The sequence below is a fragment of the Pseudarthrobacter sp. NPDC058329 genome (assembly GCF_042879835.1).
In the GTDB taxonomy this organism is placed as follows: Bacteria; Actinomycetota; Actinomycetes; order Actinomycetales; family Micrococcaceae; genus Arthrobacter.
In genome coordinates this window covers 562,526-620,196 of the sequence record NZ_JBHVZR010000001.1, presented here as the reverse complement: position 1 = coordinate 620,196, position 57,671 = coordinate 562,526, and the positions used below count along the sequence as shown (strand labels likewise).

Sequence of the window (57,671 nt, the reverse complement as noted above, 5' to 3'; positions counted from 1 at the left end):
CCTCGATGAGCACTTCGCCCAGGCCGAGCGTGTCCTTGCGGGGGCCCGCACCACGGCTGTTCCAGACATTCATGGCCATGTGGTGGTGGTAGCGGCCGGCCGAGACGAACAGTGCCTGCCCATGCCAGCCGGCGGTCTTTTCAAACCCGAGGATTCCTACATAGAAGTCACGGGCCAACTGGACATCGCCCACCTGGAGGTGGACATGGCCCACCCCCGCCACGCTTGCGCGCTGGCGCTCAAGGGATTCCTCGGTGAGGTGCTGTTCCAGGTAGCGCTGCGGCGGCAGGGCCAGGCTGTCCATGACCACGTCCGTGCCATTCCAGGACCAGTTGCTCCGCGGCCGGTCCCAGTAGAGTTCGATGCCGTTGCCTTCGGGGTCATTGAAGTAGAAGGCTTCGCTGACGAGGTGGTCGGCGCTGCCAGTGAAAGAGCCGGGTTCAAACCGGGCAGCGGTGGCGACGGTGGCGGCGAGGTCTGTCTGGTTCTCAAAAAGCAGCGCGGTGTGGAAGAGACCTGCCTCTCCCCTGCCCGGGAGGTCCAGCCCGGGAGCGGGGGCGAGGTGGACCAAAGGCTTACGGAGGCGGCCGAGGTAGAGTCCGCCGTCCTGCTCGGCGACCACCTCAAGTCCGAGGGCGCGCTGGTAGTAATCGGTCATGACCTTCATGTCGCCGACCTTGAGCATCACGGTGCCCATAGCGAGATCGGCGGGGAGAAGGTCCTGGCTGGTGGCTTCTGCAGTCATGTGGGAACTCCCGGTGCTGGGGCCCTTCGGGGTTGGGGGCCTATGACTAATAAAATTACTTGAAGCTTCAATTTATTCCAAGTGCAGCAAAGTCAGTCCCATGGCCGGCGTCAGCGGATGACGCTGCCTCCCAGCACTACGTGTGCCAGCCCGCTGATTGTTTCCGGCACCTTCCGCGGATCCTCCCGGCACAGCACAACGTCGGCGCGGGCCCCCTCCTGCAGGCATTCCACCCCCAACCACTTCCGGGCGGCCCAACTGGCGGCGTCAAGGGCGGCGGCAATCGGCAGGCCGGCCCTGTGGAGGGCAAGGATTTCATCCGCGATCCTGCCATGACGGATGACGCTGCCGGCATCGGTACCGGCGTAAATTGTCACCCCTGCTTCGTACGCCTCCAGCACCCGCTCTGCCCGGCGCTCCCACAAGGCGCGCATGTGTGCGGCGTACCGGGGAAACTTGTTCTCTGCCTGGACGGCGATGTCCGGGAACGTTGCGATGTTGATCAGGGTGGGCACAATGGGAACGCCTTGCTCCGCAAACCGCGGGAGGTGCCGTGGCAGGAGGCCGGTGGCGTGTTCGATGCAGTCGATGCCGGCGTCCAGCATCTGGTCCAGCGTGTCTTCGGCGAAGCAATGGGCGGTGATCCGGGCGCCTTCGTCGTGCACCGCCTGGACGGCGTCCCTGACGACGGCGGCAGGGAACGACGCCGCGAGGTCACCGGCGTCGCGGTCGATCCAGTCCCCCACGAGCTTGACCCAGCCGTCGCCGTCGCGTGCCTGCTTCCGGACGGCTTCCACCAAACCGTCCGGTTCCACTTCCTCAGCGAAGCCCCGGAGGTACCGGCGGGTCCTGGCGACATGCCTGCCGGCGCGGATCAGCACCGGGGCATTCCTGCTGTCCTGCAGGAAGCGGGTGTCCGCGGGGGAACCGGCGTCCCGCACCAGCAGTGTGCCCGCGTTCAGGTCGGTCCGGGCCTGTTCCTCCGCCGTAGCCGAGTCCACTGCGCCGCCGGGCCCCAGGCCGATATGGCAGTGGGCGTCAACGAACCCCGGCAGCACCCAGCCGTCCAGGATCGTGTCCGGTTCCCCGGCCGGCCGGTGGAACGTGAGCCTGCCGTCGACGGACCAGAGCCCGCGCTCCTCGCTGTCCGGCCCGGTCAGGACCGTCCCTGTGAACTGGATGATTTGTGCCATGGATTTTGCCTCTCTCCCGCCCGGACAGGCTAGCACCACCCGACGTGGCAGTGTCCCGCTGCGTCCTCCACGTCCGCCGGGGGTTGTGGTAGCTTCGTTGTGACCACACGGGTGCCCCTGCAGGGGCTGAGATCGGGCTGAGGCAGCCTGCGACCGTTGAACCTGTCCGGGTAATGCCGGCGAAGGAAGTGAAGTATTCCTTGAGTGCACCAAATGAACAGCTGAGCCCTGCCCAAATGCAGTCCGGCGCGGCAGACGGCCAGGACCAGCAACCTGTCACCCAGTCCCTGAAGTCACACTCGCTGGCTTTCATCGAGGACGCGCAGTCAGGCATCAGGGTGCCCGTCACCGAGATAGCCCTGGAGCCCTCGCTCAACGGTGAGGCCAACGGCCCCTTCCGTACCTATCGCACGGCCGGACCGGGCAGCGACCCCGTTCGTGGCCTCGCCCCTTTCCGGTCGGAATGGATAGCCGCCCGTGGGGATACGGAATCCTACGGCGGCCGTGGACGGAACCTGCTCGACGACGGCCGCTCCGCAGTCCGCCGCGGGGCTGCCAGCGCTGAGTGGAAGGGCGCACGGCCGACGCCCCGCCGCGCCGTCGAAGGCAAGACAGTGACTCAGATGCACTACGCCCGGCAGGGCGTCATCACACCGGAAATGCGGTTCGTGGCGTTGCGCGAAAACTGCGACGTGGAGCTGGTGCGGAGCGAACTGGCGGCAGGCCGGGCCATCATCCCCAACAACATCAACCACCCTGAATCCGAGCCAATGATCATCGGCAAGGCCTTCCTGGTGAAGATCAACGCCAACATCGGCAACTCGGCAGTCACCAGTTCCATCGCCGAAGAGGTGGACAAGCTGCAATGGGCCACCTCGTGGGGTGCCGACACTGTGATGGACCTTTCCACGGGCGATGACATCCACACCACCAGGGAATGGATCATCCGCAACTCGCCGGTTCCGATCGGCACCGTCCCCATCTACCAGGCCCTTGAAAAGGTCAACGGCGAAGCAAATGCGCTGACGTGGGAAATCTTCCGCGACACAGTCATGGAACAGTGCGAACAGGGCGTGGACTACATGACCATCCACGCCGGCGTCCTGCTCCGGTACGTTCCCCTGACCGCGAACCGGGTGACTGGCATCGTGTCCCGCGGCGGGTCGATCATGGCCGGCTGGTGCCTCGCGCATCATCGGGAAAATTTCCTTTACACACACTTCGATGAGCTCTGCGAAATCTTCGCCAGGTACGACGTCGCGTTTTCACTCGGCGACGGGCTGCGTCCGGGGGCAACGGCGGACGCCAACGATGCCGCGCAGTTCGCCGAGCTGGACACACTGGCCGAGCTGACGCAGCGTGCCTGGGAATACGACGTGCAGGTGATGGTGGAGGGCCCCGGCCACATTCCGTTCCACCTGGTCCGGGAAAACGTGGAACGCCAGCAGGAGCTGTGCAAGGGCGCGCCGTTCTACACGCTGGGGCCGCTCGTTACCGACGTGGCGCCGGGGTATGACCACATCACTTCGGCCATCGGCGCCACGGAGATCGCCCGCTACGGCACCGCGATGCTCTGCTACGTCACCCCCAAGGAACATCTCGGGCTGCCGAACAAGGACGACGTCAAAACCGGGGTGATTACGTACAAGATCGCCGCGCACGCGGCAGACCTCGCCAAGGGCCATCCGGGCGCGCACGAACGTGATGATGCATTATCCAAGGCGCGCTTCGAGTTCCGCTGGCGGGACCAATTCGCTTTGTCCCTGGATCCGGTGACGGCCGAGGCCTTCCACGACGAAACCCTCCCGGCGGAACCTGCCAAGACCGCGCATTTCTGCTCCATGTGCGGTCCCAAATTCTGTTCCATGAGGATCAGCCAGGATATCCGGGACGAGTACGGTTCAGCGGAATCGCAGGCGGCCCTGGCGGCGATGGCCTCCGGCATGAGGGGCAAGAGCCAGGAATTCCTGGCCGCCGGCGGCAAGGTCTACCTTCCGGAACCGCGCGTCGCCACGGGCTGAGGCGCTAAGAGGCCCGTGCTGACTGGACCCGGCTGACGTCACTGAGGAAGGAGCGGATGATCCGGTCCCCTTCGCGGGAGTCGTGGGGCCGGTGCCCTCCCGCCGCCGTGCGGTGCAGGGCGCCGGTTTCCCGCAGGTAACCGGCAATCTCCTCATAGAGCGGCTCCCATCCCCCGGTCAGGACAAGGGTGGGGACGCCCGGAACTATGTGCAGCGGGGCCTCCCAGGAGGGGGCCTGAAGCCGGAGCCGCCGGGCGGAACGCTTCTCCTCCGCAGTGGCCGGCTGCTGCAGGTCCGTGGCGTAGACGCGCCGCACAAACTCACGCTGGAAGTCCTGGTCGCTCATTTGGTGCCGGACGTCGAACAGGGGCCGCATGAGGCCGATGTGGGCTGCCGTGGCCGGGAGTTCGGCGGTGAGCGACAGGCAGGCGGGTTCCACCAGTGTCAGCGAAAAGACCAGGTCCGGCCGTTCAACGGCGGCCATCATGGCTGCGATGGCGCCCTGCGAGTGCGCCACGACATGCCCGCCTGCGGCGCCGCGGCCGTCGTCGGCAAGGGACCGCAACACGATGGCGGCGTCCTCCTCGAAGGAGGATTCGACCGGCTCGGCCACAGCATCAAATCCGTGACGCCGCAGGAAGAGAGCGTCGTAGGACAGTGCCATGCCGTGCTGGCGCGGCCAGGCCGCGGAGCCGAAGCTTCCGGCGCCGTGCACGAACACTACCCTCTGCTTGAACATGACCCAACCCTATTCCACGGTACTGACATCCCAACGGAGTAGCGCCAAGTGTCGTTATGAACCGTCAAAACGTCACTTGGCGCTACCTGGTTGGGAACTTGGGCTACTGGCCGAGGAACTTGTCGAAGCCCTTGGGCAGGTTCAGTTGCGAAGGATCGAAGTCGCCTGCCTGCTGGCCGAAGGACGCCCCGGTGGGCAGCGCCTTGGCGGCATTCGCACGGCGGGCTTCGGCGTCCTTGCGCTCCTGGGCAGCCTTTGCGGGGTTACCCGACTTGGCTTTTTTCTTCGGTGCGTTCTTGGCGTTCTTCCGGGCGCCGCCGCCTGCACCGGGCATTCCCGGCATCCCAGGCATGCCCGGCATTCCGCCCTGCGCCATCTTCTTCATCATCTTCTGTGCCTGTGCGAAACGCTCCAGGAGGCCGTTGACCTCGGAGACGTGCACACCCGAACCGCGGGCGATGCGGGCCCGGCGAGAACCGTTGATGATTTTGGGAGCCACCCGCTCGTGCGGCGTCATGGACCGGACGATCGCTTCCACGCGGTCAATCTCGCGCTCATCGAACTGCTCGAGCTGCTGGCGGATGTTCTGCGCACCCGGCATCATCATGAGCATCTTCTTCATGGAGCCCATGTTGCGGATCTGCTGCATCTGCGCCAGGAAGTCGTCAAGGGTGAAGTCCTCCTGGTCGGCGAACTTCTTCGCCATCCGGGCGGCTTCGTCCTTGTCCCAGGACTTCTCGGCCTGCTCGATGAGCGTGAGGACGTCACCCATGTCCAGGATGCGGGACGCCATCCGGTCCGGGTGGAAGAGCTCGAAGTCGTCCAGGCCTTCGCCGGTGGACGCAAACATGACGGGCTTGCCGGTGACCGACGCGACCGAGAGGGCGGCACCGCCGCGGGCGTCGCCGTCGAGCTTGGACAGCACAATGCCGGTGAAGTTGACGCCCTCATCGAAGGCGAGCGCCGTGTTCACGGCGTCCTGGCCGATCATCGAGTCGATGACGAACAGGACCTCGTTGGGCACGATGGTGCGGCGGATCTGCCGTGCCTGCTCCATCATGTCCGCATCGACGCCAAGGCGGCCTGCGGTGTCCACGATAACGACGTCGTGGAGTTTCTGGCGGGCTTCCTCAACACCGGCGCGGGCAACCTCTACCGGATCCCCGGCAGGGTGCTCGAGTTCTGAAGACGTGGCTCCGGGGTGGGGGGCGAAGACCGGGACCTTGGCCCGTTCGCCAACCACCTGAAGCTGGGTGACGGCGTTGGGGCGCTGCAGGTCACAGGCCACCAGCATGGGGCTGTGGCCCTGGGCCTTCAGCCACTTGGACAGCTTGCCGGCGAGGGTGGTTTTACCTGCACCCTGGAGGCCGGCCAGCATGATGATGGTGGGACCGTTCTTGGCCAGCCGGATCCGGCGCGTTTCGCCGCCGAGGATCTCCACCAGTTCCTCGTTGACGATCTTGACGATTTGCTGGCTGGGGTTCAGCGCACCGGAAACTTCGGCACCCAGGGCACGTTCGCGCACGCGGGCCGTGAATTCACGGACAACGGGAACGGCAACGTCGGCGTCCAGGAGGGCGCGGCGGATCTCGCGGACTGTGGCGTCAACGTCCGCCTCAGTGAGGCGGCCCTTGCCGCGGAGATTCTTGAAGGTTGCTGTCAACCGGTCAGAGAGTGAATTGAACACGCGCCGTGCACTTCTTTCAGTGGATGATCGGGACTCGACTATCTAGGGTACCAAGTCGGGCCCGCAAGGTGGCATGCTGGCAAAATGACGAGCCAACCAACAATAAAAACCCTGCTCATCCTGGGCGCTTCCGGCGACCTGACCGGCCGGCTGCTCCTGCCCGGCCTGGCGCGCCTTGTTGCCAAGGGCCGCGCGGCGGGGCTCAGGCTCGTCGGGGCAGGCTCCGATCTTTGGACCCCGGAACAGTGGCGGGAAAGGGTCCAAACGTCCTTCGCGGCGTCCGCTGAGTCGGCCGGCTCCGACGGCTTGCGGGCGCTGGAGGAACTCGAGAAGGAAACGGTTTACCACCAGCTGGATGTCACGGCCGACGGCGCGCTGGCCTCATTGCTGGCCACCCTCGAAGGTCCCGTGGCCGTCTACTTCGCACTGCCGCCCCGGATCAGCCAACTCGCCTGCGAGGCCCTCCGGCCTGAACAGGTTCCGCCCGGCACGCGGCTGGTCATGGAAAAGCCCTTCGGTTCCAGCGAGGAATCGGCCCGTTCGCTCAACCGGACCCTGGTGCGGCTGGTACCGGAGGACCATATCCACCGGGTTGACCATTTTCTGGGCAAAGCCACGGTGCTGAACATCCTGGGTCTTCGTTTCGCCAACAACTTCCTGGAGCCCGTGTGGAACCGCCAGCACGTGGAGAAGGTGGAGATCATCTTCGATGAGGACCTCGCGCTGGAGGGCAGGGCCCGCTACTACGACGGCGCCGGTGCACTCCGCGACATGATCCAGAGCCACCTGCTCCAGATCATGGCCCTGATGGCGATGGAGCCGCCGTCGAGCATCAGTGAACGGAATCTGCGCGACGCCGTTTCCACGGTCCTGCGTGCAAGCAGCGTGGGCGCCCCCTACACGGCTTCCACCCGGAGGGCGCGCTACACCTCCGGGACGGTGGCGGGGAAGGAAGTGCCCGACTACGCCAGGGAAGACGGCGTCGATGCGTCGCGGGGCACCGAAACCCTCGCACAGATCCAGGTGGGGATCGATAACTGGCGCTGGAAGGGTGTTCCGTTCATCCTGCGGTCCGGCAAAGCCATGGGTGCCAGGCGCAAGGAGGCCGTGGTGACGTTCAGGCCGGTCCCCCACCTTCCCCAGGGCTTCACGGGCGTGGACTCACCGAACCAGCTAAGGATCGGCTTCGGGCCGGACACGCTCGAGTTCGACGTTGATGTCAACGGTCCCGGCGAAATCCTCAGCCTCAGCCGGATCACCCTGGAAGCGGAGCTCAGCGCCTCCGAGCTCCTGCCCTACGGTGAAGTCCTGGAGGGCGTGCTGGCCGGCGATCCGCTGCTCTCCGTCCGGGGCGACACGGCAGAAGACTGCTGGCGGATTGTCGAGCCGGTGCTCAAGGCGTGGCAAGAGGGTACAGTCCCGCTGGAGGAGTACGACGCCGGAACGTCGGGGCCGGCGGAATGGTCCGGTACCGCGCGGGCCGGGTAGGGCCGGATGCCGAAGTAGCGGGCGGGTATCCCCGGCTGACAGGGCAAACGGCAGAGCGGGCAGGAAACCTACCGGTTTCCTGCCCGCTCTGCTGTGACTGTTGCTCGGTGGCGTCCGCCTAGATGGCGGCGACTCCCCGTTCCCCGGTCCGGACCCGCACTGCCTCAAAGACATCCACGGTCCAGACTTTGCCGTCTCCGGCCCGGCCGGTGTTCGAGCTGGCGATGATGACATCCAGGATGTCGTCGGCCTGCTCGTCAGTGGCCAGGACTTCCACCCGGATCTTCGGCAGCAGATCGACGTTGTACTCGGCCCCGCGGTAAACCTCGGTGTAGCCGCGCTGCCGGCCGTAGCCGCTGGCCGCGCTGACCGTCAGGCCCTGCACACCGTAGGCCTCCAGCCCTTCCCGGATGGCTTCGAGCTTCTCCGGCCTGACGATTGCGGTGATCAGTTTCATGCCCCCACGCTTTCCTTGCCTGTTGCTGATGCGGTCTTTTGGGCGTCCCCGGTCGCTTCAGAAGCCTGCGCGGCCTCCGGCTGGGTTTTGCCCGTGATCATGTCGTGCAGCGGCTGGAAGCTTCCGCCGTGTCCGCCAACACCGAACTCGTAGGCGGTCTCGGCGTGCAGGCTGAGGTCCACACCCACCGTTTCCTGTTCCTGCGAGACCCGGAAGCCCATGGTCTTGTGGATGGCCAGGGCGATGATCGCGGTCAGGATTGCGGAGTAGGCAATGGCGATGCCGGCTGCCGCAAGCTGCGCCCACATCTGGGCCATGCCGCCGCCGTAGAAGAGTCCGCCGCCCACGCCATCGGTGGGCAGTGCGATGAAGCCGAGGGCCACGGTGCCGATGATGCCGGAGACGAGGTGGACGCCGACAACGTCGAGCGAGTCATCGAAGCCCCAGCGGAACTTCAGTCCCACTGCCAGAGCGGAGGCTACACCGGCCACCACGCCGAGGCCAAGGGCACCGACGGGGCTGACGTTGGCGCAGGCGGGGGTGATGGCCACCAGGCCGGCAACCACACCGGATGCTGCACCGAGGGAAGTGGGGTGGCCGTCGCGGATGCGTTCGGTGACGAGCCAGCCGAGCATTGCGGCGGCAGGTGCTGCGAGGGTGTTGACCCAGATCAGGCCGCCCTGCTCTGCGGTGGTGGCGGCGCCACCGTTGAAGCCGAACCAGCCGAACCACAGCATGGCTGCGCCGAGCATCACGAACGGGATGTTGTGCGGGCGGTGGTTGGGATCCTTGCCGAAGCCCTTGCGGTTGCCGATGATGAGCACGAGCACCAGTGCGGCCACGCCGGCGTTGATGTGGACCACGGTGCCGCCGGCGAAGTCGATGGCCGGGCCGAGTGCCTGGCCTACTGCGCCTTCGGGACCGAACAGGCCGCCGCCCCAGACCATGTAGGCCAGGGGGCAGTAAACCAGGGTGACCCAAACGGGGACGAAGACGCTCCAGGCGCCGAACTTTGCCCGGTCCGCGATGGCGCCACTGATCAGTGCGACGGTGATGATGGCGAAGGTGGCAGCGTAGCCAACCTTGATCAGTCCGTCAGGAGTGTCGATGCCTTCGAGGCCGAAGGTGGCGAACGGGTTGCCGACGATCTGGAGGAATCCTTCACCGGAGCTCATCGAGGCGCCCCAGAGGACCCAGACAACGCCCACCATGCCGATGGAGATGAAACTCATCATCATCATGTTCAATGCGGCCTTGGCGCGGGTCATGCCGCCGTAGAAAAATGCCAGACCCGGCGTCATCAGCAGCACGAGGGCTGCCGACACCATGATCCATACGTGACCTGGGGTAAGTTCCATGGCGCACGTCCTCTCTGGTCGAGTAATGCGGAGTCCTCCGCCTGCCAACGCCTTTTGCGTCCTGTAACGAGTTTGTCCGCGCCGTGTTTCGCCCACGGAGGATTTAGATTGCCGGCCTGTTACAACAACCTCTAGGAAGTAAATGGTGCATATCGCGCTTGTTACGGTTGTGTTTCATAGTTTCCGCCGGCACCCGGCACCCCAGACTGCAAGGATTTGCGCACCATGACGGCAGCACCCCGCGTGAGCGGCGCCACATCAAGGATCCTGGCCCGCCTCCGGCCGCAAAAGGAACGGCTTCCCCGGGACATTAAGGTGATGCTGGCCGCGGCGTTCCTGATTGCGCTGGGATTCGGGCTTGTTGCGCCCGTATTGCCGCAGTTTGCCACGACGTTCGGGGTGGGCAACACGGAAGCGTCCGTGATTGTTGCCATCTTCGCGTTCATGCGGCTGGTGTTCGCACCGGCGGGCGGAAGTTTGATCGGCAGGCTGGGCGAACGTCCCGTCTACGTGGCCGGGCTGCTGATCGTTGCCCTCTCCACTGCGGCCTGCGCATTCGCCCGGGATTACTGGCAATTGCTGCTCTTCCGGGGGCTCGGCGGCGCAGGCTCGGTCATGTTCACCGTGGCCTCCATGGCGCTGGTGATCCGGTTGGCACCCCCTGAGAGCCGCGGCAGGGTGTCCGGAGCGTACGCGTCGGCGTTCCTCATTGGTAATGTCTGCGGGCCGATCGTGGGCGGGCTGCTGGCAGGTTTTGGCCTCCGGATACCATTCCTGGCCTATGCCGCAGCCCTGGTGGTGGCCGCGGTGGTGGTCCAGACGCAGCTGAGCCACGAACGCCGCGGACCTGCCGGGGAGCAGCAGCGCGACCCGGCGATGAAGCTTGGCGAGGCCCTGGCCACGGGAGCGTACCGCGCCGCCCTGATGTCCAGCTTCGCCAACGGCTGGGCGGCCTTCGGCGTCCGCATGGCCACCGTTCCCCTGTTTGCGGCGGCTGCCTTCGGAGCCGGACCCGAGGCCGCGGGGCTGGCCCTCGCGGTCTTCGCCGCCGGCAACGCCGTGGCACTGACCGTCTCGGGCCGCCTGGCGGACAGCGTGGGGCGCAAGCCCATGATGATCTCGGGCCTGCTCGTGGCGGCGGCGTCCACGGCCGGTATCGGCTTCGCCGGCGAACTGGCCTGGTTCCTGGCAGCCTCGGCGCTGGCCGGCGTCGGCTCCGGATTATTCGGACCCGCCCAGCAGGCCGCCGTCGCCGATGTGATCGGCAACGGGCGGTCCGGCGGCAAGGTCCTGGCGGTCTACCAGATGACGTCCGACGTCGGGGCGATCGTTGGGCCCGTGCTGGCAGGCGTGCTCGCGGACCGGCTCGGTTATGGCTGGGCGTTCGGCGTTACCGGCGGCATCATGCTGGTTGCAGCCTGCACCTGGCTGGGCACCCGCGAAACCCTCCGGACCGGGCTGAGGACAGCCGACGGGCGCTAGTTCAGCAGGGCGTCCACAAACGCTTCAGCCTCGAACGGGGCCAGGTCATCAGCGCCTTCACCCAGTCCGATCAGCTTGACCGGAACGCCCAGGCTCTTCTGGATGGCGACGACGATGCCGCCCTTGGCCGTGCCGTCCAGCTTCGTCAGCACGATGCCCGTGATGTTGACCACCTCAGAGAACACGCGGGCCTGGTTCAGGCCGTTCTGGCCGGTGGTTGCATCGAGCACCAGGAGGACCTCGTCCACCTCTGCCAGCTTTTCCACCACGCGCTTGACCTTGCCCAGCTCATCCATGAGCCCGACCTTGTTCTGGAGGCGGCCGGCGGTGTCGATCATCACCACGTCGACTTCCTGGTCAATGCCGGCCTTCACAGCCTCGTAGGCCACTGAAGCCGGGTCCGCGCCGTGGATGTCCGACTTCACGGTGGGAACACCTACGCGCTGGCCCCAGGTTGCCAACTGCTCAGCGGCGGCAGCACGGAACGTGTCCGCGGCCCCAAGGATGACGTCCTTGTCCTCCGCCACCAGCACGCGCGCGAGCTTGCCAACAGTGGTGGTTTTGCCGACACCGTTGACGCCTACCACCATCATGACGGCGGGCCTGTCAGCGTGGCGCTGGACATTCAGGGTGCGGTCCATGGAGGGATCGACGAGCTTGATGAGTTCCTCGCGGAGCAGCGCCTTGACCTGCTCTGGTGTGCGGGTGCCCAGCACCTTGACGCGCTCCCGAAGTGCGTCCACGAGCTGCATGGTGGGTTCGGTGCCAAGGTCCGCCAGAAGGAGGGTTTCCTCAACTTCGTCCCAGACGTTTTCGTCGATCCTGTCACTGGAAAGCAGGGCCAGGAGTCCCTTGCCCATCACGTTGTTGGAGCGGACCAGCCGTTCGCGCAGGCGGACAAGCCTGCCCGCCACGGGCATCGGCGTCTCCACCGAAATGACTTCCAGTCCGGCGGCATCGTCGGGAACGGTGGTGGTGTCCAGCCCCTCCAGGTCCACGCCGTCCGGTGACCGGCGGTCAGTCTCCTCGGCAGGCCTGTCCTGGACGGCTGTGCTGCCGCCCTGACGCAGGTCGGGATCGTTGGCATCCCGGGTGCCCGGGTACTGGTTGATGTTTTTCCGCGTCTTGAGCAGGACCGGAATCAGCCCGCCAATAACCGCCAAGGCAGCAACAATGGACAAAATTATGGGGAGGATGTCATTCACTCCCCTAGCTTCTCATAACGCAGCGGACGTCATGGGCGGCGCAGGCGCAGCGGAACTGTCCTGCACCCGGCCCTACACGTCGGCGGCCAGGCGCTGGCTGATCACTGTGGAGACGCCGTCGCCCCTCATGGTCACCCCGTAGAGCGCGTCCGCCACTTCCATGGTCCGCTTCTGGTGGGTGATGACGATGAGCTGGCTGGACTCGCGAAGTTCCTCGAAGATGGTGATGAGCCGGCCCAGGTTCGTGTCATCCAGCGCAGCCTCCACTTCGTCCATCACGTAGAACGGGGAGGGCCGTGCCTTGAAGATCGCCACCAGGAGGGCCACGGCAGTCAGCGAACGCTCACCGCCGGACAAAAGCGACAGGCGTTTGATTTTTTTGCCGGCAGGACGCGCCTCCACTTCGATGCCGGTGGTGAGCATGTCCGAAGGATCGGTGAGCACCAGCCGTCCCTCACCGCCGGGAAACAGCCGGGCGAAAACCCTGACGAACTGTGCCTGGGTGTCCTCGAAGGCTTCCGTGAAAACGCGCTGGACGCGGTCATCCACTTCCTTGATGATGTCCAGCAGGTCCTTCCGGCTGGACTTGAGGTCCTCCAGCTGGGTGCTGAGGAACTGGTGGCGCTCCTCCAACGCGGCGAATTCCTCCAGCGCAAGGGGGTTGACCCTGCCCAGGCTGGCGAGATCGCGTTCTGCATTTCGGAGCCGCTTCTCCTGCTCGGCCCGGACGTAGGGCTTCCCCTCGACGATTTCCGCGCCGCCGGCATCCACAGGGGCGCGCAGCGCCGCCCACTTGTCGCCGCTTTCCTCGGCAGGGACCGGGACCGGGACCGCCGGCCCGAAGTCCGCCACCAGCGCATCCGGGGTGATCCCGAGCTCGTCGATGGAGCGGCTCTCCAGGGCATCAATCCGGGCCCTTTGCTGGGTGCGGGCCAGCTCATCCCGGTGGACGTTGTCTGTTAGTTCGGCCAGTTCCCGCGCCAGCGAGTCATTCGCGGTCCGGAAGTGCAGCAATTCCTTGTCGCGCTGTTCCCTGTTCTCTTCTGCGAGGTCGCGTTCATGCCTGGCCATATCCACGGACACATCCATGTACCGCAAGGCCAATTCGACGGCGGAGGCAACGGCTGCAGCCCGTTTCGCATTGGCCCGGCGGCGGCGGGCGCGTTCCGCTGCTTCCTCACGGGCGCGGCGCTCGGTGGCAGCGGCGCGTTCCAGTGACGCCACCCGGTTCCGGGTGGCGTCCAGCTGCTCTTCGGCGCTGCGCAGTGACAGCCTGGCCTCCACCTCGGCGGAACGGGCTGTTGCGGCGGCTTGGGCGAGGGCATCCCGGTGTTCGGTGGATGGCTCCTGCTCCAGCGGCGCCTCCTGGGCTGCGGCCAGCCGCCCGGCCATGGCGCCGAGCGCTTCCTGTTCGGCAACCACGTTTGCTTCTGCCCTTGCGAGGGACGCTGCAAGCCGGTCGCTCTCTCCCACCGCGCTGCGGAGGACGGAGTTGAGGTGGCCGAGGCGTTCCGCCACCGCTGCCAGCCTGGCGTCTGATTCATGCAGCCGGTCGAGGGCGGCGTCCGCCCGTTCCTGCGCCTCAGCACGCCGGGCCTCCGCTCCGGCCAGGGCGAACCTGTTTCGCTCCAGCTCGGCGGTGACGGACGAAAGCCGGCCCTCGGCGTCGTCCACTGCTGCCTGGACCTCGAGGAGGGATGGCGCCTTCGCTGAGCCGCCGGTTGCTGACACCGCGGTGACAACATCTCCGGCCCGGGTCACCGCGGTGGCGCCGGGAAGGCCGGCCACCAGCGCGGCGGCCGCCTGGACGTCAGCGACGACGGCGGTGGCTGCCAGCAGGTGCCTCACCGCCGGGGCCGCGCGTCCGGCGTCCTGCACCAGGTCCGCTGCCCAGCGCGCTCCTTCCGGCAGGGGCGGGGCCCCGTCAGCCGGGACTCCCTGGGCGGCACCCGCCACTTCGAGCAGGAACGCCGCCCTCCCGGCGTCGTCGTCCTTGAGCCGTTGAACCACGCCGGCTGCCGCCTCATGGTCCCGTACGAGGAGCGCTTCAGACGCTTCGCCCAAGGCAGCGGCCAAGGCAGTTTCATAACCCGGTTCCACTGTCAGTTCCGCCGCGAGGGTTCCCAGTACCCCTGCCAGCCCGGCGTCGAGGACGTGCCCCGCCCCGTCCTTCCTGTTGAGCCCGAGTAGCAGGGCGTCCCGGCGCGCCGCGAGGGCATCACGTTTCCGGAGTCCCTCAGCGACGGCGGCTTTGAGGCCCGAGATGTCCTGCAGTGCTGCATCGAGCGCCTCGCTGGCTGCCTCATAGTCGGCGTCCAGGGATTCCTCCCCTTCTTCCACTCCGGCCACCTTGTTTTCGAGTGCGGTGAACTCGGACTGGGCTTTGGCGCGCCGTTCCGCTCCGGAAGCCTGTGATTCCCGGAGCCTGCCCAGTTCGGCCTGCGCTGATTCGACACGTGACCTTGCAGCAGCGACCTGTCCTGCCAGCCGTGCCAGTCCTTCACGCCGGTCAGCGACTGCCCGCAGCACGGCCGTGAGGCGTTTGTCTTCGGCCAGGGCGGCAGCCTCGGCTTCTGCCTTTGCTGCGCTGGCCGTTGCAAGGGTGCTCCGCTTGTCCAGGAGGTGGCGGTCCAGCTCGGCCAGTTCCCCGCGGACCCGCGCGGCCTGCCGCTCCAGCTGTTCCGGATCCCGGCCGGCGGCCGGGGGTTCCGTGGACCCGAGCAGGCGGCTGCGTTCCTGCGCCAGGGTTCCGAGGGAACGGAGCCGTTCACGGGCGGCGGTGAGCCGGTACCACGTGTCCCTGGCCGCGTTCAGTTTCGGGGTTGCTTCGGCGGCCAGCTGCTCCAGGACGGCCTGGCGACGGCGGCCGGCTTCCAGTTCCTGCCCGACGGCGGCCCGCCGGGCTTTCAGCGCGGCTTCGTCCGCGACGTCCTGCTCCAATGCTTCCTGCAGCTGGACGAGGTCGTCGGCGAGAAGCCGTGCCCGGGCGTCCCGGACGTCGAACTGGACGCGCTGGGCACGGCGGGCCACCGCGGCCTGTTTGCCCAGCGGGGTCAGCTGGCGCCGGATCTCCCCGGTGAGGTCGGTGAGGCGCTGCAGGTTGGCCTGCATGGCTTCGAGCTTGCGGACTGTCCGCTCCTTGCGGCGCCGGTGCTTGAGGATTCCGGCGGCTTCCTCGATGAAGCCCCGGCGGTCCTCGGGGGTGGCGTGGAGGACCCGGTCCAGCTGCCCCTGGCCCACAATGACGTGCATCTCCCGGCCCAGGCCCGAGTCGGACAACAGTTCCTGGATGTCCAGCAGGCGGCAGCCCGCGCCGTTGATGGCATACTCGGAACCGCCGGCGCGGAAGAGCGTCCGCGAAATGGTGACTTCGCTGTACTCGATGGGCAGGGCACCGTCAGTGTTGTCGATGGTCAGGGAGACGTGTGCCCGCCCGAGCGGCGCCCTGCCGGACGTACCGGCAAAGATGACGTCTTCCATCTTGCCGCCGCGCAGGGTCTTGGCCCCCTGCTCCCCCATAACCCAGGCCAGGGCGTCCACCACATTCGACTTTCCGGAGCCGTTGGGGCCCACTACGGCGGTGACGCCCGGTTCGAAGTTGAAGGTGGTGGCGGACGCAAACGACTTGAACCCCCGGACGGTCAGGCTTTTGAGGTGCAAGGCTTTTGGATCTCCTGGATGGCTGGGGCGGATGCTTCCCTGCACCAAATCTACTGCTTGGCGGAGAAATGGCCCGGATTGAAGCCGGGTTGCCTGCCCGAGGGGGCCCCACCGGACCCCTTTGGCTACCAGCGTCCGTTGCGGGGACGTGGCTGGCACACCGGGCACGTGTACGAGGAACGGTTCATAAACTGCTCACGGCGGATCAGCGCGTGGATTCCCGCAGCGGCACACCGCCTGCACGGCTGGCCTTCCCGCCCGTAGGCATTGAGTGAACGGTCGAAGTACCCCGAGGCGCCGTTGACATTCACATACAGGGAGTCGAAGCTGGTCCCGCCCGCTGCCAGGGCATCAAGCATCACCTCGCGGGCGCTTTGCAGTACCCTTTCCGCGTCGGCGCGGCGCAGCGTGTCAGTGGGCCGGGCGTAGTGAAGGCGTGCACGCCACAACGCTTCGTCGGCATAGATGTTTCCGATGCCGGACACCAGGCCCTGGTCCAACAGGGCACGTTTCAGTCCTGTTTTGCGTTTGCGGAGTCGGCGATAGAAAAGGTCAAAGGAAAAGGCGGTATCCAAGGGATCCCGTGCGATGTGCGCCGCCTCCCCGGCAATCAGCGGAAGGGGCGATTCGGCAAGCCCGCCGGGAGCGCCGTCGTCCGTTGGAACCAAAGTGGTGACGAACAGCCCCCCAAAAATCCGCTGGTCCACGAACCGCAACTGTTCCGGCATGCCTTCGCGCGGACTCAGCCCGATCCGAACTTTGAGGTGTTTCTCGTCGGGGACATCGCGGCACTGCATCAGCAGCTGGCCGCTCATACCCAGATGCGCCATCAACGCCACTTGGGGAAGGCCGGCAGGACCGTCCAGTCCAGGCGTCCCAGGGCCCGCTGACGTATCAAGCAGCGGCATCCAGAGGAACTTGCCCCGCCGCACGACGTCCGCAACGGTTGCGCCCCGGAGGTTACCGGCGAAGTCCTCGGTTCCCAGGGCGTGACGGCGGATCGAACGCGGGTCGAGGACCTCCACACGTTCGATGGTCCTGCCGCGGACCCAGTTCACCAGGCCCCGGCGGACCACTTCAACCTCGGGAAGTTCAGGCACGCAGGCTACTTGGCTGCTACGGAACCGGCCGACTTGCCGGTCGGCCCGGAACCGGCATCGCCGGTGAGGGCCCGCCAGGCGTCGGCCGCAGCTTCCTGCTCCGCTTCCTTCTTTGAGTGTCCGTTGCCCTTGCCATAAGCTTTGCCGCCAATGTGCAGGGCAGCGGCAAAGACCCGCGCGTGGTCCGGGCCGGAGCCTTCCACCGCATAGTGGATGCTTCCGAGCTGGCGGCTGGCGGCAAGTTCCTGGATGCTCGTCTTCCAGTCGGTGCCCGCACCCAAAGCGGCAGCATCCTTGAGGAGGGGACCGATCAGGCGCATCACAAGCTGGCGCGCCGTCTCGATGTCGTTGGACACATAGGTGGCGCCGATCAGCGCCTCCATGGTGTCCGCCAGGATGGACGCCTTGTTTTTGCCCTCGGTGAGCTTTTCACCCTGCCCGAGGTAGATGTAGTCGCCAATGCCCAGGCTGCGTCCGATGCCGGCGAGGGCACGGGTGCTGACCACGGCGGAACGCCGCTTCGCAAGGTCGCCTTCGGGGAGGTCCGGGTTATCCCGGTACAAAGCGTCCGTCACGGAGAAGCCCAGGATGGAGTCGCCCAGGAATTCGAGCCGCTCATTCGTGGGAATGCCGCCGTTTTCGTAGGCGTAGGAACGGTGTGTGAGCGCAAGACGAAGCGTCCCGGCGTCTATAGAGACACCGAGACGCTTCAAAAGCTCTTCAGTTGAAGACATCATGTCAGCCGGAGGGGCCGATTAGACGTCCGCGACCTTGCGGCCCTTGTACTCAAGGAACAGCGCGGTGCCGGCCGAGTCGGTGACGACCTTTGCCTGGTGCGGCAGGCTGTAAGTAACCTGGCCGTTCTCCACGGTCTTCACCAGGTGGGGGGCGGTCGCCTTCCACTGCGAGCGGCGGGCGCGGGTATTCGAGCGAGACATTTTCCGCTTGGGAACAGCCACGGCTAACTCATTTCTCTCTAGACAAACACGTACAAATCAATTTTGCCGGTCAGGCTTAGCCATATCAGCTAGGGCAGCCCAGCGAGGATCCAAGACCTCGTGGTGGTGCCCCGGCTCGTCTTCCAGGCGAACTCCGCATTCGGAGCAAAGGCCCTGGCAGTCTTCCCGGCACACCGGCTGGAACGGCAGATTGGTGACAACCGCGTCCCGCAACACCGGTTCAAGATCGATTACATCGTGCTCGACTCGACGTTGCTCTTCATCATCTTCTTCATCCGAAAGCACTACGCCCTCATAGAAGAAAAGTTCTTGCACATTGACCTCAAGGTCATACGCAAGGGGATCCAGGCATCGCCCGCATTCACCGGTTACCCCGGCTATTGCGGTTCCTGATACCAGAATTCCTTCGTGTACGGCCTCAAGCCTCAGATCCAGCTCGATATCCGAGCCTTCCTGAACACCAATGAGCGCCACACCAAGATCACCCGGTGCGGGTACATGTTCCGTCAGTGTCCGCATGCTTCCCGGACTGCGTCCGAGGTCCTTGACGTCGAACGCCAGGGGCGAACCAGCATCTCGTTTAATGAGAACTCCTGTTGAACATATGACCGACGTACCATCTTAGCCCGAAGAGCCACAGGGACTCAAACCAGGCAGCCGGCGGCGCCGAAGTACCGACCTAGCCTACCCTGTTGGCGGGTGTTACGGCGCCGACTCGCCCGCAACCAGCCGCCGGTGCACGGACCGGGGAACGTATTCCGAGACACTGCCGCCAAGTCCCGCAACTTCCTTGATCAGGGTGGAGGACAAATGGATGTAGTGGGCTTCGGCCGGAAGAAACACTGTTTCCACACCGCTGAGCTGGCGGTTCATGGTGGCCATGGGAAGCTCGTAGTCAAAATCCGAAGAGGAGCGGAGGCCCTTGACGATCGCCGAGACCCCACGCTGGCGGCAGTACTCGGCCAGGAGTCCTTCCCCTACGGGTTCCACCACGATGCCCTTGAGTGAGGCCAGGGTTTCCCGCGCCATCTCCAGGCGTTCTTCCAGGGTGAACCTGTACTTCTTGGCGGGGTTGGTGGAGACCGCCACGATGACTTCGTCGAAGAGGCCCGCCGCCCGGGCAATAACCTCAAGATGACCATTGTGGATGGGGTCAAAGGAACCGGGGCAGACAGCTCGTCTCATGCTCCGAACCTACCCCATGAAAAGGCCGGGATACCATGACTGGATGCATCCACGACGGGAAGTTTCCACCCCCACGGCACCTGCCCCCTGGCAGCGGACCGCGCTCGGAGCCAACCTGCTGGGGCCCGACGGCGGGCTGGGCGTCACGATTTTCGAAGAAATGACCACCCTGGCCGTCCACACGGGCGCCATCAACCTGGGCCAGGGCTTTCCGGACGAGGACGGCCCGCGGGAAATAAGGGAAGCTGCCCGCGCCGCCATCGCCAGCGGAGCAAACCAGTACGCGCCGGGCAAAGGCGTCCTGGAACTGCGGGAAGCAGTAGCTGTGCACCAGGAAAGGTTCTACGGCCTCACCCCCGACCCGCAGACCGAGGTGATCGTTACCACCGGCGCCACCGAGGGCATCGCCGCCGCCCTGCTGGCATTCGCCGGACCCGGTGACGAGGTCCTGACCTTTGAACCGTTTTACGACTCCTACGGCGCAGTCATCGGCCTGTCCGGCGCCACGCATGTGACGGCTCCCCTGCTGGCCCCGGACTTCATGCCGGACCTCGCCGCGCTGGAGGCTGCCTTCAGCGAGCGGACCCGGGTGGTGCTGCTGAACAATCCCCATAACCCCACCGGTGCCGTCTTTCCGCGCCAGGTCCTGCAGCGCGTCGTCGACTTGGCCCGGAAGCATGACTGCCTGATAGTTACTGACGAAGTGTATGAACACCTCACCTTCGGCGACAGCCACGTGCCGGTGGCGTCCCTGCCGGGTGCCGGCGACCGGACCATCACCATTTCTTCGGCCGGCAAGACCTTTTCCCTGACCGGATGGAAGATCGGCTGGCTCACAGGTCCGGAGGAACTCGTGTCCGCTGTGCGCACGGTCAAGCAGTTCCTCACCTACAGTTCGGGCACGCCGTTCCAGGCAGCCATTGCCACCGGGCTGGGCCTGCCCGACGCTTTTTACACGGACATTGCCGCCACCCTGAAGCACAAGCGGGACATCCTCAGCGAAGGCCTGAGGACAGCGGGCTTCGACGTCTTCACCCCGCAGGGAACGTACTTCGTCAACGTGGACACTGCACCGCTGGGCATCCATGACTCCGTTGACCTGGCACGCAGGCTCCCTGGCCTGGTTGGCGTGGCCGCCATCCCGGTCCCTGTTTTCTGCCATCCCGGGGGCGCTGAGAGGACGCGAAGCCTCCTCCGGTTTGCATTCTGCAAAAAGACCGAAGTTTTGGAGGAAGCCGCCGCCCGGCTGGCCGCCCTCGGCGGCCGGCTCTGATGCAGGCAGGCAGAGAGGGGCGGACGGAGCGGTTCCTCCGCGCCACCGGACAGCACGCAACCATCGAACCCGACGCCTTCACGGACGGCAGCTACGTGCTCAGCATCGGCGGCGCGGAGCAGTCCCACGTCAATCTGGCCCGGCCGGACGAGATCTTTTACGAGTACCTGCGGCGGATCGGCCACCTCGTAGACCTGGCCGCCCCTGCCGGACTGCCAGTGACAGCACTGCATCTGGGCGCCGGGGCACTGACACTGGCGCGCTATATCCAGGCGACGCGGCCGGGGTCGGTCCAGCACGCGGTGGAGCTGGAACGTGAGCTGCTCGATTTCGTCCTGCGCCAGCTGCCCCTTCCGGAGGGGACGGAGCTGCATACCGTCATCGGAGACGCGCGCGGCGCCCTCGCTGAACTTGAACCCGGACTCCGGTTCGACGTCGTCATCCTGGACATCTTTTCCGGCCCGGAAGCGCCGGCGCACCTGGCATGCGCCGAGTTCTACAGCGAGGTGCGGGAACGGCTCACCCCGCGCGGACTGCTGATCGTCAATGTGGGCGACGAGCCGGGGCTCACCCTGGTCCGCAGCCAGGTGGCAGCCATGCGGCGGGCGATGGGCGACGTTGCCGCGTTTGCGGAAACAGGAATGTTCGAGGGGCGCTATCCGGGCAACATCGTCCTGGCCGGCACCCAGGCGCCTTGGCCGGAAGGCTGGTCCGCGGAGTTGGTGTCCCGCGGCCCGCACCCCGCCAAAGTCCTGGCGGGCGTGGACCTGGACGCACTCGCGCCCTAGTCCCGGTCCACCGCGCCGCCCTGACCGACAGCGTCCTGGTCAACCGCGTCAGTGTCCTGGTCAACCGCGTCAGTGTCCTGGTCAACCGCGTCCTGGTCGATAGCGTCCGGGTCGATGGCGTCCGGCACAAACGGCTCCGCGAACCACAGCCGGGTCTCGCCGTACTTTTTCTCGGCGAACCGTGCCAGGCCGCCGGGCCAGCCCGGCTCAGGTGAGCGGGACGACCGCTCCACCACCACTACCGCCGCCGGCGAAAGGTGGGCGGCAAGTTTTTCAAGCGCCGCGGACAACGCGGTCTCCTCCAGCGGATAGGGCGGGTCCAGGAATACCAGGTCCCAGACTGACGTGTCAGTGGCGCGCTCCAGGAAAGGCTCAACCTTGGAACGGTGGACCGTCACGGCCTTGCGCCCCAGGACCCCATTGATGAGGTCGGCATTGCGCTGGCATACGGCACTTGCCTTGGCATCAAACTCCACCAGATCCACCGTCTGCGCCCCCCGGCTGCCGCTCTCCACACCCAACGAACCAGAGCCGGCGTACAGGTCCAGCACCCGGGCGCCGCTGATGACTTCAAAGGCGTCCAGCCGTGAGAACAACGCTTCCTTGACCCGGTCCGTAGTAGGCCGCGTCAAGGAACCCGGAACAGACTGCAGGGGCATACCGCCGGCCGCGCCGGAAATGATGCGGCTCATCGGGCGCCCGCGCCCCGGCCGCCGCGCATGTCGGGTTCAACCGTGTTAACCGCGTTCAAGGAACGCCTCCTTCTCGGGATTGAGGTATTTGTCGATTGCCTCCGCCAGGTCCGGGTGCGCATCAAGCGAAGGATCCTGCGCCACGATGTGCTGGGCATCGTCCCTGGCACGGCTGATGATGGCTTCGTGTTCGAGCACGCGAAGCAGTTTCAACGTGGAGCGGCCGCCGGACTGGGAGGCGCCGAGGATGTCGCCCTCGCGCCTCAGCTTGAGGTCCTCCTGGGAAAGCTCGAAACCGTCGGTGGTGGCGGCGACGGCATCCAGCCTCCGCCGGCTGGGGTGTTCAGGTTCCAGCGCGGTGACCAGCAGGCAGGTCCCCGGCAGGCCACCCCTGCCCACCCGGCCCCGCAGCTGGTGCAGTTGGGAGATGCCAAACCTGTCGGCGTCGAGGATGACCATAAGCGTGGCGTTGGGAACGTCGACGCCCACTTCAATCACAGTGGTGGACACCAGGAGCTTGACGGTGTTTGCAGTGAAAGCGGCCATCGCGGCGGACTTCATTTCGGGTGCCTGGCGCCCATGCAGCGGTGCCAAGGGAACCCCGGCAAGGGCTGGCTCATCCAGGAGCTGTTCGACGACGGCGGTCACCGAGGCGAGTTCCCGTCCGTTTTCCCCGTCGGAACCTTCGGCCAGGTCCGCTTCCCCGGGGCTGAAGTCACCGTCGTCGTCCGTCCCGATCTTCGGGCAGACGACGTACACCTGGTGACCTGCTTCGATTTCCTCGCGGGCACGTGCCCAGATGCGGCCCGCCCAGGCGGGATTCTCCGCAAGCCCCACCAAGTGGGTGCTGATAGGTGCCCTGCCCGCGGGGAGCTCGTCCAGAACCGACGTTTCAAGGTCCCCAAACACGGTCATGGCAACGGTGCGCGGGATGGGCGTGGCCGTCATCACCAGCAGATGGGGCGGTTTCCGCGCCTTGGCCCGGAGCACATCCCGTTGCTCCACCCCGAACCGGTGCTGCTCATCCACAACGATCAGTCCCAGGTCGAAGAAGGTGACGTTGCCACTGAGCAGGGCATGGGTGCCGATGATGATCCCTGCTGTTCCGGAGGCGGCGTCCAGCAAAGCCTGCTTTCGCGCCGCAGCGGGCATGGAACCTGTCAGCAGCGTGACCTGGACGGAGGCGTCGTCGAGACCTCCCAGCAGGCCGTCCCTGGAGAGCGGCCCCAGGGAGCGGCGGATTGAGTCGAAATGCTGCGCCGCGAGGACCTCGGTAGGCGCCAGCAACGCGGCCTGCCCACCGGCGTCCACTACCTGCAGCATGGCCCGCAGTGCCACGATGGTCTTCCCGGACCCTACTTCGCCCTGCAGCAGCCGGTTCATGGGAGAGTCACGGGCCAGTTCCGCTGCGAAGGTTTTCCCGACGGCGGCCTGCCCGGCGGTGAGGGTAAACGGAAGGTTGGCGTCGAAGGCGGTGAGCAGGCCGCCGGGGACGGGCCGGCGTGCCGTGGCTTCCTCCGCGGCCAGTTGCGCCCGGCGCCGGGCCAGCGCCGACTGCAGCACCAGCGCTTCGTGGTAACGGAGCCGGTCCCGCGCACGCCGCCAGTCATCAGCAGATTCCGGGGCGTGGATGAGCCGGTACGCCTGGGCGGGCGGCAGGAACCCTTCGCGTGCGGCGACGGCATCCGGAACCGGATCCGGCAGGGCGTCGAGGTCCACGGTTTCCAGCAGGGTTGAAATTGCCTTTTGGATTTTCCAGCTTGGAAGCTTGGACGTGGCCGGGTAGACCGGAATGGGCATGGCCGCGAGTTTTTCCGGGTCCTGGCCGCCCTCGCCGAAAGGGTCGTCATCGAGGAGCTGGAAGTCGGGGTTGGTCAGGCCCAGGGTTCCCTTGAAGCTGGTGACCTTTCCGGAGAACAGTGCCCTGCGTCCCTGCAGGAGTTCGGACTTTGCCTTGAATCCGTTGAAGAAGCTGATTTTGAGGGTGCCTGGAACTTTGCCCCTGTAGTCCGTGCCGCCTACGAGCCGGAGCCCTTGTTTCCCGTCGTCGTCGGAGACAATGACGTCGGTAATGGTCCCGCGGCGTGCCTGCATGTTCCGGGTGCTGCTGGACAGCACCCTGGCAATGAGGGTGACTTCCTCGTCTCGGGGGATTTCGCCGATGGGTGTCAGCTCGCCGCGGTTCATGTAGCGGCGCGGAAAGTAGTTCAGCAGACCGTCCACCGTGGTGATGCCAAGATGCTTTTCGATGACCGCCGCGGAACGTTTGCCAAGGCGCCGTTCCAGCGCAAGGTCCAGTTCAGCGCTCATGCCCACTGGAGTTCACTGCATCCGGGCGCGGTTCCTGTGGCACAGCAAGTTCGCTGATACTGATCTGGACCGGGTCCCCGAGGGACCGGATGATGGCAACAGCAGGCTCAGGGGCAGGGACGTGGACGTGGACGCGCCAGCGGTAGTTTCCGTCGCTGTCGGGACTGCTGCCCACCTGGCTCATGATGACTGACTCGCCGATCTCATCAAGCTGCTGCCGGAGCGTTGCGGCGTTCAGGGGCGAGAGGCTGATGGTGCACATGACCTCGACGCCGTCGTCGTCCGGCAAGGCGGTATGGATATGGGGATCGGACACGTCATAGCCGTGCAGCCCGTCCAGGAGCTCGCTTTGGAGTTCCTCACCCAGGACAGCCGACCGGAGGCAGTCCAGGATCAGGAGCATTCCCACTCCGCCGGCATCCACCACGTGCGCGGACGTCAGTGCGTCCAACTGGTCCTCAGTGCGGATGACAGCAGCAAGGGCAGCCTCGACGGCGGCATCCAGTGCCAGGCCCAGGGCGTGGTTGCTGTCATCGCCGTTCTGCCCCGCATCAACGGCTGCCGCGGCCCGCGCAGCAGCTTCCATCACTGAAAGCATCGTTCCGGGAACGGGATCGCTGAGAGCAGACCACGCCCGGATCTGGGCGCGGTTCAGGGCCGCTGCCAGCAGCGTGGAAGTCAGCCGGGTATGGCCTGCCAGGGGCTCAGCCGCCGCGCAAAGGAATACCGAGAACAGGGTCCCGGAGTTGCCCCTCGCTTCCTCCATGGCCGCCTGGCCGGCACTGGCCAGTACGGCGCCGACGTCCAGTTGTGCAGGCTGGTCCCCGGCAGCCGCTGCAGTTTGGGCAGCAGCACGGACGGTGATGTACAGGTTGGTACCCGTGTCGCCGTCAGCCACCGGGAAGATGTTGATGGCATTGAGGCGGTCGCTGTGGTTTCCAAGGACGGTCTCAGCCTTGCCCAACCACCTCTTCATCGCTTGCGCGTTGGCGGCAACCTTAGTGTGCAAAGTGATCCCATCCCCCGGTGTCCGCGGACCGGCCTGCTATTTTGACGCTCGGGCTTTCGTTGCTTCCCAATGCTTGTATCGAGCCTATCGCAGTGAATCCGGCAGGAAGCTGAACGTGCGGCGCGAATGTGGCCAGCAGCCCGTGATCCTCCCCGCCGCCCAACACCCACGCCATCGGCTCCATCCCCAGCAGCTCCGCGGCGGGCCGCAGCATACCCGCCAGCGTTCTCAGCTGCGCCGCATCCAGGTCCATGATGACGCCACTGGCCGCCGCCAGCCGCAACCCGTCCCGCAGCAGGCCGTCCGAAATATCCAACATCGCGGTGGCACCGGCGGCCCGGGCAGCAGGCCCGGCAGCCAAGGGGGGCCTGGGCCTGCATTGCAGGTCCAGAAACACCCGCTGAGCGGGAGCAAGGGCATCGACGTCTGCTGTGGACTCGAGAAGGGCCAGGCCCGCGGCCGCATGCCCGGCCGTTCCGGCAAGCGCCAGGATGTCCCCTGGTTGCGCGCCCGACCGGAGAACAGCGTGGTTGCCGTCCAGCGTACCCAGGACGGCGACGGTGACCGAGATCTCCCGGCCCCTCCCCAGGTCACCTCCCGCCACCGAACACCTGGTGGCGCCCAGGTTTCTGATCCCGGCCGTCAGCCCGTCCGCCAGGTCCTCCACCCAGGCAACGGGTGTCTCCGGAGTCAGGGTAAGGCTGACCACCAGCGAGGTGGCGGTGGCTCCCATTGCATTGATGTCGCTGAGATTCTGTGCCGCCGCCTTCCAGCCGACGTCGAAACCCGTGGTCCGGTAGCCGTTGGGCCATTCCAGCCTGAAATCCTGGTCCTGCACCTGCGTGTCAATGCTGATGACGGTCTTCCCGTCAGGGGCCGCCACCACGGCGGCGTCGTCCCCAGGGCCGAGCAGTGTGGCCTTGCTGTGGTCCCCTTCCATGGCGAGGCGCGGAAAAATCAGCGCCAGCAGCTCGGCTTCGGAGAGGGCTGCGACGGCGGGCGGCTGCTCTTGGACGGTTAAACGCTTTTCAGGCACGCCACTACGCTACAGCGGGCCCCCGACATTGGCAGTCTGGTCCGGCCGGGCCGCCGGTGAGCTGTCGGGGGGAGCCGCGCCGCAACGATAGTCTTGGAGGTATGCACCGCCCTCAGCTTTCCCTGCCCGCACGCGCTGCCAGGATGGCGCTGATCGGGACTGTTGCTTCGCTCGCCCTGGCCGCATGCTCCCCCGCGGTGGACGTCCCTGCTGCCCGGGATGCCGCGAACCCGGCGTGCGCTCCCATGATGGTGGCCCTGCCGGAAGCTATCGGCGATTCCGCGCTGCGCAAGACGAACAGCCAGGCCACCGCGGTTTGGGGCGATCCGTCCCTGGTGATCCTTCGCTGCGGCGTGAACGTGCCCGGTCCCACTACGGACCGGTGCGTCACCGTCAACGGAGTCGACTGGGTGATCAAGGAAGGAGACCCCGTATGGACGCTGACCACCTATGGCCGGGATCCCGCTACCGAAATCCTGATGGATCCGGACAAGATCAGCTCTGCCACCGTCCTGGCCGATCTCGCCGTGGCCGCGGGTGAGATTCCGCCCACCCGGAACTGTGTGGGCCAGGAAGAGCTGCAGGACCTGCCGCAAAGCCGGTAGGTTCCAGGGCCAACGCCGGCAGGGTTCCCTGGCCGAAGCGAAGCGAGGTCAGGGCGCAGGCGGGGAAAGGCTAGCGGAGCCCGGTTTTCCGGTTCAGGGCGAGGTAGATGAGTTCGTCGATCAGCTCCGCGTAGTCCAGCCCCGAGGCGGCCCACATCTGCGGGTACATGCTTTTGGGGGTGAAACCCGGCATGGTGTTGATCTCGTTGATGATCAGCTGGCCGTCCGGCGTGTAGAAGAAATCCACGCGGCTCAGGCCCTCTGCCCCCACGGCGTCAAAGGCGGCTGCGGAGAGCTCCCGCACCCTGGCGATTGCTTCCTCCGGAAGGTCCGCCGGGCAGCTGAGCGATGCGGCATCGTCCTCGACGTACTTCGCGTTGAAGTCGTAGAACTCGTGGGTGCCGCCGGCCACGGAGATCTCGCCTGGCATGGAGGTCCGGGGAGCGTCGGTGCCCCTGCCCTCCAGCACCGCACACTCAATTTCACGGCCCACAATGCCGGCCTCAATCACCAGTTTGAGGTCGTGCCGCCGTGCTTCCTCGATGGCGGCGTCCAGGTCGTCGAGTGAATCAACTTTGGAAATTCCCATGGACGAGCCGGCCCGCGCAGGCTTAACAAAAACGGGGAAGCCAAGCCGGTCCACCTGTTTCCGCACGGATTCCGCGTCCTTGCGCCATTGCCTGTCGGTCACGGCGATGTACGGGCCGACCTGAAGGCCCGCAGCTTCGAAAACCACTTTCATAAAGTGCTTGTCCATGCCCACGGCCGAGGCCAGGACGCCGGCTCCGACGTACCGGGTGTCGGAAAGTTCCAGCAGCCCCTGGATGGTGCCGTCCTCCCCGAACGGGCCGTGCAGCAGCGGGAACACCACGTCCACTGCACCGAGTTCCTGCGGCACCTCGTTCGGCGAGGCCACGATCAGCTGATGTTCGCCGCCGATCTGGGCCAGCGTCACCGTTTGCTGCGACGGGGCCACTTCCGGAAGCGATGACGCCGCCAGGGACCACTGCGCAGTATCGGCGGCGGCCAGCACCCATTGCCCCGACTTCGCAATCCCGATCGGGATGACCTCGTACTTATCCTTGTTGATCGCACCAAGCACGCCGGCAGCGGTCACGCAGCTGACAGCATGCTCGCTGGAACGGCCGCCAAAAAGTACCGCCACCCGGGGCTTCGCCCCGCCGGCCGGCTCTGCTGCGGTCAGTTTGTTATGGGACATTGTCAGTGTTCGCCTTCAGGTTTCAGTTCCCGGGCCAGCAGGACGGGCCCCAGTTGGTCAACGGACAGCTTGCCTGCCAGCACAGCAACGACGGCGGCCGTGATGGGCATGTCCACGCCCAGCTTTTCAGCCAGTTCGTGGACGGCCTGGCCGGACTTGATGCCTTCGGCGGTCTGGGTCATTTTCTGGCCCACTTCCTCCAACGTGAGGCCTTGGCCCAGCAGCCGCCCTGCAGTGTGGTTCCGCGACAGGGGCGAGGAGCAGGTCGCCACCAGGTCGCCCAGCCCGGCCAGGCCGGCCATTGTCTTCGCTTCCCCGCCCAAGGCCAAGGCAAGGCGGGACGTTTCAGCAAGCCCGCGGGTGATCACCGAGGCTTTGGTGTTGTCCCCCATTTGCCGGCCCTCGCAGATGCCCACCGCCAGCGCGATGACATTCTTGACGATGCCGCCGATTTCCACGCCGACAATGTCGGAGGTGGTGTAGGGCCGGAAGTAGGGTGCCGTGCAGCTGCGCGCGATCCAGCCAGCAGACGCCGCGTCGGTGCAGGCAACCACGGAGGCAGTAGGTTCTTCGCGGGCAATCTCCATGGCAAGGTTTGGCCCGGAGACTATGGCAATGCGTTCGGTGGGCAAGCCGAGTTCCTCGCTGATGACCTCGCTCATCCGGGCGTCGGTACCCAGTTCAAGGCCCTTCATCAGGGAAACCACCATGGCGCCGGGAGCGATCAGGTCCTTGCAGCCCCGCAACTGCGGCCGCAGGGACTGGGCCGGAACGGCGAGGACCACCAGATCTGCCCCAACAAAGACGTCGCGGACGTCGGTGGACGCCGTGATGCTTTCCGGGAGGGCAATGTCCTTCAAGTACTGCGAGTTGCGGTGGAACGTGTTGATTTCCTCCACCACTTCGCTGCGCCGGCCCCACAGGCGGATGGCCCGCGGTTCGCCTGACGCGGCGGCAGCATCAGCCAGGATCTTGGCGAACGTTGTCCCCCAGGAACCGGCGCCGAGCACCGCGACGGACCGGGCCGAACCGGGGTGATTCCCCTCAGAGGTCACCGGACGTCCGTTCCCCGGTCTGCTGCTGCCCGCGTTCCACGAAGCGGCCGTGCTTCGCCTGCTGCTGCTTCGCCGGATCCCACCGCTGCGCCGGAGGCTGCTCACCCCGGAGTTCCGCCAGGAGGCTGGTGATGGCGTCCATGATGGCGTCGGTGGCTCCGGTCAGCGTGGCCTTGTCCAGGGGACGGCCGGTGAAGGCGCTGAGGTCGACGGGCTCGCCCACCACCACGGTGGACTTTTTGCGGGGGAACAGGTGGAACCGCTTGCCGTAGCGGGGGAACACTTCGTGCGCACCCCAGTGGGCGATCGGAACCACGGGAATGCCGCCTTCGAGGGCCAGCCGCGCCGCGCCGGTGTGGCCCTTCATGGGCCACAGGTCGGGGTCGCGGGTAAGTGTGCCCTCAGGGTAGATGATGATGGCGCCGCCCTCGGCGACAATCTCCTGGGCCACTTGCAGCGAACGGTTGGCTCCCGCCGTCGAACGTTCCACCGGGACCTGCTTGGTTGCCCGCAGGACCCAGCCCAGTACGGGAACCTTGAAGAGTCCCGCCTTCGCCAGGAAGTGCGGCGCACGCTTGTGGTTGTAGAGGAGGTGGCCGATAATCAGGGGGTCGATCTCGGTGCAGTGGTTGGGCGCCGCAATAAAACCGCCGGCAGGCAGCTTTTCAGTACCCTCCCATTTCTTGTCCATCATGAGGTTGAACAGGGGGCGCACTATGCCGGCGACCACCGCAAGGGTGGCGCGGCTCTTGGCCGATTCCTTCACGTCGGTACCGTTACTTCGCCGTGGTGATGTCGAAGTCCGCACCCAGCCCGGCGAGCTTTTCGGTGAAACGCTCGTAGCCCCGGTTGATGATGTCGATCCCAGTGACGCGGGAGGTTCCTGTGGCTGCCAGGGCCGCGATGAGGTGGCTGAAGCCGCCGCGGAGGTCAGGCACGTCGATGTCCGTTCCCTTGAGCTGGGTGGGCCCGGAGATTACCGCGGAGTGGAGGAAGTTGCGCTGGCCGAACCTGCAGGGCACGCTGCCCAGGCATTCCCGGTGCACCTGGATGCTGGCACCCATGCGGATGAGGGCGTCCGTGAAGCCAAACCGGTTTTCGTAAACGGTCTCGTGGACGATCGAGACGCCTTCGGCCTGCGTCAGCGCCACAACCAGCGGTTGCTGCCAGTCGGTCATAAAGCCGGGGTGCACGTCGGTTTCCAGGACCAGCGGGGTGAGCTTCCCGCCGCGGTGGTAGAAGCGGATGCCTTCCTCGCCGATGTCCATGCCGCCGCCCACCTTGCGGTAGGTGTTGAGGAAGGTCATCATGTCGCGCTGGGAGGCGCCTTCGACGTAGATGTCGCCCTTCGTTACCAGGGCAGCGGAGGCCCATGACGCAGACTCGTTGCGGTCCGAAAGCGCGCGGTGGTTGTAGCCGCCCAGGTCACGGACACCCTCAATGCGGATGGTGCGGTCGGTCTGGACGCTGATGATCGCGCCCATCTTCTGCAGCACGGCGATGAGGTCGATGATTTCCGGTTCCGTTGCGGCGCCGGACAGTTCGGTGATGCCCTCGGCCCGCGTGGCGCTCAGCAGCACCTGCTCGGTGGCACCAACAGAGGGGTACGGCAGGGAGATTTTCGCGCCGTGCAGGCCCTTGGGAGCGGAGATGTGAATGCCGCCGGGCCGCTTTTCCACCACGGCACCAAACTGGCGGAGCACATCAAGGTGGTAGTCAATGGGACGGTCGCCGATCTTGCAGCCGCCAAGGTCCGGGATGAACGCTTCGCCGATGGCGTGGATCAGCGGGCCGCAGAGCAGGATGGGAATGCGGGAGTCGCCGGCATGCGCGTCGATGGCGGTGCTGGGTGCAGTCTTGGCCGCCTTCGGGTCCAGGGTGAGGTCCCCGTTCACAGGGTCCTTGACCACGGTGACACCGTGCAACTGCAGGAGGGAGGTGACTACCTCCACGTCCTTGATCTCCGGAACGTTCCGCAACACGGACGGTTCGTTGCCCAGCAACGCTGCCACCATCGCCTTGGGGACGAGGTTTTTCGCTCCCCGCACGGTGACGCGGCCCGTAAGCGGGACTCCGCCGCGGATTGTCAGAACACTACTCATATACCGGTTTCCTTACGATGACTAGCCCCCAAACCCTTGCAAAGGCTCCAACCAAGCATAGGAGGTCGCGTTACCGAACCGAAATACGCGGGCGACGGCGGCAGGGCGTGGCGCACCGCCGTCGCGCGTTTGTGGAGTTGGGCAGGGCTGCTTGGGCCGGCTCAGGAAAGGCGGGCCGGCAGGGTTTTCGGCTTGAAGGCGGGGCGCGTGGCCTCGTAGGCGGTGATGTCCGCCTCGTGCTGGAGGGTCAGCCCAATATCATCCAGGCCTTCGAGCAGGCGCCACCGGGTGTAATCGTCGATTTCGAAGGGCGCCACAATGTTGCCGCAAACCACCGTCTTGGACACGAGGTCCACGGTGACCTCGGTTCCCGGAGCGTTCTCCAGCTCCTTCCAGATCAGTTCGATATCGTCCTGGGCGACTTCGGCAGCAAGCAGGCCCTGCTTGCCCGAGTTGCCCCGGAAAATGTCCGCGAACCGGGAGGAGAGAACGGTCTTGAAGCCGTAGTCCTTCAGCGCCCATACAGCGTGCTCACGGGACGAGCCGGTGCCGAAGTCAGGACCGGCAACCAGGACCGAGCCGGAGCTGAAAGGCGCCTGGTTCAGGATGAAGGCCGGGTCCTTGCGCCATGCCGAGAACAGTGCGTCCTCGAAGCCGGTCCGGGTGATGCGCTTGAGGTAGACGGCGGGGATGATCTGGTCCGTGTCCACGTTGCTCTGGCGCAGCGGGACACCGATGCCGGTGTGGGTGGTGAACTTTTCCATGGCGTGTCCTAGGCTGCGTCGGTGCGGATGGGGGCGGACTCGGGCGCGGGATCAAGGTCCGACGGCGAGCTGAGCGTGCCGCGGATGGCCGTTGCTGCGGCCACCACCGGAGACACCAGGTGGGTGCGGCCGCCCTTGCCCTGGCGCCCTTCGAAGTTGCGGTTGGAGGTGGATGCGCAGCGCTCCCCCACCTCCAGCTGGTCCGGGTTCATGCCCAGGCACATGGAACAGCCCGCGAAGCGCCATTCCGCGCCGAAGTCCTTGAAGACCTTGTCCAGGCCCTCGGCCTCGGCTTCCAGCCGGACGCGTGCCGAACCGGGAACGACGAGCATCCGGATGTTCGGGTCCTTTTGGCGGCCGCGGATGATGTCCGCAGCAGCGCGCAGGTCCTCCATGCGGGAGTTGGTGCAGGAGCCCAGGAACACGGTGTCAACCCGAATGTCCTTCATGGGCGTACCGGCCGCGAGTCCCATGTACTGCAGGGCGCGTTCCGCGGCGGCCTTGGCGTTTTCGTCGCCGAAGTCCTCCGGGGACGGCACTGAGTCGGACAGCGAGACGCCCTGGCCGGGGTTGGTACCCCAGGTGACGAACGGCTCGAGGGTGTCGGCATCCAGGTCAACCTGCGCGTCGAAGGTGGCATCGTCGTCGGTGCGCAACGTGTTCCAGTACTCGACGGCGGCGTCCCAGTCAGCGCCTTCCGGGGCGTGCGGACGGCCCAACATGAAGTTGTACGTGGTTTCGTCCGGCGCCACCAGGCCGGCACGCGCCCCGGCTTCGATGGACATGTTGCAGATGGTCATGCGGGCGTCCATGGACAGTGCGCGGATTGCAGAGCCGCGGTATTCCAGGACATAGCCCTGCCCGCCGCCGGTGCCAATCTTGGCGATGACGGCGAGGATGATGTCCTTGGCAGTGACGCCGGGACGCAGCGTGCCTTCCACGTTGATAGCCATGGTCTTGAACGGCTTCAGGGACAACGTCTGGGTGGCCATCACGTGCTCCACCTCAGAGGTCCCGATGCCCATGGCCAGCGCGCCGAAAGCCCCGTGGGTGGAGGTGTGCGAGTCACCGCAGACAACCGTCATGCCCGGTTGGGTGAGGCCCAGCTGCGGGCCCACCACGTGGACGATGCCCTGCTCGGCGTCGCCCAACGAATGCAGACGGACGCCGAACTCGGCGCAGTTGTTGCGGAGCGTCTGGATCTGTGTGCGGCTGGTCAGGTCGGCGATAGGCTTATCGATGTCCAGCGTGGGAGTGTTGTGGTCCTCCGTGGCAATCGTCAGGTCCGGGCGGCGCAGTTTCCTGCCGGCCAGGCGGAGGCCCTCGAAGGCCTGCGGGGATGTGACCTCGTGGACAAGGTGGAGGTCGATGAAGAGAAGGTCGGGCTGGGCGTTGGCACCGTCGCCGTCGCCTTTGCGCACCACGTGCGCGTCCCAGACTTTCTCGGCCAATGTCTTTGCCATGGCCATCTCCCTTCACTGCTGTTTGACTGATGAGTTCCACTGAACCAGTACGTCTTCGCACTGCGCCAGCCGAAAGATTTGCATCTCAGATAATGAGACGGCAATATCATTACATGGACAATTCTAGTGGAGTCGGTGTCATTGATAAAGCGGCTCATGTGCTTGATGCACTCGAGGCCGGCCCCACCACCCTGGCGCAGCTTGTGGCGGCAACCGGCCTGGCCCGGCCTACCGTCCACCGCCTCGCCCTGGCCCTGGTGCACCACCGGCTGGTGAGCCGCGACATCCAAGGCCGCTTTGTCCTCGGCAGCCGCCTGGTTGAACTGGCTTCGGCTGCGGGCGAGGACCGCCTCATCGCTTCCGCCGGACCCGTGCTGATGCAGCTGCGTGATGCCACGGGCGAAAGCGCCCAGATCTTCCGCCGGCAGGGCGACTGGCGCGTCTGCGTTGCCTCCGCCGAACGCCCCATCGGTCTGCGCGACACCATTCCGGTGGGCACGCAGCTGTCCATGAAGGCCGGTTCGGCTGCCCAGGTGCTGCTGGCCTGGGAGGACCACGACCGCCTGCTTGAAGGGCTGCAGTCAGCCCGCTTCACGCCTACCGTCCTGGCAGGCGTACGACGGCGGGGCTGGGGGCAGAGCCTCGGCGAACGTGAGCCGGGCGTCGCCTCAGTTTCCGCACCGGTGCGGGGACCTTCCGGCCGGGTGATAGCGGCTGTTTCAATCTCCGGGCCGATCGAGCGCCTCACCCGCCAGCCGGGCAGGCTGCACGCCGAAGTAGTCTGCAACGCGGGACGGGTCCTCACCGAGGCCCTGCGCAAGACCAACGACTGAACGCAAAACAGTACACACACCCGGGGCCTCCCGGCGGGGCTAGGATTTCGCCATGGACAGCTATGCAGTGTTTCTTCGCGGCATCAATGTGGGCGGCATCAACATCAAGATGGCCGGGCTCCGGGAGGCGTTGCAGTCGGCGGGCTTTTCCGACGTCCGGACCCTGCTTGCCAGCGGGAACGTGGTTCTGACCAGCCGCCTGGATGCGGTGGCGGTAAAGCGGGAGTGCGAGAAGTGCCTCCGGGATGCTTTCGGCTACGACGCCTGGGTGGTGGTCCTCGACGCAGCCCGGGTGTCCGAACTGGTGGCAGCCTGCCCATACCCGGACGATGACAAAAGCACGCACACCTACATCACGCTTTCCTCAGACGAAGCAATGCTGGACGAACTCGACGCCGCAGGAGCTGCCCTGGAGGGCGTCGAGCAGCAGAGGCTGGGTCCCGAGGCGCTGGCCTGGCTGGCCCCGGCCGGCGGAACACTGGATAGCCCCTTCAGCAAGATTTCCGCCAGGCCTAAGTTCAAAGCCTCCACCACAACCCGGAACCTGCGGACCCTGATCAAGGTCCGGGATGCCGCTGCAAAACCCGGGTCCGCCGGCAGTTAGCCGCCTTGCGCTTCCGGCACGGCCCTGCCTAACCCGCACTGGCCGTTTTAAGGGCGGCGTTAAAAGCGGCAAGCCTGGTGACCTCCACTTCCACGGGTTCCACCACAAGTTCCCGGGCCACGGCCTCCACCGCATCATTCAGCCGTTTCCTCGCCCTGGCCGCCCGCGCATTGGCTGCGGCCGCGGCAATAAAGCGGCCCGTAATGGCCAGGAAGATCCCCAGCACCGCCCCTGCGGCGATCATCAGTGTGGGCACCGGCCAACCCTCCACCCGTGGCACCTCCGGAACAGGCATTTGGAGATAGCCGAGGGCTGCCAGGACGCCGAGCCATCCCAAGCCTCCCAGGACAGTGAGCAGGGCAAGCCATTGCACCACGTTGAAGACTCCCCACCACCAGGACCTGCGGTTGGCGGCAAGATCCGTTCCGGCGATGGCCTGGTCAAGAGCGTCAGGGAGGCGTTCCCTGCCCTCCCGGGCCGCGCCCCGGATGGCGGCCCGCCAGGGGCCGGGGGCGCCCGCGCTGGCGGTATCGGCGAACTCCCGGACCGCGGCGTCCGTCCGGGCGCGTTCCGGTGCCCCCGCGGGCGGCAGAGATGTGCGGCTCAGTTCGGAAGGTGCCGTGCTGCGCAGGTTGAGCCGGCGCAAGGGATCAGGCCGGAACCTGGACAGCCACCTGGTCACCGGCCACCCGGTGCGCTTCACTGACTCAAGCCGGTAGGACTGGGCCACCGCCCGGACCACCGTGGGTACGTTGGCTGCCACAGCGAGCTCATCCGCCAGGCGTGCCGTGGCCGCTGACCGGACACCCGCTGCCTCTCCCCCGCCGGACACCGCCCCCAGTTCCGCCGACGCCCTGGTGATGTCGGCAGCGAGCCGCTGGGACTGGGCCTGGCGCTTTACAGCCACGCTTCGGATGGCCGCACGGACCTTGTCCACCCCCGCCCCCGTCAGGGCGGAGGCCGCGAGGACCTGTACCTTGGCGAGTCCGTCGCTGGCAAGGATGGACCGCAAGGATTCCAGGACGGGCTGCACGTCATGCTCCGGAAGCCGGTCCACCTGGTTGAGCACCACCAGTGTGACCGCGCCATGCGAGGCCAGGCGTGACAGGAAGTCGTTGTGCACTGCTGCGTCTGCGTACTTCTGTGGATCAAGAACCCACACCAGGACGTCCACCAAACCCACCATCCGCTGGACCACTTCGCGGTTGGCTGCCCTGGTGGAGTCGAAGTCCGGCAGGTCCAGCAGGATCAGTCCGGTCTCCTCAGCAGCGAACCCTTCGACAGCCGCCGCGTGGTGCCGGTTGCGGACGTCCAGCCAGTCCAGGAGCGGCTCGCTGCCCTCGGCTCCCCACACCCCCGCCAAAGGTTCTGACGTGGTGGGGCGGCGGGCAGCCGCCGTCGCAATTTCTGCTCCACTGACTGCGTTGAACAGCGAGGACTTGCCGCTCCCGGTGGCTCCGAAAAACCCCACAACGGTGTGGTCAGCCGAGAGCGACCGCCGTGAACTGGCGCGCTCGAGGACGGTGAACACTTCCTGCAGGGTTTCGTCGGGAAGGACACCTTCGCCGAGTCCGCGGGCTGCGTTGAGGGCTGCAAGCCGGCGGTCAAGCCGGGAAGCATTGCGGGTGTCGCTGTGGCGGCTCATGCGTTGTCCGCCAGCCGTACCAGCGCATCAGCGTGGGCGGCGAGTGCCTGCGGGGCGGCTTCGTTGCGCGCGGGCAAGCGGGAAAGGAACTTCTGACGCTCGTCCTGCAACAGCCGCTGGCAGCGGGCATGGAGATCCTCCCGCGCTTTTTCGGCCATGCGACGGACCGCGTCCTCGCCGAAGACCGCTTCAAGGAGCCGCTGGCCAACGACGGCGGTTCCGCCCGCGACCCCCACTTCCAGGCCTGTCAGTCCGGCGGTCATCGAGAACACAACGATCATCAGGGCTGCACCCAGTCCGTTAATTCCGAAGGACAGCCAGCGGGCCTGGGTCCGCTTCCCCTGGCCTTCGGTGCGGATCAGTTCCATCAATGCTTCCTGCCAAGCTCTGATTTCGGTGGCGGTCCGGTCCTCGAAACCCTGCGTGGTCCCGGAGAGGTCGTCGGTTCCCAGCAGCTGGCGTCCTGCGGGGTCGGAGCGCCAGCGCTGGTCGGTGTCCTCGGCGGCCGTTGCAGCTTCGTCGATGATGACGGCCTGCAGGCCCGTCTCGATCGCCGCCTCGACCCGCACGGCGGGGGCCGGCTCGCCGCGGAAGAAGGCACCCAACCGGTCGCGGAACCGGCCGACGTTCTGTTCCAGGGCCCGGAAGAACTCGCCGGTGCCCACGAAGTCCTGCCAGCGGGCAAGCACTTCGCCCCGCAGCAGGGCGCCGTCCTTGGTAGCGTCGAGGATCCGGCCGGCAGCATCACGGTAAGCCGCTGCCGCAGCGGCTTCAAGGGCGTCCGCGGCGGCCTGCTGTTCCCTGGCGGCCTGGGCCACGGCAGCAACACGGCCGGCCATCGCCCTGACGGTCCCGTTGAGTGTGCGCCGGGCGATCTCTGAACGGCCGGCGGCGTCTGCCGCCAGCTCCCCGAGCCAGGTCTGCAACGGGAGGACTGTGCCCGCCGGCAGCATGCCCAGTGGATCCAAGGAGGTCTCCGGAATGATGAACAGCTGTGCCGCACCCAGCCCCTCGCGGTCCAGCAGGCCGCGCAGGTCCTCGCTGACCTCCGTTTCCGCCCCAGGCGGTACGCGGTCCAGCACCACAGCTACCATGATGTCCCGCGAGGCGGCATCCAGGAGCAGCTTCCAGGGAACGGCGTCGGCGTAGCGGTTGGCGGTTGTGACAAAGATCCACAAATCCGCAGCCGCGAGGAGTTGTCCTGCCAGCTTGCGGTTGTCGTCCGAAATCGAGTCGACGTCAGGGGCGTCCAGGACCGCGATGCCTGCGGGGACTGCAGGATCAGCCACGAGCACCAGGGAAGACATGGCGCGCGCGTCCGGGATGGCGCCTGCACGGCTGGCCGGCACCGGACTGCTGGCGGCGTATCCCCTGATTCTGCCCAAATTAGGCAGGACGCGCTGGCCTTCAAACCAGGCTGCCTCGGAGGGGTGGTGCAGGAGGATAGGCTGGCGGGTGGTGGGTCGGATTGCGCCCGACCGGGTGACGGGGTGGCCAACCAGGGCGTTGACGAGAGTTGACTTGCCCGCGCCGGTTGAACCGCCGACGACGGCCAGCAGCGGGGCGTCAAGGCTGCGGTAGCGGGGAAGGATGTAGTCATCCAGCTGTGCCACCGCGCCGGCGACGTCACGCCGGGCCTGCTCCGCGTCCGGCAAGGCGAGCGGCAGCGCCGTACCGGCAAGATCACCACGCACCTTTTCCAGCAGCGTTACCGCCGCCAAAGCCGGCGGCGCCGTCTGCGAATCGTGCGGAGGGTCCTGCTCGTTCCGGGAGGTCACAGGATCATCATGCCAGTTCAGGAGGTCCAGGTACTGTTCCCTGCCCGCTTCGGGGTGACGGTGATTGGGGGAACGTACCTGTGGGCGCCCCAAAAGGTGATAGAGCGTTCGCGGATTCGCTGCAGCGGGTGATAGAGCGTTCGCGGATTCGCTGCAGCGGGTGATAGAGCGTTCGCGGATTCGCTGCAGCAGCTGATAGAGCGTTCCCCGACTTTCTGCAGGAGGTGATGGCTCGTGACGGCGGCACGGGCGGCAAATGCAAAATGGCCCCGGGCGTTTGCCCGGGACCATTTAGTTGGTGACCCCAGCGGGATTCGAACCCGCGTTACCGCCGTGAGAGGGCAGCGTACTAGGCCGCTATACGATGGGGCCCTGCACTTTCCATACTTCTTCCAGCGTTTCCGCTGGTCAAGCTCAGTGATTGTTTCATACACTTCGCTGTGGTTTCAAATCGGCTGGCCGACTGAAACCTTCTGTTCCTGGCCCTCTAATTGGGGCCTGAACAGAGCTGGGATACCAGGACTCGAACCTAGAATGACGGTACCAGAAACCGTAGTGTTGCCAATTACACCATATCCCAATGATACTTTCGGGCCGGTTTTCAGGGCTTTCACCCCGCTCCGTGCGCCTCAGCACGAGAAATTACTTTACCCGAGACTTTCGGCTGGCACAAATCGGCGTCTCCTTCCCAGTTGGGGAAGGACGCGGGCCGCCCGCCGGGCGGCCCGCGGAGGGCGCTTCCTACGCGATCAACCCTTCGAGGGTGGATATCGAGTTGCCTTCGAATCCAACGGCCGGCTCTCCCGCCCGGTTGAGCCAGACACCCAGGAGGCCGGCCGCCGTCGAGCCCTCGGCATCCAGGAGGCGGTTGTCTCCTACGTACAGAGTGTCGGCAGGATCGGTTCCCAGAAGCCGGACGCCCTCGAGGTAGATGGCTGGATCAGGCTTGGCCACGCCGAGGGTGTCCGTTCCCACCAGGCGCCTGACGCGCTCGAGTCCCGCCCCGTCCAGTTTGGCCCGCTGGTAATCATGGACGTTGTTGCTGACGGCGCCGTAGGGGATGCCAGCCTGGTCCAGGAAATCCAGCAGCGGCATCACATCCGGAAACGGCTTCACATAGGCCGGCTGCTTTTCCATGTACGCGCTAAGCCACTGGTGCGATTGCTCGCCCTCGCCGAGTTCAACCCCGAAGTGGCCCAATGCGGCCCGGCCGCGCAGCAGACGCTGTTCGTTGAACGTCAGTTCCCCGGCGAGGTACCGGTCATAGTAGTGCGTGGTCTCGTGCGTGAAGATGCGTCCGAACCGTTCCCACCCGGCCTGGTCCAGGCCAGGCAGGAGGTGTGCACTGACCTCGCGCAGGGCTGTGGTCATCGAGTATTCGAGGTCGACCAGGGTGTCGTCGATATCGAAGAGCACGCCACGGACGGTGCCGAAGGGCGTGGCCAGGACTGCGGCGCCTGCCCTGCTGGGGGCTTCCATCAGCCGCGGAATGCCCGGAGGCGGCCGAGGGAAGATTCCTTGCCCAGGATCACCATCGACTCGAACAGCGGCGGGGAGATGCGGCGTCCGGAAACGGCCGTGCGAACGGGTCCGAAGGCGAGCCGGGGTTTGATGCCGAGGTCCTCAACGAGCGCCTGCTTAAGGGCGGTCTGGATGTTGTCCGGCGTCCAGTCCTCCACAGGTTCGAGCGCCGCGATGGCTGCATCAAGGACTTCGATGAGGTTTTCCGGAAGCCCCTTGCGGGCGTCGGCCGCAACGTCAATGGCATCATCTGCCTTGAAGAGGAACGCCAGCATTTCGGGGGCCTCCCCCAGCAGGGTGATGCGCTCCTGGACAAGCGGCGCGGCCTCGGTGAGGATTTCCTCTTCCCGGTCCGTCAGGATTTCCCCCACCAGGTCCGCTGCGCGCAGGTACGGCACCAGGCGCTCCCGGAAGACCTCGGGCGGGAGCAACCGGACGTGGGTGCCGTTGATCGCTTCCGCCTTCTTGAGGTCGAACCGTGCGGGGTTGCCCAAAACGTCGTGGATGTCGAAGTGCTCCACCAACTGTTCAACGGTGAAGATGTCCTCGTCTGCGCTCAGGGACCAGCCCAGCAGTGACAGGTAGTTCAGCAGGCCTTCGGGGATGAAGCCGCGCTCCCGGTGCAGGAACAGGCTCGATTCGGGGTCCCGCTTGGAGAGCTTTTTGTTGCCCTGGCCCATGACGTACGGCAGGTGGCCAAATTCCGGCATGTACTGGGCAACCCCGACAGCGTACAGCGCGCGGTAAAGGGCGATCTGGCGGGGAGTGGAACTGAGCAGGTCCTCGCCGCGGAGGATATGGGTGATGCCCATCAGGGCATCGTCCACCGGGTTGACCAGCGTGTACAGCGGCGCACCGTTCGCGCGGACCACTGCGAAGTCAGGAATGGAGCCGGCGCGGAAGGTAATCTCGCCGCGGACCAGGTCGTTGAACGTGATGTCCTCGTCCGGCATGCGCAGACGGAGGACCGCATCGCGGCCTTCTGCCTTGAACTGGGAGAGCTGCTCCTCCGTCAGGTGGCGGTCGAAGCCGTCATAACCAAGTTTCGGGTCGCGTCCCGCGGCACGGTGGCGCGCTTCGATCTCATCCGGGGTGGAGTAGGACTCGTAGACAAAGCCACCCTCCCGGAGGCGGCCAATAACGTCCTGGTAGATGTCGCTGCGCTGGGACTGCCGGTAGGGTTCGTGCGGGCCGCCGACCTCCACGCCCTCGTCCCAGTCGATGCCCAGCCACTTCAGTGCATCCAGCAACTGGTGGTAGCTTTCCTCGCTGTCCCGTGCTGAGTCCGTGTCCTCGATCCGGAACACCATGGTGCCCTTGGTGTGGCGGGCGTAAGCCCAGTTGAACAGGGCCGTCCTGATCAGCCCGACGTGGGGAGTCCCTGTGGGCGAGGGGCAGAAGCGGACCCGGACGGGGGTGTCCGCGGTAACGGGCGGGATGGAGGCAGCATTCGACGCAGAAGCAGTAGTCATAGTGGCTTCAACTTTACCGTCTGCCGCCACGCGTCACGGCGGGAAAGGTCAGCGGCGCACGATGGGGTTGGACAAGCGGCCGATGCCCTCGATCTCCACCTCAATGCGGTCACCAGGGCTCACCAGGCCCACACCGGCTGGCGTCCCGGTCATGATTACGTCACCGGGCAGGAGGGTGAAGGCCTGGGACACCACGGAGACAAGTTCCCGCACTCCCCTGATCATCTGGCTGGTGCTGCCGTCCTGCCGCAGCTCGCCGTTAAGCCGGGCCTGGATCTGAATGTCCTCCGGATCCAGTTCAGTCTCGATCCACGGGCCCAGTGGTGCGGAGGTATCAAAGCCCTTGGCCCGGGTCCATTGCAGGTCGCTCTTCTGGACATCCCGCGCCGTGAGGTCGTTGCCGCAGGTGTAGCCGAAGATGACGTCGTCCACGCGTTCCTCGGGCACGTCCTTGCAGATCCGGCCGATCACCACGCACAGCTCCGCTTCGAAGGAGACTTCCTCGGAGAACTCCGGCAGCACCACGGGATCATTGGGACCAACGACGGCGGTGTTGGGCTTCAGGAAGAGCAACGGCTGGGCGGGGACCTCATTGCCGAGTTCGTGTGCGTGCTCCACGAAGTTGCGTCCCACACCGATCACCTTGCTGCGCGGGATGATCGGGGCGAGCAGCCGGACGTCTTCGAGCTTGTGCCGGACAGAGGTGCGCTCCACCCCGTTGAAGAAGGGGTCACCGTGAATGACAGTGACTTCCTCACTGCCCGTGTCACCTTCGACAACGCCGTAGAGGGGATCAGAATCGACGACAAACCTGGCAATACGCATGGCTCCTACCCTACCGTCTCGCCCGGACCGCCCCGGTCCGGCTTACAGCCGGTCCGCGCCGCCCCGCAGGTAGTGGAGCTGCGCCGCCACGGAAGTTTCAGCGGCGCGCCTTACGGAAGGGTCGACGTCGGCATAGACAACGTCGGCGACGTCACCGGCCGTGGCATCCAGGTTCAGCTGGTCCAGCGCCGTCCGGATCTGCGCCAGCCGTTCGAGACGGTGGGCGCGGTAATCCCGGACGATGTCCGTCAGGGACGGCAGCACGGGACCATGGGCGGGCAGGACGGCGGCCGGTCCCAAGGCTTCCAGCCGGTCCAGGGAGGCCAGGTAGTCGCTAAGGGTTCCATCGGGGTAGTCGAGCATGGTGGTGCCGCGGCCAAGGATCGTGTCCCCTGTCAGCACGGAACCATGTGGTCCGTCGCCGGGGAGGTGGAAGCACACCGAATCGGAGGTGTGTCCGGGGGTGGCCACCACCCTGGCTTCAAGTCCGGCTGCGGAAAGCACCTCTCCGGCCTGCAGGGGTGTGCCGCTTCCGTGGCAGTGGGCGGGGTCGGCGGCACGGACAGGAGCCCCCGTCAGCTCGTGCAGCCGGGCGGAACCCGCCGTGTGGTCGGCATGCCGGTGAGTGACGAGGATGAGTTCCACAGGGCCCGCACCCGCCAGGGCCCGGAGGTGCTCCTCGTCCAGGGGTCCGGGGTCAACCACAATGGCGCCGGAGTAACCGTCTGCCCGCAGCACATAGGAGTTGGTTCCGTCCAGGCTCATGGGCCCGGGATTGGGCGCCAGGATGAACTGGGTCAAGGCCGAGCTGCTCTGGAGGACGGGGCCGGAAGCTGAAGTCACCATCCCATCCTTGCATCGACCAGCGGCACGCGCTCCCTCCTGACCGGAGTAGAACAGCCGGCGTACCGGGTTGTCCCCCAGAGCAGACCCCACGCGAAACCACCGATTGGCCCGTCGCCCTCGTAACGAACCGCCAACGGCGGCCGCCGGGACCAAAGCCCGGCAGCCGCCGTCGTACGTCAGGAATGCCCCGGACTAGGCCAGCCGGGTCAGCCAGCCGTGAGTGTCAGGAACCGTACCGGTCTGGATGCCGAGCAGCTTTTCCCGGATCGCCATGGTGGTTTCCCCCGCCTTGGCGTCCTCGGAGCCGATGAACTCTGTGGCGTCCTTGAGCACGCCAATCGGGGTGATGACGGCGGCCGTGCCGCAGGCGAAGACCTCAGCGATGTCTCCGGAGGCAACGCCCTCGCGCCACTCGTCCAGGGTGATCTTACGTTCGCTGACTTCGCGGCCCATGTCCTTGGCCACCTGGATGACGGACATCCGGGTGATGCCTTCGAGGATGGTGCCGGTCAGCGCAGGCGTCACCAGCGAGCCGTCCTTCATCACGAAGAACACGTTCATGCCGCCCAGTTCTTCAACCGCATTGTCGTTGAACTGGTCCAGGAAGAGGACCTGCTTGCAGCCGTTGGCCTCGGCTTCCTGCTGGGCAATCAGCGAAGCCGCGTAGTTCCCGCCGCACTTTGCATCGCCGGTTCCGCCGCGGCCTGCGCGGGCATATTCCCGTGAAATCCAGATGGACACAGGCTTGAGTTCGCCGCCGAAGTAATTTCCTGCCGGTGAGGCAATCACCCGGAAGGAAACCTCGCGGGCGGCCCGCACACCCAGGAAGGCCTCGGTGGCGATCATGAACGGCCGCAGGTACAGCGCCTCGCCGTCGCCGGCCGGAACCCATTCCTTGTCGGCGGCAACGAGCTCGCGGATGGCTCCGAGGAAGTACTCTGCCGGCAGCTCGGGAAGCGCAAGCCGGCGGGCGGACTTGTTCAGGCGTGCAGCGTTGGCCTCGGGGCGGAAGGACCACACGGAGCCATCAGCATGACGGTATGCCTTGAGCCCCTCGAAGATTTCCTGGCCGTAGTGCAGCACCGCAGCTGACGGGTCCAGGGAGATCGGCCCGTAGGCCTCTACGCGGGCTCTGTGCCAGCCGCCGTTGCCGTTCGCGTCAACGCTGTAGTCGACGATGGCGGTGTGGTCGGTGAAGTGGTTGCCGAATCCTGGGTTGGCCAGGATTGCTGCACGCTCTTCAGCAGACTTCGGGTTGGCCGAGGGCTGCTGGCTGAATTCGACGCCATGGGCGGTCTGAGTCATGGTTCCTCCACGATCGGCCGCCCTGCATTCAGCGTTGAACGGCAAGGCGGCATTTGGTGATTCGAGACAAGCTTACGCCCGATGCCGGAGGCCCTGGCGCGGGGTTAGAGACCGGCGGCGATGGCGTCGCCCACGGCACTCGTGCTGCGTGCACCGCCGTCGCGCTTCTCGACGTCGGCAACCACTGCCGCCTCGATCCTGCGGGCTGCGCGGGTGAAGCCGAGGTGGTCCAGCAGGAGCGCTGCGGACAGGATCGCCGCGGTGGGGTCGGCCTTGCCCTGGCCGGCGATGTCCGGGGCGGAGCCGTGGACGGGCTCGAACATGGACGGCGCGGTGCGGTCCATGTTGATGTTCCCGGAGGCTGCCAGCCCGATGCCGCCGGTGATGGCTGCGGCAAGGTCCGTGAGGATGTCGCCGAAGAGGTTGTCGGTGACGATCACGTCGAAGCGGGAGGGATCGGTGACCATAAAGATGGTTGCCGCGTCCACGTGCAGGTAGTCGTGGGTGACCTCCGGGAATTCCTGTGCCACGGCCTCCACCGTACGCTTCCAGAGATGCCCCGCGTAAACCAGGACGTTGTGCTTATGGACCAGGGTGACATGCTTGCGCTCCCTGGTGCTGGCGCGGCGGAAGGCGTCCCGGACAACGCGCTCCACGCCGTGGGCGGTGTTCAGCGACACCTCGGTGGCCACCTCATGGGGGGTCCCGGCACGGAGGGTGCCGCCGTTGCCGACGTAGGGGCCTTCGGTGCCCTCGCGGACCACGATGAAGTCGATGACGCCGGGGTTGGCCAACGGGCTGCCTACAGTTCCGTAGAGCCGTGACGGCCGCAGGTTGACGTAATGGTCCAGGCTGAAGCGGAGCTTAAGCAGCATCTCGCGCTCAATGATGCCGGACGGGATGCGGGTATCGCCGGGCGCTGCGCCGACAGCGCCGAACAGGATGGCGTCCCGGGTCCGAAGATCGGCCAGGACGTGGTCCGGCAGGGTTTCGCCGGTGGCCAGCCAGTGCTCAGCGCCGAGTTTATAGTGCGTCTGCTTGAGCTCGACCCCCTCCGAGGCAACAGCCTTTTCCAGCACCTTGAGTGCTTCCGCTATGACCTCGGGGCCAATGCCGTCGCCGGGAATAACTGCAAGATCGATGGAGGATGCGCTCATGCTTTAAGGGTAGCCAAGCTTTCCATATGCTGGTCAAGCCGTCTCATTATTCGAACACGGGCCGATGCGCAAAGCGCCGTGCGCGTCTTGCGGACACGGCGCTTTGCGTTTCATCCAGCCAGTGGCCCCGAGGCACCCAGGACCGCTACCCGCGGTGCAGGCGCTGAGTGCTCCAGTGGCTGTGGAGGGTCTGCCGCGCCACCACCGCGACGCCCGCGAGCAGGACGGCCGCCGGGCCTCCCAGCCAGGGAGCCAGTACCGGCCCGGCTGCTTCAGAGACCGCGGTCTGCACGTTGAAGCCCTCGTTCACTGCCACAGCGGGGCCTCCCCCGCCACCCTCTGCCGCTTCGCCCGGCGCGGGCTCTTCCGGAACCACCAGCGTTACCCCCGGAGGAACAACGGCCGGAGGAACCTCCGCAGGCGGAACCACCAGCGTTACCTCCGGGGGAACAACGGCAGGAGGAACCTCCGCAGGCGGCACCACCGGAGGATTCTCCGGGGGAACAATGGGCGGCACCTCCACCGGGCCGCAGCCGTTGTTGTGCGTGGCTTTGCCTTCGGACGTCCAGTTCCGGCCGTATGGCAGCACCTTCCCGTCGTTGCCCGGGATGATGTCTTCTCCATGCTGGTGGCCAAGGTGCGCGTTGAGGGCATTCAGGCTGATGGTCACCGGCACGTAGGGGTTGGTTTCCGAGCCTGTGGCGTGGCAGATTGTGATCTTTTCGCCGCCGGATGATTCATCCGAGGCAAACGCCGTGGCTGTTGCCCCTAGCAGTGAGAAGCTTGCGACCCCCAGCGCAGTAAGGATCCGTTTCATTTCAGTCTCCGTCCATAGTCTGCTTCAAACTGCCCAGACGCGAAGGAGAACACGACCGCCCCAAACTGACGGGTCAAAAAAGGCAAACAGACAGCATCGGGGCGACGGTTCTCCCAGATGCGAACTGTCAGTTTGCTAACAGCATCAGGCTAGGGACTTTTCCTCACGGAATCCCCAGTAGGACGTACTCATGTCCGGATCAGGGCACTACTTGCCCTCAGCGGGCTCCTCGTACTTGGGAAACACCGGTGAGGGAGCCGGCAGTTCCGTCCCCGCGGCAATCGGCGTTCCGATGGCGGAGAACAGGCGGGCCTCCCCCTCCGGCTGGCCGAGGGTGCCAAGCAGCGCCGCGGTTGCCGTTGGCATGACCGGCTGCGCCAGGATGGCAACGGTCCGCAGGACTTCCAGCGTCACGTACAGCACGGTGTTCATGCGCTCGACGTCGGTCTTCCGCAGCACCCACGGCGCCTGCTCGGCGAAGTAGGCGTTGGTGTCACCCAGGACGCCCCAGATCGCTTCGAGGGCGCGGCTGAACTCCTGCTTCTCAAACGCTGCGCGCGCTGTTTCCAGGAGGCCGCCTGCCTGCGCCAGGATGGCCTGGTCCTCCGCGGTGAACCCGCCCGGGACGGGGACCTTGCCCTCGCAGTTCTTCGCCACCATGGACAGGGAGCGCTGGGCGAGGTTGCCGAAGTTGTTCGCGAGATCCGCGTTCATACGGCCAACGATTGCGTCGTGGTTGTAGCTGCCATCCGCGCCGAAGGGCACTTCACGGAGGAAAAAGAAACGCACCTGGTCAAGGCCGTACTGCTCCACGAAGTCGGCCGGGGCCACGACGTTTCCCAGCGACTTGGACATCTTGACGCCATTGTTGTGCAGGAACCCGTGGATCATGACCCGCTTCGGCAGTTCCAGGCCGGCGCTCATCAGGAAGGCAGGCCAGTAAATGGCGTGGAACCGGGAAATGTCCTTGCCGATGACGTGGACATCGGCCGGCCAGAACTTCTGGAACTTTTCCGAGTCAACTTCGGGGTAGCCGACGCCGGTGAGGTAGTTGGTCAGGGCATCCACCCAGACATACATCACGTGTTTGTCGTTGCCCGGCACCGGGACGCCCCAGTCGAACGTGGTGCGGCTGATGGAAAGGTCTTCCAGTCCGCGCTTGACGAAGCTGATGACTTCGTTGAAACGGTACTGCGGGGCACCGAACTCCGGCTGGGATTCGTAGAGGGCCAGGAGCTTGTCCTGGTAGGAGGAAAGCCGGAAGAAGTAGCTCTCCTCCGCCGTCCAGGTCACTTCGGTGTCGGTCTCCTTGGAGTAGCGCACGCCGTCGTCCTTGACCACGGTGTCGTCCTCGACGTAGAACGCCTCGTCCCTGACGGAGTACCAGCCCTCGTACTTGGAGAGGTAGATGTCGCCGTTGGCCTCCATCTTTTTCCAGATGGCCTGCGAGGCGGCGTAGTGGTCCTCGTCCGTGGTGCGGATGAAGCGGTCGTACGAGATGCCCAGTGCCGAATGTGCATCCTTGAAAACCTCGACGTTCCGGTCCACCAGCTGCTTGGCTGTAACGCCTTCTTTCTCGGCAGTCTGGGCGATCTTCATCCCGTGCTCGTCCGTGCCGGTCAGGAACATCACGTCGTACCCGTCAAGCCGCTTGAAGCGCGCCATGGCGTCGGTGGCTATGTACTCGTAGGCGTGGCCGATGTGGGGCACGCCGTTGGGGTAGGTGATGGCCGTGGTGATGTAGAACGGCGTTTTCTGGGAAGCAGTCACGGGAGGACGTTACCTTCGGTGCGGAGGGACAGACTAGATCAATTCGGTCAGGGAGTCGCTGAGCCGGACGAGTTCGTGGTCGTGCGAAGCCACCAGGACTGCGATCCCGTCCGAGGTGGTGTCCTTCAGGATACTGATGATGCGGTTGGCCGAGGCACGGTCCAGGCTTGCCGTGGGTTCGTCCACCACCAGTACCCTGGTGCCCAGGATCAGGGCGCGGGCGATGGCCACGCGCTGGCGTTCGCCACCGGACAGCTGGGCCGGGCGGTGCCGCATCCGGCGTCCCAGGCCCACGAGGTCCAGCAGGTCCTTTGCCATGTCGCGGCGCTGATCCACTTCCCCGTCCGGGACAGCCGGCAGGAGCACGTTCTCCAGCGCGCTCATGCCATCGATGAGGGCACCGCCCTGGTCCACGTAACCGATCAGGGCACGACGGCGGTCGGCGATTTCGTCGTCGCCCATGCTTTCAAGGGAATCACCTTCCCAGAAGACACGGCCCGACGTCGGCAGGGTCAGCCCCGCACCGACCGTGAGGATGCTGGTCTTGCCGGAGCCGCTCCGGCCGGCGACGCAGTGCATCTCACCCGCGTGCAGCGTCAGGTCGAAGCCTTCCACCACGCTGACTGCTTCCGCGCCGCCCTTGCCCCCGCCGTAGCGGATGGTGATGTCGCTCAGTTCCAGCGGCGTCTCATGGTCAGCGGCCTTGACGATGGTGTTGGCGCGCGTCTGCAGGTGGACGTCGCCGGAGCCGCTCCGGCGGCTCCGCTGGACATTGGTCTGGTTTGTCATTGGACCACTTTCGTTGCAATCGGTATCCAGCAAAGTACAGCCACGAGGCCGGCCACGCCTGCCCACAGCGCGGCATAGGGGGCCAGCAGCAGGCCTATGCCCAGGGCGCCCAGCACGCCCAGCGGCAGTGCTACGCTTCCCACCAGCGCGTTCTCGAACAGCCGGACCTGGCGGAGCATGTCCGGGTTCCAGCCCATGGCTTCGAGGATGCCCAGGTACTGCCGCTTGGCGTTGAGCTCAAAGCGTCCGGTGACCAGCGTCAGCACCAGACCCACGATCACGCCCGCGAGGGCCAGGAGAATGCTCGGCAGGGCCACGCTGGCAGCGGCGAGTCCGCTCAGGGCACTGGCCCCGGCCGCGCGGGGGATGTCGATCAGCAACGCGATGAGTCCGCCCACGGCAGCGCCGAAAACACCGACGGCAACGGCCAGGGCCAGGGTGTTGAACTTGTTGGTGCCCAACTGCCGGTTGGCGAAGGTCAGCGGGGAATCCACCGGAATGAGGCGCTCGTCATGCTGCGGTTCCTGGTCGATGACGTCGCGGTGGCGCAGCTGCTGTGCGGCAAAAAACGCAGCACCGGCATACAGCACCAGGACGGAAACGCAGACGAGGGCAGTTGTGAGGCTCCAGCTGACGAGGCTCAGGACGATGCCGGCCACGGCAAGCAGTACCGCACCCACACCGAACTCCTCCAGCACCCAGCTGCGGATGCGCCGTTGGGTCCACCCCATGGCCCGGAGTGTTCCTGCTTCACTCCGCCGCTTGCGGATGTAGCTCACTGTGGATGCACCGGTCAGAAGGGCGGCCCCGCACAGCGTCAGGAACAGCAGCGTGATGTTCGTTCCGGAAAGGGACCCCGTCACGGCGTCGGCGGCGTTCTGCCGGACCCATGACTGCTGGACCGTACCAAGGTCGGATTCCTTGCCGGCGCCGTCCTTGGAGTAGCCGGGAACGAAGATGCTGGCGTCCTCACGGGCGGACCCGGCCACGATGGTGGCCTCCAGTCCCATGCCACGGATCTCGGTAGCCAGCTTTTCCACGTCCGGCTGGGCTTCCTTCCAGCTGCCGGGCGCATCGGCGCGGACACGGACGGCATCGATGACCGCCGCGTTTTCCGTGTAGCCCCGGGCAGCAGCCAGGCCGTAGTAGTCGGTGATGGCGCCGGCGGACTGGCTGGCAAGTCCGGTGGCACTCAGGGAAGGCTCAAGCCCGGTGGCCGGGACGTCCTTGCCCTCGGCGTCCTTGACCAGGGTGAAGGGTGCGGGGTCGTAGCCACCCAACGGAAGCTTGTTGACGTCACCGGCGGCCGCTGCCACTGCGGAAGGATCAAATGTTCCGTACACCATGGCAAGCGGGGCTGCCGCTTTCTGCGCCCCCGTCTCCAGGTTTTCACGGTAGGAGCGTTCATCAACGGGCTCACGCTGGGTCTGGTCAACGGGGGTACCGTTGGCGCTCTTTTCGGGGAGCCGGTTGACGGTGACCCACTCGCCGGGCACCGCCGTCTTCTCGACGGCGCCGTTCGCCGCCGTCTCGCCATCGGTGTACTGCGGAGCGGCAGCGAAGTCGGTGCTCCACTGGGCAGGGGTGTAGAGCCCCTGGTTAAAGTTTCCGGTGGCACCGAGAACCGAGGAGTGGTCCGTGGAGCCAGGCCAGGAGAGAACGAAAGGGTCCTTCGAGACAAACGGAAGGTAGTCCTGGCCCAGCGACTGGGAGACGGTTCCGACGTCCTTGACCACCTTGCCGGCGTCGTCGATCTCCTCGATCTTTACGTTGTACTTAAGGTCGAGGGTGGTGCCGGAGCGCACGATGAGGGGAATGGCCTGGGAATCGGCAGTCAACTGGCCGCTGCGCTTGGCCTGCTGGTACTGGGTCATCAGGGGTGCCCAGTATTTGAGCTTCACGCCCAGGAAGTCCGGTCCTTCTTCCAGCTCGTCCAGGTCAATGCCGTTGGTGAACAGGCCTTCAAAGTAGCGTCCGACGGCTCCGGCATCACGCGCGTCAGCGGGCGGAGCCTTTTCCAGCGGGGACAGGAAGTCACCGGCGGAACCCAGGAGGGCACGCTCGGCGGCGGGATCGACGGCGACCACGGACTCCGTAACTTCCGGCGCGAGGGGCAGCGACACAGAGAGGTTGAAGAGGTTGTGTTCCGAACCGCCGGCCGGGGCATCAAACTTGATGCCGGTTTCATCTGCGGGCGCGGCGATACGGATGCTGCTGCCTCCGGCGGCCTGCTCTTCCACGAGTTTGGCCTTGCCCAGGGTGCCTTCGGCAGTGGACTTGAAAAGCGTCTGCTCGGAGATTCCGTCGGAGCTCACGGCACTGGCCGTCAGACGGTATTTCCTGGCCTCGTCGCTGAGGACGGACTCGGCTGCGGGCCACTGGTCCGGGGCGGTGGCCCCGGCGGCCTGGTCCGCCGTCGCGGTACCTGCCAGCCCGGCGTTGTAGCCGAGGTAATCCATGGCGTCCAGCCGCGGGGCTTCAAGGTTCTGCGTTACCCGGGAAACAAGGCTGATGGGCGCTGCCACCGAGGTTCCGGACAGCTTGCGGATGGCCTCCAGCTGTTCAAATCTGATGCCGCCGGTGCCGTTCGCGATTTCCGGCTGCAGCAGCGCCCCCGAGGGCGCCTTAGCCTGGACCAGGACATCGTAGAGCCCCCGTGAATTTTCATCCACTGTCCGGCTGAGCGCTGCCTGCGACTGGCTTTGGACGAGGACCGACAAGCACATGGCTGCGATCAAGATGGCCGCGGTCAACAGCAGCACTCTGCTTCTGATGAACCTCTGGACGGCGTTCATGGAACTCCCTGAAACCTGGATTGCGTGCGCACATACGGGACCGCTTGGGGCGGACGTGGACGATCACGGACGGATGTGCAAAAGGTATTGGCCGGCCTGCCGGCGAGGTCCTGAACCAGGACCAAGCCATTGTAAGCAGACCGGCCAATCATACGTGGCCCCGCCAGGACGCGCCGAGCGGAGGGTGGCAGTACGGCGTTTTGGCGGACCGGAGGTTAGTCCTCCAGGTCCACTTCGCGGACCATCACGGCGCCAATGCCGGCCTTGATGGCATCCAGGACCTGCTGGGGTACGGAGCTGTCGATCGTCAGCAGCGCGAGCACCTGTCCGCCCTGGTCGTGGCGTGCCACCTGCATGCCGGCGATGTTGATGTTGTTCATGCCCAGGATGTGGCCGATGGTGCCGATCACGCCGGGACGGTCGGTGTAGGCAACCACCACGATGTGCTCGCTGATCGGGATTTCAACGTCGAACCCGTTGATGCCCACCAGCTTCTCGATCTGCTTGGGCCCGGTCAGGGTACCGGCCACGGAGATCTGGCTGCCGTCGCTGAGGGCGCCGCGCAGGGTGAGGACGTTGCGGTAGGACTCCGTCTCGGGGGTTGTGATCAGGCGGACGTTGATGCCGCGCTGCTCGGCGATCACCGGGGCGTTGACGTAGGAGACCTGCTCGGTCACCACGTCGGCGAAGATGCCCTTGAGTGCCGCCAACTCCAGGACCTTGACGTCCAGGGAGGAGATCTCGCCGGCTACCTCGACATCGAACTGGGTGAGGGACGCGTGCGTCAGGGCCGTGAAGATCCGGCCCAGCTTCTCGATCAGCGGGATGCCCGGGCGGACGTCGGGGGCAATGACGCCGCCGGCGACGTTGACGGCGTCCGGCACGAGCTCGCCGGCCAGGGCAAGGCGGACGGACTTGGCCACTGAAACGCCGGCCTTTTCCTGCGCTTCGTCCGTGGAAGCGCCGAGGTGGGGGGTGACCACCACGTTGTCCAGTTTGAAGAACGGCAGGTCCGTGCTGGGCTCCTTGGAGAAGACGTCCACGCCGGCACCGGCGATTTCGCCGTCCTGGAGGGCAGTGAACAGGGCTTCCTCATCCACCAGCCCGCCACGGGCAACGTTGACAACATAGGCGGTGGTCTTCATCTTCTTGAAGGCATCCGCGCCGAGCATGCCCACGGTTTCAGGGGTCTTGGGCATGTGGATGGTGATGAAGTCGGACTGGGCCAGAAGCTCGTCCAGGGTCACCAGCTGCACTCCGAGCTGGGCTGCGCGGGCGGAGGTGATGTAGGGGTCATACGCGAGGATCTTGGTGTCGAAACCCTTCAGGCGGGCGGCGACGAGGGCACCGATCCGGCCCAGGCCGATGATGCCGACCTTCTTTTCGAAGAGCTCGATGCCCGTGTACTTGGAGCGCTTCCACTCGCCGTCTTTCAGGGCTGCACTGGCCTGCGGGATGTGGCGGGCGAGGCTGAGGATGTGGCCCACGGTGAGCTCAGCTGCGGAGACAATGTTGGACGTGGGGGCGTTGACCACCATAACGCCGGCCTGGGTGGCGGCCTTGATGTCCACGTTGTCCAGGCCTACGCCTGCGCGGGCAATGACCTTGAGGTTCTTGGCTGCCGCGATCGCTTCAGCGTCCACCTGGGTGGCTGAACGGACCATGATGGCGTCAACATCACTGATCGCAGAGAGCAGCTGGGCGCGGTCAGCGCCGTCGGTGTGGCGGACCTCGAAGTCCGGGCCGAGGGCCTCGACAGTTGCGGGGGAAAGTTCTTCGGCGAGCAGTACTACGGGTTTTGACACGGCTGATCCTCTGCGTTGCAGTCCTGGGGATGGAAACAAGTCTAGGCCGACGGAAAGGCCGGGCTCACATTGTTAAGTGTGAACCCGGCCTCACAGCTGCCTTAAAGCGGCGCCTCAGCGGCGTCCTTAGCGGGCGGCGGAACCTTCAACGTAGTCCACGTCCTGCTGCTGCCAGGAGAACAGGGAGCGCAGTTCGCGGCCAACGGCCTCGATCGGGTGCTGCTCGGCCTTGGCGCGCAGTTCCTTGAACTCGGCGCCGCCGTTGTCCTGGTCTTCGATGAAGCGCTTGGCGAAGGCACCGGACTGGATGTCGGCGAGGACAGCCTTCATGTTTTCCTTCACCTCGGGGGTGATGACGCGCGGGCCGGAGACGTAGTCGCCGTACTCAGCGGTGTCGGAAACGCTCCAGCGCTGCTTGGCGATGCCGCCTTCCCACATGAGGTCAACGATGAGCTTGAGCTCGTGGAGTACCTCGAAGTAGGCGATCTGCGGCTGGTAACCGGCCTCGGTCAGCGTTTCGAAGCCGTACTGGACCAGCTGGGACACGCCGCCGCAGAGGACGGACTGCTCGCCGAAGAGGTCGGTTTCGGTCTCTTCGGTGAAGGTGGTCTTGATGACGCCGGCGCGGGTGCCGCCGATGGCCTTGGCGTAGGACTTGGCCAGGTCCCAGGCGGCGCCGGAAGCGTCCTGCTCGACGGCGATGATGTCCGGGATGCCGCGGCCGGCTTCGAACTCGCGGCGCACGGTGTGGCCGGGAGCCTTCGGGGCGATCAGGATGACGTCAACGCCCTCCGGTGCCTGGATGTAGCCGAAACGGATATTAAAGCCGTGCGCGAAGGCAAGGGCCTTGCCCGGCTTCAGCTTGTCCTTGATGGAGTCGTTGAAGATCGAGCGCTGGTGCTGGTCCGGCGCAAGGATCATGATGACGTCGGCCCATTCGGCGGCGTCGGCAACGTTCTTGACGGTGAAGCCTGCGTCCTCGGCCTTGGCGGCGGACGTGGAGCCGTCCTTCAGCGCGATAACAACCTCGACGCCGGAATCGCGCAGGTTCAGCGCGTGGGCGTGGCCCTGGGAACCGTAGCCAACAATGGCAACCTTGCGGCCCTGGATGATCGACAGGTCGGCGTCGTCGTCGTAAAACATTTCAGTCACTTGCGTAACTCCTCTTGAGTGGATTTGTAGATAGGTGTTTGGTGGTGCGGTTACGGGCGTTGCGTCCTGCGGGGCGGACCCGTGGCGGCGTCCTACGCGGAACGCAGCGCCCTGTCACTCATGGAGCGGGATCCCCGTCCAACGGCCAGGGTGCCGGACTGCACAATTTCGCGGATGCCGAAGGGCTCGAGCACTGAGAGCAGTGCGGTGAGCTTTTCGGGATGGCCGGTTGCTTCAATAACGACTGAATCGGTGGAGACGTCGACCACTGAAGCGCGGAACAGGTCTGCAGCCTGGGTCACCTGCAGACGTGTTGCGGCATCCGCACGTACCTTGACCAGGATGTGGTCACGTTGTACGGAAGATTCGGGGGTCAGCTCAACGATTTTGATGACGTTGATCAGTTTGTTGAGCTGCTTGGTGACCTGCTCGATGAGGTCGCCATCGGCGTCGACCACCACGGTCATCCGGGAAATGCCCGGGACCTCGGTGGGGCCGACGGCCAGGGAGTTGATGTTGAATGCGCGGCGGGCGAAGAGGCTTGCGACGCGGGTCAGGACGCCCGGCTTGTCTTCAACCAGGACGGACAGTGTGTGGCGGCTCATGGTCAGTCCTCTTCTTCCCATTCCGGGGTCATGTTGCGGGCAACCTGGATCTGGTCGTTGCTCACGCCGGCGGGCACCATCGGCCACACCATGGAGTTGGGGCTCACCACGAAGTCGATGACCACAGGGCGGTCATTGATCTCAAGGGCCTTCTGGATGGTGGCGTCGATGTCCTCGTCGCGTTCGCAGCGGAACGACGCGCAGCCGTAGGCCTCCCCGAGCTTCACGAAGTCCGGGATACGGACGGTGTCGTGGCCGGTATTGAGGTCTGTGTTGGAGTAGCGGCCCTCGTAAAAGAGGGTCTGCCACTGCCGCACCATGCCCAAAGAGGAGTTGTTGATGACGGCAACCTTGATGGGGATGTTGTTTATGGCGCAGGTTGCCAGTTCCTGGTTGGTCATCTGGAAGCAGCCGTCACCGTCGATGGCCCAGACCACACGGTCCGGCTCGCCCACCTTGGCACCCATGGCAGCCGGGACCGCGTAGCCCATGGTTCCGGCACCGCCCGAGTTCAGCCAGGCGTGCGGGCGCTCGTACTTGATGAACTGTGCTGCCCACATCTGGTGCTGGCCGACGCCCGCCACGTAGATGCCTTCCGGCCCGGTCAGCGCACCGATGCGCTCGATGACTTTCTGCGGCGCAGTCAGTCCATCGTCGGGTTCGGTCCAGCCCAGCGGGTAGGTCTCCTTGAGGTTGTTCAGGAAAGCCCACCAGGTGGTGAGGTCCGGAGTGCCGGATGCCTCGAACTGGGTGCGGACGGCTTCGGTGAGTTCCGGGATGATTTCCTTCACGGAGCCAACGATCGGGACATCGGCGGTGCGGTTCTTCGAGATCTCCGCAGGATCGATGTCAGCGTGGATGACCTTCGCCAAGGGCGCGAACGTCTTCAGCACGCCGGTAACGCGGTCATCGAAGCGGGCGCCGAGGGTGATCAGGAGGTCGGACTGCTGCAGGGCAGTCACGGCCGAAACGGTACCGTGCATGCCAGGCATTCCCATGTGCTGCGGGTGGGAGTCCGGGAAGGCACCCTTCGCCATCAGGGTGGTGACAACGGGAGCGCCGGTTGCTTCCGCCAAAGCCAGCAGCTCCGCAGAGGCATGCGCCTTCACAACGCCGCCGCCCACGTACAGCACAGGTTTGCGGGCCGCGGCGATCAGCTTCGCGGCTTCGCGTACCTGCTTGTTGTGGCCGCGGGTGACCGGGCGGTAGCCGGGCAGGTCGACCCGCGGCGGCCAGGAGAAGGTCATCTGACCCACCTGGGCGTCCTTGGCCACATCCACCAGGACAGGACCCGGGCGGCCGGTGGAGGCGAGGTGGAATGCCTCCGCCATCACGTGCGGGATGTCGTTGGGGTCGGTCACCAGGAAGGAGTGTTTGGTGATGGGCATGGTGATGCCCACGATGTCAGCTTCCTGGAAGGCATCGGTGCCGATAACACCGCTGGATACCTGGCCGGTGATGGCCACCAGCGGCACGGAGTCCATATGGGCATCCATGATGGCGGTAACGAGGTTGGTGGCACCCGGGCCCGAGGTGGCGATACAAACGCCCACCCGCCCGGTGACCATGGCGTAGCCTTGCGCGGCGTGGCCGGCTCCCTGTTCGTGACGGACCAGTACGTGGTTCATGCTGGAGGCCATCAAGGGGTCATAGGTGGGCAGGATCGCGCCACCGGGCAAACCGAAAATATCGTCGACGCCGAGTTCTTCGAGCGAGCGGACAATAGCTTGCGAGCCGGTCATCACCGTTGGGGGTACAACGTTGTTCGGCCCAAGGACAGGAGAGGCAGCAGCAAGGTCGGCGACGACGACGGCTTGGTCTGCCGTGCGGTCGGCGCGTTCCGGAGCCTTGGGGGCTCCAGCGGACTTGGTAGCCATCAGCGAGGGGCTGATCGGCGATCCTTTGCTCATCGGACTCTTCCTTGTGGATCATCTGTGGTTCGTGGAAACTGCGGGAAACAAAAAAACCCCTCAGCCTGGCGGCTCTTCGAGGGGTTGCGCGTGACGGTTCGTTACCGGGGGCTAATCTGCCACGCGCTGGATAAGGACGACGACGGTGCCGACGGTAACGAAAGTCATGCGTTCAGTTTTCCCTCTGGGCGAGATACGTGTCAACGAGGCGTTCCCCGATCTCACCATGTGGACCCTATTGTCCACCAAACGAGCAACACTGCCCAAGGGCGCCTTGCTGAACCCGCCCACAAACGGCGGCAGGGCTTAATAAGGGTAGCGCCGAGGGCCCCGGGCCGGGTTGGGGGGGGGCCCCCCCCACCCCCGGGGGGGGGGGCCCCCCCCGCGCCGCCGGGGGGGGGGGGGGGTGCAGGCGTGGGGCGTTGGAGGGCCGCCCCCGGGGGGGGA

47 protein-coding genes, 2 tRNA genes and 1 riboswitch (1 of these 50 cut by a window edge) are annotated in these 57,671 nt (G+C 65.7%); of the genes, 8 read left to right on the top strand and 41 right to left on the bottom strand.

Annotated elements, in window-relative coordinates:
• Positions 1–745: the 5' portion of a VOC family protein gene (locus ACFVYC_RS02890; RefSeq protein WP_387546334.1), read on the bottom strand. The gene continues 131 nt to the left of window position 1, outside the view; the window shows 745 of its 876 coding nt (coding positions 1–745); it begins with the start codon at positions 743–745; its stop codon lies off the left edge, out of view.
• A 110-nt stretch (positions 746–855) separates the two neighbouring features.
• Complete coding sequence (locus ACFVYC_RS02885) at positions 856–1,938, bottom strand: amidohydrolase family protein (protein ID WP_387546331.1); 1,083 nt, start codon at positions 1,936–1,938, stop codon at positions 856–858.
• 97 nt (positions 1,939–2,035) lie between these two features.
• A riboswitch (TPP riboswitch) is annotated at positions 2,036–2,143 on the top strand.
• Between the two features lie 31 nt (positions 2,144–2,174).
• On the opposite strand from ACFVYC_RS02885, the gene thiC reads away from it, so the two are divergent.
• Positions 2,175–3,959, top strand: coding sequence for a phosphomethylpyrimidine synthase ThiC (thiC, locus tag ACFVYC_RS02880; protein WP_387547112.1), 1,785 nt, complete (start codon positions 2,175–2,177; stop codon positions 3,957–3,959).
• Positions 3,960–3,963: 4 nt separating this feature from the next.
• Here thiC and ACFVYC_RS02875 read toward each other — a convergent pair whose 3' ends face one another.
• Both ACFVYC_RS02875 and ffh read right to left on the bottom strand, forming a co-directional pair.
• Positions 3,964–4,698 (bottom strand): alpha/beta fold hydrolase, encoded by a 735-nt coding sequence (locus ACFVYC_RS02875; protein WP_387546330.1) that lies wholly within the window; start codon positions 4,696–4,698, stop codon positions 3,964–3,966.
• Between the two features lie 103 nt (positions 4,699–4,801).
• On the bottom strand, positions 4,802–6,385 hold the full coding sequence (gene ffh / locus ACFVYC_RS02870; protein WP_387546327.1) for a signal recognition particle protein: 1,584 nt from the start codon (positions 6,383–6,385) through the stop codon (positions 4,802–4,804).
• Between the two features lie 84 nt (positions 6,386–6,469).
• On the opposite strand from ffh, the gene ACFVYC_RS02865 reads away from it, so the two are divergent.
• Complete coding sequence (locus ACFVYC_RS02865; protein ID WP_387546325.1) at positions 6,470–7,873, top strand: glucose-6-phosphate dehydrogenase; 1,404 nt, start codon at positions 6,470–6,472, stop codon at positions 7,871–7,873.
• Between the two features lie 118 nt (positions 7,874–7,991).
• Here the strand turns inward: ACFVYC_RS02865 and ACFVYC_RS02860 are convergent, their stop codons facing one another.
• Both ACFVYC_RS02860 and ACFVYC_RS02855 read right to left on the bottom strand, forming a co-directional pair.
• A complete protein-coding gene (locus ACFVYC_RS02860; RefSeq protein ID WP_255768384.1) occupies positions 7,992–8,330 on the bottom strand; it encodes a P-II family nitrogen regulator in 339 nt (112 codons plus the stop codon).
• On the bottom strand, positions 8,327–9,688 hold the full coding sequence (locus tag ACFVYC_RS02855) for an ammonium transporter (protein WP_387546323.1): 1,362 nt from the start codon (positions 9,686–9,688) through the stop codon (positions 8,327–8,329). The genes ACFVYC_RS02860 and ACFVYC_RS02855 overlap by 4 nt, the downstream gene beginning before the upstream one ends.
• A gap of 225 nt (positions 9,689–9,913) precedes the next feature.
• On the opposite strand from ACFVYC_RS02855, the gene ACFVYC_RS02850 reads away from it, so the two are divergent.
• A complete protein-coding gene (locus ACFVYC_RS02850; RefSeq protein ID WP_387546322.1) occupies positions 9,914–11,170 on the top strand; it encodes an MFS transporter in 1,257 nt (418 codons plus the stop codon).
• On the opposite strand, the gene ftsY is transcribed toward ACFVYC_RS02850, so the two are convergent.
• The 7 genes from ftsY to coaD form a co-directional block, all read right to left on the bottom strand.
• Entirely contained in the window at positions 11,167–12,375 is a 1,209-nt protein-coding gene (gene ftsY / locus ACFVYC_RS02845) for a signal recognition particle-docking protein FtsY (RefSeq protein WP_387546320.1), read from the bottom strand. The two genes, ACFVYC_RS02850 and ftsY, sit on opposite strands and share 4 nt — an antisense overlap.
• A 72-nt stretch (positions 12,376–12,447) precedes the next feature.
• On the bottom strand, positions 12,448–16,035 hold the full coding sequence (gene smc, locus ACFVYC_RS02840; protein WP_387546318.1) for a chromosome segregation protein SMC: 3,588 nt from the start codon (positions 16,033–16,035) through the stop codon (positions 12,448–12,450).
• Between the two features lie 125 nt (positions 16,036–16,160).
• The gene (gene mutM / locus ACFVYC_RS02835; RefSeq protein WP_387546316.1) at positions 16,161–17,135 is read right to left on the bottom strand and encodes a bifunctional DNA-formamidopyrimidine glycosylase/DNA-(apurinic or apyrimidinic site) lyase; all 975 of its coding nucleotides are present in this window, start codon (positions 17,133–17,135) and stop codon (positions 16,161–16,163) included.
• Positions 17,136–17,140: 5 nt separating this feature from the next.
• Positions 17,141–17,869 carry a ribonuclease III gene (gene rnc / locus ACFVYC_RS02830; RefSeq protein WP_387546314.1) on the bottom strand — a complete coding sequence of 243 codons (729 nt, stop codon included), beginning with the start codon at positions 17,867–17,869 and terminating at the stop codon, positions 17,141–17,143.
• Positions 17,870–17,890: 21 nt separating this feature from the next.
• A complete protein-coding gene (rpmF, locus tag ACFVYC_RS02825) occupies positions 17,891–18,094 on the bottom strand; it encodes a 50S ribosomal protein L32 (RefSeq protein WP_009356569.1) in 204 nt (67 codons plus the stop codon).
• Positions 18,095–18,130: 36 nt separating this feature from the next.
• A complete protein-coding gene (locus tag ACFVYC_RS02820; RefSeq protein WP_387547109.1) occupies positions 18,131–18,655 on the bottom strand; it encodes a YceD family protein in 525 nt (174 codons plus the stop codon).
• 141 nt (positions 18,656–18,796) lie between these two features.
• Positions 18,797–19,279, bottom strand: a complete 483-nt coding sequence (gene coaD, locus ACFVYC_RS02815; RefSeq protein WP_387546312.1) for a pantetheine-phosphate adenylyltransferase — start codon at positions 19,277–19,279, stop codon at positions 18,797–18,799.
• A 43-nt stretch (positions 19,280–19,322) separates the two neighbouring features.
• Between coaD and ACFVYC_RS02810 the strand changes: the two genes are divergently transcribed.
• Together ACFVYC_RS02810 and ACFVYC_RS02805 are read left to right on the top strand one after the other, a co-directional pair.
• Positions 19,323–20,552, top strand: a complete 1,230-nt coding sequence (locus ACFVYC_RS02810) for an aminotransferase class I/II-fold pyridoxal phosphate-dependent enzyme (RefSeq protein WP_387546310.1) — start codon at positions 19,323–19,325, stop codon at positions 20,550–20,552.
• Positions 20,552–21,340 (top strand): spermidine synthase, encoded by a 789-nt coding sequence (locus ACFVYC_RS02805; protein ID WP_387546307.1) that lies wholly within the window; start codon positions 20,552–20,554, stop codon positions 21,338–21,340. The genes ACFVYC_RS02810 and ACFVYC_RS02805 overlap by 1 nt, the downstream gene beginning before the upstream one ends.
• Here ACFVYC_RS02805 and rsmD read toward each other — a convergent pair.
• From rsmD to thiL, 4 genes are read right to left on the bottom strand one after another with little or no spacing between them, the layout of a single operon-like run.
• Complete coding sequence (gene rsmD / locus ACFVYC_RS02800) at positions 21,337–22,032, bottom strand: 16S rRNA (guanine(966)-N(2))-methyltransferase RsmD (protein WP_387546306.1); 696 nt, start codon at positions 22,030–22,032, stop codon at positions 21,337–21,339. The genes ACFVYC_RS02805 and rsmD overlap by 4 nt on opposite strands.
• 45 nt (positions 22,033–22,077) lie before the next feature.
• Entirely contained in the window at positions 22,078–24,342 is a 2,265-nt protein-coding gene (locus ACFVYC_RS02795) for an ATP-dependent DNA helicase RecG (protein WP_387546304.1), read from the bottom strand.
• A complete protein-coding gene (locus ACFVYC_RS02790; RefSeq protein WP_387546303.1) occupies positions 24,332–25,318 on the bottom strand; it encodes a DAK2 domain-containing protein in 987 nt (328 codons plus the stop codon). The genes ACFVYC_RS02795 and ACFVYC_RS02790 overlap by 11 nt, the downstream gene beginning before the upstream one ends.
• 22 nt (positions 25,319–25,340) lie before the next feature.
• Complete coding sequence (gene thiL / locus ACFVYC_RS02785) at positions 25,341–26,387, bottom strand: thiamine-phosphate kinase (RefSeq protein WP_387546301.1); 1,047 nt, start codon at positions 26,385–26,387, stop codon at positions 25,341–25,343.
• Between the two features lie 101 nt (positions 26,388–26,488).
• On the opposite strand from thiL, the gene ACFVYC_RS02780 reads away from it, so the two are divergent.
• Positions 26,489–26,992, top strand: coding sequence for a DUF3515 family protein (locus ACFVYC_RS02780; RefSeq protein WP_387546299.1), 504 nt, complete (start codon positions 26,489–26,491; stop codon positions 26,990–26,992).
• A gap of 70 nt (positions 26,993–27,062) precedes the next feature.
• On the opposite strand, the gene ACFVYC_RS02775 is transcribed toward ACFVYC_RS02780, so the two are convergent.
• From ACFVYC_RS02775 to leuC, 6 genes are all read right to left on the bottom strand, one after another.
• The gene (locus ACFVYC_RS02775) at positions 27,063–28,211 is read right to left on the bottom strand and encodes a D-alanine--D-alanine ligase family protein (RefSeq protein WP_387546297.1); all 1,149 of its coding nucleotides are present in this window, start codon (positions 28,209–28,211) and stop codon (positions 27,063–27,065) included.
• Between the two features lie 2 nt (positions 28,212–28,213).
• A complete protein-coding gene (locus ACFVYC_RS02770) occupies positions 28,214–29,266 on the bottom strand; it encodes an NAD(P)H-dependent glycerol-3-phosphate dehydrogenase (protein ID WP_387546294.1) in 1,053 nt (350 codons plus the stop codon).
• A complete protein-coding gene (locus ACFVYC_RS02765; protein WP_387546292.1) occupies positions 29,256–30,032 on the bottom strand; it encodes a lysophospholipid acyltransferase family protein in 777 nt (258 codons plus the stop codon). Before ACFVYC_RS02765 ends, ACFVYC_RS02770 begins: the two co-directional genes overlap by 11 nt.
• Before the next feature lie 10 nt (positions 30,033–30,042).
• Positions 30,043–31,368, bottom strand: coding sequence for a UDP-N-acetylglucosamine 1-carboxyvinyltransferase (gene murA / locus ACFVYC_RS02760; RefSeq protein WP_387546289.1), 1,326 nt, complete (start codon positions 31,366–31,368; stop codon positions 30,043–30,045).
• Positions 31,369–31,529: 161 nt separating this feature from the next.
• Entirely contained in the window at positions 31,530–32,132 is a 603-nt protein-coding gene (gene leuD, locus ACFVYC_RS02755; RefSeq protein WP_104042166.1) for a 3-isopropylmalate dehydratase small subunit, read from the bottom strand.
• 8 nt (positions 32,133–32,140) lie between these two features.
• On the bottom strand, positions 32,141–33,595 hold the full coding sequence (leuC, locus tag ACFVYC_RS02750) for a 3-isopropylmalate dehydratase large subunit (protein WP_387546287.1): 1,455 nt from the start codon (positions 33,593–33,595) through the stop codon (positions 32,141–32,143).
• Positions 33,596–33,708: 113 nt separating this feature from the next.
• Here leuC and ACFVYC_RS02745 point away from each other — a divergent pair, with 113 nt between their 5' ends.
• Positions 33,709–34,428, top strand: coding sequence for an IclR family transcriptional regulator (locus ACFVYC_RS02745; protein WP_026266447.1), 720 nt, complete (start codon positions 33,709–33,711; stop codon positions 34,426–34,428).
• A 52-nt stretch (positions 34,429–34,480) separates the two neighbouring features.
• The gene (locus ACFVYC_RS02740; RefSeq protein ID WP_387546283.1) at positions 34,481–35,032 is read left to right on the top strand and encodes a DUF1697 domain-containing protein; all 552 of its coding nucleotides are present in this window, start codon (positions 34,481–34,483) and stop codon (positions 35,030–35,032) included.
• A gap of 28 nt (positions 35,033–35,060) precedes the next feature.
• On the opposite strand, the gene ACFVYC_RS02735 is transcribed toward ACFVYC_RS02740, so the two are convergent.
• The 18 genes from ACFVYC_RS02735 to ACFVYC_RS02650 form a co-directional block, all read right to left on the bottom strand.
• Positions 35,061–36,677, bottom strand: coding sequence for a GTPase (locus ACFVYC_RS02735; protein ID WP_387546280.1), 1,617 nt, complete (start codon positions 36,675–36,677; stop codon positions 35,061–35,063).
• A complete protein-coding gene (locus tag ACFVYC_RS02730) occupies positions 36,674–38,455 on the bottom strand; it encodes a dynamin family protein (protein WP_387546277.1) in 1,782 nt (593 codons plus the stop codon). The genes ACFVYC_RS02735 and ACFVYC_RS02730 overlap by 4 nt, the downstream gene beginning before the upstream one ends.
• Before the next feature lie 296 nt (positions 38,456–38,751).
• Positions 38,752–38,827: transfer RNA gene (locus tag ACFVYC_RS02725), tRNA-Glu, on the bottom strand.
• 136 nt (positions 38,828–38,963) lie between these two features.
• A tRNA-Gln gene (locus ACFVYC_RS02720) sits at positions 38,964–39,035 on the bottom strand.
• 161 nt (positions 39,036–39,196) lie between these two features.
• Entirely contained in the window at positions 39,197–39,934 is a 738-nt protein-coding gene (locus ACFVYC_RS02715; protein WP_387546274.1) for an HAD family hydrolase, read from the bottom strand.
• The gene (gltX, locus tag ACFVYC_RS02710; protein WP_387546272.1) at positions 39,934–41,448 is read right to left on the bottom strand and encodes a glutamate--tRNA ligase; all 1,515 of its coding nucleotides are present in this window, start codon (positions 41,446–41,448) and stop codon (positions 39,934–39,936) included. Before gltX ends, ACFVYC_RS02715 begins: the two co-directional genes overlap by 1 nt.
• Before the next feature lie 48 nt (positions 41,449–41,496).
• Positions 41,497–42,273 (bottom strand): fumarylacetoacetate hydrolase family protein, encoded by a 777-nt coding sequence (locus tag ACFVYC_RS02705; RefSeq protein ID WP_387546270.1) that lies wholly within the window; start codon positions 42,271–42,273, stop codon positions 41,497–41,499.
• Positions 42,274–42,315: 42 nt separating this feature from the next.
• A complete protein-coding gene (locus ACFVYC_RS02700; protein ID WP_387546268.1) occupies positions 42,316–43,119 on the bottom strand; it encodes an MBL fold metallo-hydrolase in 804 nt (267 codons plus the stop codon).
• A gap of 192 nt (positions 43,120–43,311) precedes the next feature.
• Positions 43,312–44,424, bottom strand: a complete 1,113-nt coding sequence (locus ACFVYC_RS02695; protein WP_387546266.1) for a branched-chain amino acid aminotransferase — start codon at positions 44,422–44,424, stop codon at positions 43,312–43,314.
• 104 nt (positions 44,425–44,528) lie between these two features.
• Positions 44,529–45,581: a 3-isopropylmalate dehydrogenase gene (locus tag ACFVYC_RS02690; RefSeq protein WP_387546264.1), complete on the bottom strand. Its 1,053-nt coding sequence runs from the start codon at positions 45,579–45,581 to the stop codon at positions 44,529–44,531.
• Positions 45,582–45,726: 145 nt separating this feature from the next.
• Positions 45,727–46,398: a hypothetical protein gene (locus ACFVYC_RS02685; protein ID WP_387546263.1), complete on the bottom strand. Its 672-nt coding sequence runs from the start codon at positions 46,396–46,398 to the stop codon at positions 45,727–45,729.
• A gap of 207 nt (positions 46,399–46,605) precedes the next feature.
• Entirely contained in the window at positions 46,606–48,168 is a 1,563-nt protein-coding gene (metG, locus tag ACFVYC_RS02680; RefSeq protein WP_387546261.1) for a methionine--tRNA ligase, read from the bottom strand.
• 33 nt (positions 48,169–48,201) lie between these two features.
• Positions 48,202–48,957 carry an ABC transporter ATP-binding protein gene (locus ACFVYC_RS02675; RefSeq protein WP_387546258.1) on the bottom strand — a complete coding sequence of 252 codons (756 nt, stop codon included), beginning with the start codon at positions 48,955–48,957 and terminating at the stop codon, positions 48,202–48,204.
• The gene (locus tag ACFVYC_RS02670) at positions 48,954–51,752 is read right to left on the bottom strand and encodes an ABC transporter permease (protein WP_387546256.1); all 2,799 of its coding nucleotides are present in this window, start codon (positions 51,750–51,752) and stop codon (positions 48,954–48,956) included. Before ACFVYC_RS02670 ends, ACFVYC_RS02675 begins: the two co-directional genes overlap by 4 nt.
• Positions 51,753–51,967: 215 nt before the next feature.
• Positions 51,968–53,557 carry a phosphoglycerate dehydrogenase gene (serA, locus tag ACFVYC_RS02665; RefSeq protein WP_387546253.1) on the bottom strand — a complete coding sequence of 530 codons (1,590 nt, stop codon included), beginning with the start codon at positions 53,555–53,557 and terminating at the stop codon, positions 51,968–51,970.
• 126 nt (positions 53,558–53,683) lie between these two features.
• Positions 53,684–54,709: a ketol-acid reductoisomerase gene (gene ilvC / locus ACFVYC_RS02660; protein WP_387546250.1), complete on the bottom strand. Its 1,026-nt coding sequence runs from the start codon at positions 54,707–54,709 to the stop codon at positions 53,684–53,686.
• A gap of 92 nt (positions 54,710–54,801) precedes the next feature.
• Complete coding sequence (ilvN, locus tag ACFVYC_RS02655; RefSeq protein WP_079597732.1) at positions 54,802–55,314, bottom strand: acetolactate synthase small subunit; 513 nt, start codon at positions 55,312–55,314, stop codon at positions 54,802–54,804.
• A 2-nt stretch (positions 55,315–55,316) separates the two neighbouring features.
• Positions 55,317–57,224 carry an acetolactate synthase large subunit gene (locus ACFVYC_RS02650; protein WP_387546247.1) on the bottom strand — a complete coding sequence of 636 codons (1,908 nt, stop codon included), beginning with the start codon at positions 57,222–57,224 and terminating at the stop codon, positions 55,317–55,319.
• Positions 57,225–57,671 lie beyond the last annotated feature (447 nt).

Excerpts from the sequence above, each read along its gene's own strand:
- ACFVYC_RS02690 (WP_387546264.1), bottom strand. The coding sequence starts at position 45,581 with ATGAGCGCATCCTCCATCGATCTTGCAGTTATTCCCGGCGACGGCATT.
- ACFVYC_RS02875 (WP_387546330.1), bottom strand. The coding sequence starts at position 4,698 with ATGTTCAAGCAGAGGGTAGTGTTCGTGCACGGCGCCGGAAGCTTCGGC.
- leuD (WP_104042166.1), bottom strand. The coding sequence starts at position 32,132 with ATGGAAAAGTTCACCACCCACACCGGCATCGGTGTCCCGCTGCGCCAG.
- ACFVYC_RS02855 (WP_387546323.1), bottom strand. The coding sequence starts at position 9,688 with ATGGAACTTACCCCAGGTCACGTATGGATCATGGTGTCGGCAGCCCTC.
- gltX (WP_387546272.1), bottom strand. The coding sequence starts at position 41,448 with ATGACTACTGCTTCTGCGTCGAATGCTGCCTCCATCCCGCCCGTTACC.
- ACFVYC_RS02860 (WP_255768384.1), bottom strand. The coding sequence starts at position 8,330 with ATGAAACTGATCACCGCAATCGTCAGGCCGGAGAAGCTCGAAGCCATC.
- ACFVYC_RS02715 (WP_387546274.1), bottom strand. The coding sequence starts at position 39,934 with ATGGAAGCCCCCAGCAGGGCAGGCGCCGCAGTCCTGGCCACGCCCTTC.
- ACFVYC_RS02810 (WP_387546310.1), top strand. The coding sequence starts at position 19,323 with ATGCATCCACGACGGGAAGTTTCCACCCCCACGGCACCTGCCCCCTGG.
- ACFVYC_RS02865 (WP_387546325.1), top strand. The coding sequence starts at position 6,470 with ATGACGAGCCAACCAACAATAAAAACCCTGCTCATCCTGGGCGCTTCC.
- ACFVYC_RS02780 (WP_387546299.1), top strand. The coding sequence starts at position 26,489 with ATGCACCGCCCTCAGCTTTCCCTGCCCGCACGCGCTGCCAGGATGGCG.
- ACFVYC_RS02805 (WP_387546307.1), top strand. The coding sequence starts at position 20,552 with ATGCAGGCAGGCAGAGAGGGGCGGACGGAGCGGTTCCTCCGCGCCACC.
- ACFVYC_RS02735 (WP_387546280.1), bottom strand. The coding sequence starts at position 36,677 with ATGAGCCGCCACAGCGACACCCGCAATGCTTCCCGGCTTGACCGCCGG.
- ACFVYC_RS02670 (WP_387546256.1), bottom strand. The coding sequence starts at position 51,752 with ATGAACGCCGTCCAGAGGTTCATCAGAAGCAGAGTGCTGCTGTTGACC.
- thiC (WP_387547112.1), top strand. The coding sequence starts at position 2,175 with ATGCAGTCCGGCGCGGCAGACGGCCAGGACCAGCAACCTGTCACCCAG.
- ACFVYC_RS02850 (WP_387546322.1), top strand. The coding sequence starts at position 9,914 with ATGACGGCAGCACCCCGCGTGAGCGGCGCCACATCAAGGATCCTGGCC.
- ACFVYC_RS02885 (WP_387546331.1), bottom strand. The coding sequence starts at position 1,938 with ATGGCACAAATCATCCAGTTCACAGGGACGGTCCTGACCGGGCCGGAC.
- ACFVYC_RS02700 (WP_387546268.1), bottom strand. The coding sequence starts at position 43,119 with ATGGTGACTTCAGCTTCCGGCCCCGTCCTCCAGAGCAGCTCGGCCTTG.
- ACFVYC_RS02675 (WP_387546258.1), bottom strand. The coding sequence starts at position 48,957 with ATGACAAACCAGACCAATGTCCAGCGGAGCCGCCGGAGCGGCTCCGGC.
- ACFVYC_RS02775 (WP_387546297.1), bottom strand. The coding sequence starts at position 28,211 with ATGTCCCATAACAAACTGACCGCAGCAGAGCCGGCCGGCGGGGCGAAG.
- rsmD (WP_387546306.1), bottom strand. The coding sequence starts at position 22,032 with ATGAGCCGCATCATTTCCGGCGCGGCCGGCGGTATGCCCCTGCAGTCT.
- ACFVYC_RS02705 (WP_387546270.1), bottom strand. The coding sequence starts at position 42,273 with ATGCGTATTGCCAGGTTTGTCGTCGATTCTGATCCCCTCTACGGCGTT.
- ACFVYC_RS02650 (WP_387546247.1), bottom strand. The coding sequence starts at position 57,224 with ATGAGCAAAGGATCGCCGATCAGCCCCTCGCTGATGGCTACCAAGTCC.
- leuC (WP_387546287.1), bottom strand. The coding sequence starts at position 33,595 with ATGGCAAAGACATTGGCCGAGAAAGTCTGGGACGCGCACGTGGTGCGC.
- ACFVYC_RS02795 (WP_387546304.1), bottom strand. The coding sequence starts at position 24,342 with ATGAGCGCTGAACTGGACCTTGCGCTGGAACGGCGCCTTGGCAAACGT.
- coaD (WP_387546312.1), bottom strand. The coding sequence starts at position 19,279 with ATGAGACGAGCTGTCTGCCCCGGTTCCTTTGACCCCATCCACAATGGT.
- ilvN (WP_079597732.1), bottom strand. The coding sequence starts at position 55,314 with ATGAGCCGCCACACACTGTCCGTCCTGGTTGAAGACAAGCCGGGCGTC.
- ACFVYC_RS02790 (WP_387546303.1), bottom strand. The coding sequence starts at position 25,318 with ATGAAGAGGTGGTTGGGCAAGGCTGAGACCGTCCTTGGAAACCACAGC.
- ACFVYC_RS02745 (WP_026266447.1), top strand. The coding sequence starts at position 33,709 with ATGGACAATTCTAGTGGAGTCGGTGTCATTGATAAAGCGGCTCATGTG.
- rnc (WP_387546314.1), bottom strand. The coding sequence starts at position 17,869 with ATGTCTTCAACTGAAGAGCTTTTGAAGCGTCTCGGTGTCTCTATAGAC.
- ACFVYC_RS02685 (WP_387546263.1), bottom strand. The coding sequence starts at position 46,398 with ATGAAACGGATCCTTACTGCGCTGGGGGTCGCAAGCTTCTCACTGCTA.
- ACFVYC_RS02740 (WP_387546283.1), top strand. The coding sequence starts at position 34,481 with ATGGACAGCTATGCAGTGTTTCTTCGCGGCATCAATGTGGGCGGCATC.
- murA (WP_387546289.1), bottom strand. The coding sequence starts at position 31,368 with ATGAGTAGTGTTCTGACAATCCGCGGCGGAGTCCCGCTTACGGGCCGC.
- ACFVYC_RS02695 (WP_387546266.1), bottom strand. The coding sequence starts at position 44,424 with ATGACTCAGACCGCCCATGGCGTCGAATTCAGCCAGCAGCCCTCGGCC.